The organism is Kitasatospora sp. NPDC056076, assembly GCF_042266305.1.
Lineage (GTDB): Bacteria > Actinomycetota > Actinomycetes > Streptomycetales > Streptomycetaceae > Kitasatospora.
The window spans coordinates 16,101-72,334 of sequence record NZ_JBHJWG010000048.1; the positions used below are offsets into that span (position 1 = coordinate 16,101).

53 protein-coding genes are annotated in these 56,234 nt (G+C 73.5%); 21 read left to right on the forward strand and 32 right to left on the reverse strand.

Features of this window, described 5'->3' with window-relative positions; all coding sequences use genetic code 11:
* Nucleotides 1-150: 150 nt before the first annotated feature.
* From ACFC1T_RS31015 to ACFC1T_RS31025, 3 genes are all read right to left on the reverse strand, one after another.
* The gene (locus tag ACFC1T_RS31015) at nt 151-678 is read right to left on the reverse strand and encodes a histidine phosphatase family protein (RefSeq protein ID WP_375893899.1); all 528 of its coding nucleotides are present in this window, start codon (nt 676-678) and stop codon (nt 151-153) included.
* Between the two features lie 133 nt (nt 679-811).
* The gene (locus ACFC1T_RS31020) at nt 812-934 is read right to left on the reverse strand and encodes an SGM_5486 family transporter-associated protein (RefSeq protein WP_375893902.1); all 123 of its coding nucleotides are present in this window, start codon (nt 932-934) and stop codon (nt 812-814) included.
* Nucleotides 935-1,009: 75 nt separating this feature from the next.
* Nucleotides 1,010-2,299, reverse strand: a complete 1,290-nt coding sequence (locus tag ACFC1T_RS31025) for a CynX/NimT family MFS transporter (protein WP_375893904.1) — start codon at nt 2,297-2,299, stop codon at nt 1,010-1,012.
* A gap of 126 nt (nt 2,300-2,425) precedes the next feature.
* On the opposite strand from ACFC1T_RS31025, the gene ACFC1T_RS31030 reads away from it, so the two are divergent.
* Nucleotides 2,426-3,100, forward strand: coding sequence for a FadR/GntR family transcriptional regulator (locus tag ACFC1T_RS31030; protein WP_375893905.1), 675 nt, complete (start codon nt 2,426-2,428; stop codon nt 3,098-3,100).
* Between the two features lie 87 nt (nt 3,101-3,187).
* Here the strand turns inward: ACFC1T_RS31030 and fabI are convergent, their stop codons facing one another.
* Entirely contained in the window at nt 3,188-3,955 is a 768-nt protein-coding gene (gene fabI / locus ACFC1T_RS31035; protein ID WP_375893907.1) for an enoyl-ACP reductase FabI, read from the reverse strand.
* A gap of 2 nt (nt 3,956-3,957) precedes the next feature.
* Entirely contained in the window at nt 3,958-4,677 is a 720-nt protein-coding gene (gene fabG / locus ACFC1T_RS31040; protein WP_375893910.1) for a 3-oxoacyl-[acyl-carrier-protein] reductase, read from the reverse strand.
* A 330-nt stretch (nt 4,678-5,007) separates the two neighbouring features.
* Between fabG and ACFC1T_RS31045 the strand changes: the two genes are divergently transcribed.
* The 6 genes from ACFC1T_RS31045 (at nt 5,008) to ACFC1T_RS31070 (ending at nt 10,856) form a co-directional block, all read left to right on the forward strand.
* Nucleotides 5,008-6,153 (forward strand): MBL fold metallo-hydrolase, encoded by a 1,146-nt coding sequence (locus ACFC1T_RS31045; RefSeq protein WP_375893912.1) that lies wholly within the window; start codon nt 5,008-5,010, stop codon nt 6,151-6,153.
* Nucleotides 6,154-6,309: 156 nt separating this feature from the next.
* Complete coding sequence (locus tag ACFC1T_RS31050; RefSeq protein WP_375894016.1) at nt 6,310-7,863, forward strand: TldD/PmbA family protein; 1,554 nt, start codon at nt 6,310-6,312, stop codon at nt 7,861-7,863.
* The gene (locus ACFC1T_RS31055; protein WP_375893914.1) at nt 7,863-9,260 is read left to right on the forward strand and encodes a metallopeptidase TldD-related protein; all 1,398 of its coding nucleotides are present in this window, start codon (nt 7,863-7,865) and stop codon (nt 9,258-9,260) included. Before ACFC1T_RS31050 ends, ACFC1T_RS31055 begins: the two co-directional genes overlap by 1 nt.
* A 32-nt stretch (nt 9,261-9,292) precedes the next feature.
* Nucleotides 9,293-9,841 (forward strand): RNA 2'-phosphotransferase, encoded by a 549-nt coding sequence (locus ACFC1T_RS31060; RefSeq protein WP_375894018.1) that lies wholly within the window; start codon nt 9,293-9,295, stop codon nt 9,839-9,841.
* 145 nt (nt 9,842-9,986) lie between these two features.
* The gene (locus tag ACFC1T_RS31065) at nt 9,987-10,370 is read left to right on the forward strand and encodes a DUF3099 domain-containing protein (RefSeq protein ID WP_375893917.1); all 384 of its coding nucleotides are present in this window, start codon (nt 9,987-9,989) and stop codon (nt 10,368-10,370) included.
* 267 nt (nt 10,371-10,637) lie between these two features.
* A complete protein-coding gene (locus ACFC1T_RS31070; RefSeq protein ID WP_375893920.1) occupies nt 10,638-10,856 on the forward strand; it encodes a hypothetical protein in 219 nt (72 codons plus the stop codon).
* Nucleotides 10,857-10,868: 12 nt separating this feature from the next.
* On the opposite strand, the gene moaA is transcribed toward ACFC1T_RS31070, so the two are convergent.
* From moaA to ACFC1T_RS31090, 4 genes are all read right to left on the reverse strand, one after another.
* Complete coding sequence (gene moaA / locus ACFC1T_RS31075; RefSeq protein WP_375894020.1) at nt 10,869-11,858, reverse strand: GTP 3',8-cyclase MoaA; 990 nt, start codon at nt 11,856-11,858, stop codon at nt 10,869-10,871.
* A gap of 76 nt (nt 11,859-11,934) precedes the next feature.
* Nucleotides 11,935-13,554 carry a cation acetate symporter gene (locus ACFC1T_RS31080; protein ID WP_375893921.1) on the reverse strand — a complete coding sequence of 540 codons (1,620 nt, stop codon included), beginning with the start codon at nt 13,552-13,554 and terminating at the stop codon, nt 11,935-11,937.
* Nucleotides 13,551-13,907, reverse strand: coding sequence for a DUF485 domain-containing protein (locus ACFC1T_RS31085; protein WP_375893924.1), 357 nt, complete (start codon nt 13,905-13,907; stop codon nt 13,551-13,553). Before ACFC1T_RS31085 ends, ACFC1T_RS31080 begins: the two co-directional genes overlap by 4 nt.
* A gap of 266 nt (nt 13,908-14,173) precedes the next feature.
* Nucleotides 14,174-15,217, reverse strand: coding sequence for a zinc-dependent alcohol dehydrogenase family protein (locus ACFC1T_RS31090; RefSeq protein WP_375893927.1), 1,044 nt, complete (start codon nt 15,215-15,217; stop codon nt 14,174-14,176).
* Between the two features lie 145 nt (nt 15,218-15,362).
* Here ACFC1T_RS31090 and ACFC1T_RS31095 point away from each other — a divergent pair, with 145 nt between their 5' ends.
* Entirely contained in the window at nt 15,363-16,358 is a 996-nt protein-coding gene (locus tag ACFC1T_RS31095; RefSeq protein ID WP_375893929.1) for a DEDDh family exonuclease, read from the forward strand.
* 31 nt (nt 16,359-16,389) lie between these two features.
* Complete coding sequence (locus ACFC1T_RS31100; protein ID WP_375893932.1) at nt 16,390-17,193, forward strand: SURF1 family protein; 804 nt, start codon at nt 16,390-16,392, stop codon at nt 17,191-17,193.
* On the opposite strand, the gene trxA is transcribed toward ACFC1T_RS31100, so the two are convergent.
* Both trxA and ACFC1T_RS31110 read right to left on the reverse strand, forming a co-directional pair.
* A complete protein-coding gene (trxA, locus tag ACFC1T_RS31105) occupies nt 17,190-17,522 on the reverse strand; it encodes a thioredoxin (protein ID WP_375893934.1) in 333 nt (110 codons plus the stop codon). The genes ACFC1T_RS31100 and trxA overlap by 4 nt on opposite strands.
* 3 nt (nt 17,523-17,525) lie before the next feature.
* Complete coding sequence (locus ACFC1T_RS31110; RefSeq protein WP_375894023.1) at nt 17,526-17,942, reverse strand: MerR family transcriptional regulator; 417 nt, start codon at nt 17,940-17,942, stop codon at nt 17,526-17,528.
* A gap of 108 nt (nt 17,943-18,050) precedes the next feature.
* On the opposite strand from ACFC1T_RS31110, the gene ACFC1T_RS31115 reads away from it, so the two are divergent.
* Nucleotides 18,051-18,812 carry an SDR family oxidoreductase gene (locus ACFC1T_RS31115; RefSeq protein WP_375893936.1) on the forward strand — a complete coding sequence of 254 codons (762 nt, stop codon included), beginning with the start codon at nt 18,051-18,053 and terminating at the stop codon, nt 18,810-18,812.
* Nucleotides 18,813-18,850: 38 nt separating this feature from the next.
* On the opposite strand, the gene ACFC1T_RS31120 is transcribed toward ACFC1T_RS31115, so the two are convergent.
* The 9 genes from ACFC1T_RS31120 to ACFC1T_RS31160 form a co-directional block, all read right to left on the reverse strand.
* Nucleotides 18,851-19,522 (reverse strand): alkaline shock response membrane anchor protein AmaP, encoded by a 672-nt coding sequence (locus ACFC1T_RS31120; RefSeq protein WP_375893937.1) that lies wholly within the window; start codon nt 19,520-19,522, stop codon nt 18,851-18,853.
* Nucleotides 19,519-20,103 (reverse strand): DUF6286 domain-containing protein, encoded by a 585-nt coding sequence (locus ACFC1T_RS31125; protein WP_375893939.1) that lies wholly within the window; start codon nt 20,101-20,103, stop codon nt 19,519-19,521. Before ACFC1T_RS31125 ends, ACFC1T_RS31120 begins: the two co-directional genes overlap by 4 nt.
* A gap of 83 nt (nt 20,104-20,186) precedes the next feature.
* Nucleotides 20,187-20,465: an Asp23/Gls24 family envelope stress response protein gene (locus ACFC1T_RS31130; RefSeq protein ID WP_375893942.1), complete on the reverse strand. Its 279-nt coding sequence runs from the start codon at nt 20,463-20,465 to the stop codon at nt 20,187-20,189.
* Between the two features lie 110 nt (nt 20,466-20,575).
* Nucleotides 20,576-20,767: a hypothetical protein gene (locus ACFC1T_RS31135; protein ID WP_063349611.1), complete on the reverse strand. Its 192-nt coding sequence runs from the start codon at nt 20,765-20,767 to the stop codon at nt 20,576-20,578.
* Between the two features lie 65 nt (nt 20,768-20,832).
* A complete protein-coding gene (locus ACFC1T_RS31140) occupies nt 20,833-21,366 on the reverse strand; it encodes an Asp23/Gls24 family envelope stress response protein (RefSeq protein ID WP_375893945.1) in 534 nt (177 codons plus the stop codon).
* A 159-nt stretch (nt 21,367-21,525) separates the two neighbouring features.
* On the reverse strand, nt 21,526-22,332 hold the full coding sequence (locus ACFC1T_RS31145; protein ID WP_375893948.1) for an enoyl-CoA hydratase/isomerase family protein: 807 nt from the start codon (nt 22,330-22,332) through the stop codon (nt 21,526-21,528).
* Between the two features lie 231 nt (nt 22,333-22,563).
* Nucleotides 22,564-22,797, reverse strand: coding sequence for a helix-turn-helix domain-containing protein (locus ACFC1T_RS31150; protein WP_030059940.1), 234 nt, complete (start codon nt 22,795-22,797; stop codon nt 22,564-22,566).
* A gap of 327 nt (nt 22,798-23,124) precedes the next feature.
* Nucleotides 23,125-24,723 (reverse strand): ABC-F family ATP-binding cassette domain-containing protein, encoded by a 1,599-nt coding sequence (locus ACFC1T_RS31155; protein WP_375893952.1) that lies wholly within the window; start codon nt 24,721-24,723, stop codon nt 23,125-23,127.
* Between the two features lie 206 nt (nt 24,724-24,929).
* A complete protein-coding gene (locus tag ACFC1T_RS31160; protein WP_375893955.1) occupies nt 24,930-25,910 on the reverse strand; it encodes a hypothetical protein in 981 nt (326 codons plus the stop codon).
* 370 nt (nt 25,911-26,280) lie between these two features.
* Between ACFC1T_RS31160 and ACFC1T_RS31165 the strand changes: the two genes are divergently transcribed.
* Nucleotides 26,281-27,540 (forward strand): glycoside hydrolase family 26 protein, encoded by a 1,260-nt coding sequence (locus ACFC1T_RS31165; RefSeq protein WP_375893958.1) that lies wholly within the window; start codon nt 26,281-26,283, stop codon nt 27,538-27,540.
* 7 nt (nt 27,541-27,547) lie between these two features.
* Here the strand turns inward: ACFC1T_RS31165 and ACFC1T_RS31170 are convergent, their stop codons facing one another.
* From ACFC1T_RS31170 to ACFC1T_RS31210, 9 genes are all read right to left on the reverse strand, one after another.
* Nucleotides 27,548-28,708 carry a GNAT family N-acetyltransferase gene (locus ACFC1T_RS31170; RefSeq protein WP_375893959.1) on the reverse strand — a complete coding sequence of 387 codons (1,161 nt, stop codon included), beginning with the start codon at nt 28,706-28,708 and terminating at the stop codon, nt 27,548-27,550.
* Nucleotides 28,705-29,559 carry a Wzz/FepE/Etk N-terminal domain-containing protein gene (locus ACFC1T_RS31175; protein WP_375893961.1) on the reverse strand — a complete coding sequence of 285 codons (855 nt, stop codon included), beginning with the start codon at nt 29,557-29,559 and terminating at the stop codon, nt 28,705-28,707. The genes ACFC1T_RS31170 and ACFC1T_RS31175 overlap by 4 nt, the downstream gene beginning before the upstream one ends.
* Before the next feature lie 54 nt (nt 29,560-29,613).
* Entirely contained in the window at nt 29,614-30,729 is a 1,116-nt protein-coding gene (locus ACFC1T_RS31180; protein WP_375893964.1) for a glycosyltransferase, read from the reverse strand.
* The gene (locus ACFC1T_RS31185; RefSeq protein WP_375893967.1) at nt 30,726-31,577 is read right to left on the reverse strand and encodes a polysaccharide deacetylase family protein; all 852 of its coding nucleotides are present in this window, start codon (nt 31,575-31,577) and stop codon (nt 30,726-30,728) included. The genes ACFC1T_RS31180 and ACFC1T_RS31185 overlap by 4 nt, the downstream gene beginning before the upstream one ends.
* Nucleotides 31,567-33,336, reverse strand: coding sequence for a lipid II flippase MurJ (locus tag ACFC1T_RS31190; protein WP_375893968.1), 1,770 nt, complete (start codon nt 33,334-33,336; stop codon nt 31,567-31,569). Before ACFC1T_RS31190 ends, ACFC1T_RS31185 begins: the two co-directional genes overlap by 11 nt.
* Nucleotides 33,333-34,649: an O-antigen ligase family protein gene (locus ACFC1T_RS31195; RefSeq protein ID WP_375893970.1), complete on the reverse strand. Its 1,317-nt coding sequence runs from the start codon at nt 34,647-34,649 to the stop codon at nt 33,333-33,335. Before ACFC1T_RS31195 ends, ACFC1T_RS31190 begins: the two co-directional genes overlap by 4 nt.
* A 6-nt stretch (nt 34,650-34,655) precedes the next feature.
* Entirely contained in the window at nt 34,656-36,179 is a 1,524-nt protein-coding gene (locus ACFC1T_RS31200; protein WP_375893972.1) for a sugar transferase, read from the reverse strand.
* 393 nt (nt 36,180-36,572) lie between these two features.
* A complete protein-coding gene (locus ACFC1T_RS31205; RefSeq protein ID WP_375893974.1) occupies nt 36,573-37,727 on the reverse strand; it encodes a glycosyltransferase in 1,155 nt (384 codons plus the stop codon).
* Between the two features lie 156 nt (nt 37,728-37,883).
* Complete coding sequence (locus tag ACFC1T_RS31210; protein WP_375893977.1) at nt 37,884-38,324, reverse strand: SRPBCC family protein; 441 nt, start codon at nt 38,322-38,324, stop codon at nt 37,884-37,886.
* A gap of 90 nt (nt 38,325-38,414) precedes the next feature.
* Between ACFC1T_RS31210 and ACFC1T_RS31215 the strand changes: the two genes are divergently transcribed.
* Nucleotides 38,415-39,317, forward strand: coding sequence for a HipA family kinase (locus ACFC1T_RS31215; protein ID WP_375893979.1), 903 nt, complete (start codon nt 38,415-38,417; stop codon nt 39,315-39,317).
* Nucleotides 39,318-39,441: 124 nt separating this feature from the next.
* Here the strand turns inward: ACFC1T_RS31215 and ACFC1T_RS31220 are convergent, their stop codons facing one another.
* The 3 genes from ACFC1T_RS31220 to ACFC1T_RS31230 all read right to left on the reverse strand — a co-directional run bounded on the left by ACFC1T_RS31220 (nt 39,442) and on the right by ACFC1T_RS31230 (nt 43,817).
* Nucleotides 39,442-40,932 (reverse strand): S8 family serine peptidase, encoded by a 1,491-nt coding sequence (locus ACFC1T_RS31220; protein ID WP_375893981.1) that lies wholly within the window; start codon nt 40,930-40,932, stop codon nt 39,442-39,444.
* A gap of 247 nt (nt 40,933-41,179) precedes the next feature.
* Nucleotides 41,180-42,376 carry an amidohydrolase family protein gene (locus ACFC1T_RS31225; RefSeq protein ID WP_375893984.1) on the reverse strand — a complete coding sequence of 399 codons (1,197 nt, stop codon included), beginning with the start codon at nt 42,374-42,376 and terminating at the stop codon, nt 41,180-41,182.
* A gap of 1 nt (nt 42,377) precedes the next feature.
* Nucleotides 42,378-43,817, reverse strand: a complete 1,440-nt coding sequence (locus ACFC1T_RS31230) for a glutamine synthetase (protein WP_375893987.1) — start codon at nt 43,815-43,817, stop codon at nt 42,378-42,380.
* 546 nt (nt 43,818-44,363) lie between these two features.
* Between ACFC1T_RS31230 and ACFC1T_RS31235 the strand changes: the two genes are divergently transcribed.
* From ACFC1T_RS31235 to ACFC1T_RS31275, 9 genes are all read left to right on the forward strand, one after another.
* Entirely contained in the window at nt 44,364-46,139 is a 1,776-nt protein-coding gene (locus tag ACFC1T_RS31235; protein WP_375893990.1) for a 3-hydroxyacyl-CoA dehydrogenase family protein, read from the forward strand.
* A 257-nt stretch (nt 46,140-46,396) separates the two neighbouring features.
* Nucleotides 46,397-47,317 carry a TetR family transcriptional regulator gene (locus tag ACFC1T_RS31240; RefSeq protein WP_375893993.1) on the forward strand — a complete coding sequence of 307 codons (921 nt, stop codon included), beginning with the start codon at nt 46,397-46,399 and terminating at the stop codon, nt 47,315-47,317.
* A 381-nt stretch (nt 47,318-47,698) separates the two neighbouring features.
* Nucleotides 47,699-49,036, forward strand: coding sequence for a crotonyl-CoA carboxylase/reductase (ccrA, locus tag ACFC1T_RS31245; protein ID WP_375893996.1), 1,338 nt, complete (start codon nt 47,699-47,701; stop codon nt 49,034-49,036).
* 10 nt (nt 49,037-49,046) lie between these two features.
* The gene (locus tag ACFC1T_RS31250; RefSeq protein ID WP_375893999.1) at nt 49,047-51,077 is read left to right on the forward strand and encodes a protein meaA; all 2,031 of its coding nucleotides are present in this window, start codon (nt 49,047-49,049) and stop codon (nt 51,075-51,077) included.
* A 42-nt stretch (nt 51,078-51,119) separates the two neighbouring features.
* The gene (locus ACFC1T_RS31255; RefSeq protein ID WP_375894001.1) at nt 51,120-52,100 is read left to right on the forward strand and encodes an HpcH/HpaI aldolase/citrate lyase family protein; all 981 of its coding nucleotides are present in this window, start codon (nt 51,120-51,122) and stop codon (nt 52,098-52,100) included.
* 4 nt (nt 52,101-52,104) lie between these two features.
* Nucleotides 52,105-52,608 carry a MaoC family dehydratase gene (locus tag ACFC1T_RS31260; RefSeq protein ID WP_375894002.1) on the forward strand — a complete coding sequence of 168 codons (504 nt, stop codon included), beginning with the start codon at nt 52,105-52,107 and terminating at the stop codon, nt 52,606-52,608.
* A 149-nt stretch (nt 52,609-52,757) separates the two neighbouring features.
* Entirely contained in the window at nt 52,758-53,960 is a 1,203-nt protein-coding gene (locus tag ACFC1T_RS31265; RefSeq protein ID WP_375894005.1) for an acyl-CoA dehydrogenase family protein, read from the forward strand.
* Between the two features lie 519 nt (nt 53,961-54,479).
* A complete protein-coding gene (locus tag ACFC1T_RS31270; protein WP_375894008.1) occupies nt 54,480-55,172 on the forward strand; it encodes a phosphatidylserine decarboxylase in 693 nt (230 codons plus the stop codon).
* On the forward strand, nt 55,159-56,037 hold the full coding sequence (locus tag ACFC1T_RS31275; protein ID WP_375894011.1) for a CDP-alcohol phosphatidyltransferase family protein: 879 nt from the start codon (nt 55,159-55,161) through the stop codon (nt 56,035-56,037). The genes ACFC1T_RS31270 and ACFC1T_RS31275 overlap by 14 nt, the downstream gene beginning before the upstream one ends.
* Nucleotides 56,038-56,234 lie beyond the last annotated feature (197 nt).

Here is a 56,234-nt window from a genome sequence, read left to right on the forward strand (position 1 = left end):
CCCGGTGCTTTACCTCCTCGGTACCCCCCGGGTGGTGGTCGCGGGGGCCGCGGGGGGGCTCTGGGTCTCCGGGGGCGTGCCCCGGGCGGGGGGGCGCGCGGATCGACCCGCGCGCCCCTCGGTGTTCCGCGGCCCGGCCGGGCCCGGAGGTCAGTCCTGCGGCGTGTAGTACGAGACCAGCTCGGCCACGCCCGGCTCGACGCCCTTCCACGAGCCGCCGAAGCTGAGCACCGCGACCGCCGCCGTCGGGAAGCCGCCCAGGCGCAGCCGCTCCAGCGCGTCCGGGTCGCCCGCGTCCCCGGCGAGCACCTGGGTCAGGCCCAGCACCCCGGGGTTGTGGCCGACCAGCACCACGTCCGCGTACTCCTCCGGGGTCTCCTGGAGGACGGCGATGATCTCGCCCGGGCTGGCCTCGTAGATCCGGTCCTCGTACACCGTCCGGCGGGCCCGCTTGGGCAGCTCGTGCGCCGCCAGCTTCCAGGTCTCGCGGGTGCGCAGGGCGGTGGAGCAGAGCACGAAGTCGGGGTTGATGCCGGAGTCGACCAGCCAGCGGCCGGCGTCCGGGGCCTGGTGACGGCCCCGGTCGGCCAGCGGCCGCTCGTGGTCGTCCACGCCGTTCGGCCAGTCGGCCTTGGCGTGGCGGAGAACGATGATCCTGCGGGGCGTGTCGGCGCTCATACCCAGCAAGCTTGGCAGAAAAGCGGGCCGGGGGCGCGATGCTCCCGGTTGCCGCCACTCCCCGGGGTGGCGGGTGCCATCATGCCCCGTCGGCCGGGTGTCACCGGGAGTGCGGCGGCGCTACGGGCGGCGGTCAACCGATCTGGGCGGCGACGGTGGCGATGATCGCCACCAGCACCACGATGCCGCCGAAGAGGAGGGCGATGCGGCCGAGCTGCTTGCGGCCGTCGGTGGGGTTCGGGTCGAGAACGGGCATGTCGGGATTCTCCCACCCCGAACACGCCCGTCCACGGCGGGCCCCACCGCCTTGGCCAGGCCTTGACCTTCGCGGTCAGGCCTTGACCCGCTCGGCGGGCAGGACGGCCTCGTCCTCGATGTGCCGGGCCTGGGCGGCGCGCAGGCCGAACAGCATCTGCGGCACCAGCAGCAGGGCCAGGAAGCCCAGCGGCCAGTACCACTCACCGGTGACGTCGTAGATCCGGCCGATCAGGATCGGGCCCGGGACGGAGATCAGGTAGCCGAGCCCCTGGGCGAAGACGGACAGCTGGGCCACCCCGCCGGCCGTCCGGGCACGCAGCCCGATCATGGTCAGCACCAGCGGGAAGGCGCAGTTGGACAGGCCCACCAGCACGGCCCACACCCACGGCGCCCCGGCCGGGGCGAGCGCCAGCCCGGAGTACCCGGCGATGCCGCAGCAGGCCAGCAGCACCACGAAGATCCGCTGGTCACCGCGCCGGGCGGCCAGGTTGGGCAGCACGAAGGAGACCGGCACGCCGATCACCATGGTGACCGCGAGCAGCACCCCGGAGGTGCCCTTGTCGATGCCGGAGTCCTGGAAGATCTTCGGCAGCCAGCCCATCACCACGTAGGCGCCGGTGGCCTGGAGGCCGAAGAAGCAGGCCATCGCCCAGGCCGTGCGGCTGCGGGTGATCGGCAGCCTGGCGGGGGCGGCGGCGCCGCCGGCCCGCTCGCCGCGCTCGCGCTTGGCGATCAGCAGCGGCAGCCAGAGCAGCAGGGCGAGCGCCCCCAGGGCGGCCCAGCTGCCCAGGCCGTAACGCCAGTCGCCGCCGAGCGAGCTGGTCAGCGGCACGCTGACCAGGGCGGCCAGCGCGGTGCCCGCGGACAGCGCCATGGAGTACAGGCCGATCATCGGACCGACCTTCTCCGGGAAGTACCGCTTGATGACCACCGGCAGCAGCACGTTGGAGACCGCCACCCCGGCCAGGGCGAGCGCGGTGAACAGCAGGAACACCGCCGTACCGCCGGCGAAGGAGCGGGCCAGCACACCCGCCGTGATGGCGGCCATGCCGGCCGTGATCACGGCGATCGGGCCGATCCGGCGGGCCGCGCTCGGAGCGGCGAGGCCGAACAGCGCGAAGCACAGCGAGGGGACGGCGGTCAGCAGCCCGGCGAGCGTCGGGTTCATCCCGAGGTCGTCGCGGACCTGGTCGAGCAGCGGCCCGAGGCTGGTGACCACGGGGCGCAGGTTGAAGGCGGCGGCGGCGATCGCGACGGCGAACAGCACGCCGAGGTACTTGCCGGGGACGGACGGCCGCTCGGTCTGCGGCCGCTCTCCGCTCCGTGGGGAGGAGGTGGTGGTGGTGTCTGCTGCGGGAGGCATGGGCGCCATCATAGAATGATGGGATGAATTGATGCACCTCGGAATTGGCATGATGTCCCGACCCGTTCGTCCATCAGCCACTTTCCCCCCACGGCCCACCCAACCCCGTAGTCGCTAGGAGTCCCCGTGGCGCTGTCCTCGCCGAGGCGCACCCCGTTGTCCGACCAGGTGATCGCGCAGCTGCGCGCCCAGATCACCTCCGGGGAGTGGCCCGTCGGCTCGCGCATCCCCACCGAGGCCGCCCTGGTCGAGCAGCTGGGGGTGGCCCGCAACACCGTCCGGGAGGCCGTCCGGGCCCTCGCCCACAACGGGCTGCTCGACATCCGCCAGGGCTCCGGCACGTACGTCCTGGCCACCAGCGAGCTGGCCGGGGTGATGCACCGCCGCTTCGCCGACGCCGACCAGGGGCAGGTCGCCGAGCTGCGGGCGGCGCTGGAGACCTCCGCCGCCGGCCTGGCCGCCGCCCGCCGCACCGAGCGCGACCTCGGCCTGCTGGACGCCGCGCTCGAACGGCGCGAGGCCGCCTGGCACTCCGGCGACGCCGAGGACTTTGTCCAGGCCGACGCCGCCTTCCACCACGCCGTGGTGGCCGCCGCCCACAACGACGTGCTGCTGGCCGTCTACTCCGACCTCGGCGAGGTCACCCGCGAGCACCTGCGCAACGACGTCGGCCCCGAGCTGATCGCCGAGCGCTACATCGGCCACCACACCATCCGGGACGCCATCCGGGACGGCGACCCCCAGCGCGCCTCGGTCGAGGCCGGCCGCGCCATCGGCGCCTGCGCCACCGCCGACGCGTAGGCGCGCCCCAGCCCCGGACGGAACCGGAAACGCCACTGCCCGGCGCCCCCGTCGCGGGGGTGCCGGGCAGTGGCGGACAGCAGTCGGTCAGGCGCCGATCGCGTGCAGACCGCCGTCGACGTGGATGATCTCGCCGGTGGTCTTCGGGAACCAGTCCGACAGCAGGGCGACGACGCCGCGGCCGGCCGGCTCCGGGTCGCTCAGGTCCCACTTGAGCGGGGAGCGGTGGTTCCAGGTGTCGGCCAGGTCGCCGAAGCCCGGGATGGACTTGGCGGCCATCGAGCCGATCGGGCCCGCCGAGATCAGGTTGCAGCGGATGTCCCGCTCGCCCAGGTAGCGGGCCAGGTAGCGGTTGGTCGACTCCAGGGCGGCCTTGGCCGGGCCCATCCAGTCGTACTGCGGCCACGCGTACTGGGCGTCGAAGGTCAGGCCGACGACCGAGCCGCCGTCCTGCATCAGCGGCAGCAGCGCCGTGGTGAGCGACTTGAGCGAGTACGCCGAGACGTGCATCGCGGTCGCCACGGACTCCCACGGGGTGTCCAGGAAGTTGCCGCCCAGGGCGTCCTGCGGGGCGAAACCGATCGAGTGGACGATGCCGTCCAGGGTCGGCAGGGTCTCGCGGACCTGCTCGGCGATGCCGGCCAGGTCCTCCGGGCTGGAGACGTCCAGCGACAGCACCTTGACCGGCTTCGGCAGCTTCCTGGCGATGCGCTCGGTCAGGCTCGGGCGGGGGAAGGCGGTGAGGATGATCTCGGCGCCCTGCTCCTGGGCCAGCCGAGCGGTGTGGAAGGCGATGGAGGACTCCATCAGCACACCGGTGATCAGGATCCGCTTGCCCTCGAGGATTCCACTCATGATCAGTGACCCATGCCCAATCCGCCGTCGACGGGAATGACGGCTCCGGTGATGTACGCGGCCTCGTCCGAACCGAGGAACCGCACGGTGGACGCGACCTCGGCGGGCGCCGCGTAGCGGCCCAGCGGCACGCCCGAGACGATCTCCGCGCGGCGCTCGTCGCTGAGCACGGCGGTCATGTCGGTGTCGACGAAGCCGGGGGCGACCACGTTGACGGTGATGTTGCGCGGGCCGAGCTCGCGCGCCAGCGAGCGGGCGAAGCCGACCAGGCCGGCCTTGGAGGCGGCGTAGTTGGCCTGGCCCGGCGAGCCGGAGAGGCCCACCACGGAGGAGATCAGCACCACGCGGCCCTTCTTGGCGCGCATCATCAGCTTCGACGCGCGCTTGACCACCCGGAAGGTGCCGGTCAGGTTGGTGTCCACGACGGAGGTGAAGTCCTCCTCGGACATCCGCAGCAGCAGGGTGTCGTTGGTGATGCCCGCGTTGGCGACCAGCACCTGGACCGCGCCGTGCTTCTCCTCGATCTCGGTGAAGGCGGCGTCGACCTGCGCGGCGTCCGTGATGTCACAGCGCACCGCGAGGACGTCGAACTTCGCGAGGGCCTCGGGCACCTCGCCCGAACGGCTGGTGATGGCGACCTTGTCGCCCGCCTCGGCGAAGGCCTGGGCGATCGCGAGGCCGATGCCCCGGTTTCCTCCGGTGACGAGAACCGAGCGGCTCAACGATCCACCTCTCTCCGTGTCTGAGCGGGTACGTCCGAACGCGTACGCAGTGTGACGCTATCGGGCGGTCGGCGGCGGCGGCGAATCGAGCTCCCACAGCGCCGCACCGGAGGAACTGTCGCAATCCGACAATCCGCGCCCCCGGCGCCCCGCGCCCGCCGGCCGTCCGCCGCAGGCCGGGGCACCGCCGCGAAAGAACGGACCGTGCGGGAACGCTGTGCGGGAACAACGGGGGCGGGCGTGCCCGTTGCCCCCGTGGTGCGGGCCGACCCCGGGGCCGGACGTACCCTTCCCCCGAAGAGTCCCGGCGAGGAAACGAAGGCAGGGCGCATGACCAAGGCACGGCCCGGGAGCACCACCGGACGCGGACGACTGCTCGCCCTCACCGCCCTGGCCGCGGGCCTGGGCGCGACCGCCTGGGCGCTGCGCGACCTGCCGGCGGCGTTCGGGCGCCGCCCCGACGGCGGGCGCGAGGAGCGGGTGCGGGACTCCGCCCAGTACCGCGACGGCGTCTTCCACAACGCGCCCTCGACCCTCGCCCGGGCCGGGAGCGCCCCCAGCGTCGACCGCGACACCGTCCGCCGGATGCTGTTCCAGCGCGAGGGCCGCGTCCCGGCCCACCCGGTGCCCACCGTCCGCCCCGCCGCCGCCCCCGGCCCGGCCGCCGAGGGCGTGGAGATCACCTGGTACGGGCACGCCTCCGCGCTGGTCGAGATCGAGGGCTCGCGGGTGCTGCTCGACCCGATCTGGAGCGACCGCTGCTCCCCCTCCGCCCACGTCGGCCCCAAGCGGCTGCACCCCGTCCCGGTCGAGCTGGAGGAGCTGCCGCCGGTCGACGCGGTGCTGATCTCCCACGACCACTACGACCACCTCGACATGGCGACCGTCAAGCGCCTGGTGCGCAGCCAGTCCGCCCCCTTCGCGGTGCCGCTCGGCATCGGCGGCCACCTGCGCCGCTGGGGCGTCCCCGAGCACCGGATCATCGAGCTGGACTGGGACGAGACCTGCACCCTGGGCGAGCTGGTCCTCACCCTCACCTCCGCGCACCACTTCTCCGGCCGCGGCCTGACCCGCAACACCACCCTGTGGGGCTCCTGGGTGATCGCCGGGCCCACCCGCAAGGTCTTCTACACCGGCGACTCCGGCTACTTCGAGGGCTACGCCCGGATCGGCGCGCAGCACGGCCCGTTCGACGCCGCCCTGGTGCAGATCGGCGCCTACGACGCGGCCTGGCCGGACATCCACATGACCCCCGAGGACGCCGTCCTCGCCCACCGGGACCTCACCGCCGGGCTGCTGGTGCCGGTCCACTGGTGCACCTTCAACCTGGGCCTGCACCCCTGGGCCGAGCCGATCGAACGGCTGCTCAAGGAGGCCAAGGCCCAGGCCGTCCCGCTGGCCGTCCCGCGCCCCGGCGAGCGGATCGACGTGGACAACCCGCCGGAGCTGGACGGCTGGTGGGAGTCCGTCTCCTGACGGCCGCGCACGACCCCGGACCCCCCTGGCCGAAACCGCAACGCACCGGACCAGATGCGCTGGCCGGGAACCCGGTGGAAGGGAAATGATGCGGTGCGGACGCCCCTGTGGCGCCGCACCGCCACCCTCCGCGACCTGGGAGCCCGATTGCCTCCGATCCCTCCGGCCGACAGCGCCGGCGCCGCGCACGGACGCGCCGTCGACCCGCTGTTCCTCGCCCTGCCGCTGCACGCCCTCGCCGACGCCGCCCTCACCCGGGCCCGCGAACTCGGCGCCTCCCACGCCGACTTCCGCCTGGAGCGGGTCCGCAGCGCCTCCTGGCGGCTGCGCGACGCCCGTCCGGCCGGCACCTCCGACACCGTCCAGCTGGGCTTCGCCGTCCGGGTGCTGCTGGACGGCGCCTGGGGCTTCGCCGCCGGGGTCGACCTCACCCCGGGGGCCGCGGCGGAGGTCGCCGCCCAGGCCGTCGCGGTGGCCCGGCTCTCCGGCGGGATCAGCCGGGCGGCCGGCTCCACCGAGCGGGTCGAGCTGGCCGACGAACCCGTCCACGCGGACGTCACCTGGGTCTCCTCGTACGAGGTCAACCCCTTCGAGGTGCCGGACGCCGACAAGACCGCGCTGCTCGCCGAGCGCAGCTCCCGGCTGCTCGCCGCCCCGGGCGTCTCGCACGTCCAGGCGGCGCTGCTGACGGTGCAGGAGAACAAGTTCTACGCCGACACCGCGGGCACCGTGACGACCCAGCAGCGGATCCGGCTCCACTCCGACCTGGAGGCCACCTCGGTCGACGAGCGCACCGGCGCCTTCGACTCGATGCAGACCCTGGCCCCGCCGGTCGGCCGCGGCTACGAGTACCTGACCGGCACCGAGTGGGACTGGGACGCCGAGCTCGCCGAACTGCCCGTCCTGCTGGCCGAGAAGATGAAGGCCCCGAGCGTCCGCCCGGGCCGCTACGACCTGGTCATCGACCCGTCCAACCTCTGGCTGACCATCCACGAGTCGATCGGCCACGCCACCGAGCTGGACCGCGCGCTCGGCTACGAGGCCGCCTACGCCGGCACCTCCTTCGCCACCTTCGACCGACTCGGCAGCCTGCGCTACGGCTCCGAGCTGATGAACGTCACCGGCGACCGCACCGCCGAGCACGGCCTGTCCACCATCGGCTACGACGACGAGGGCGTCGCCACCCAGTCCTGGGACCTGATCCGGGACGGCGTCCTGGTCGGCTACCAACTCGACCGCGGCATGGCCAAGTTGAAGGGCTTCGAGCGCTCCAACGGCTGCGCCTTCGCGGACTCCCCCGCGCACGTCCCGGTCCAGCGGATGGCCAACGTCTCGCTCCGGCCGGCGGCCGACGGCCCGGACACCGCGGGCCTGTTCGCCGGCGTGGAGAACGGCCTCTACATCGTCGGCGACCGCTCCTGGTCGATCGACATGCAGCGCTACAACTTCCAGTTCACCGGCCAGCGCGCCTACGCCATCAAGAACGGCGAACTCGCCGGCCAGGTCAAGGACTTCGCCTACCAGGCCACCACCACCGACTTCTGGGGCTCGATGGCGGCCGTCGGCGGCCCGCAGACCTACCTGCTCGGCGGCGCCTTCAACTGCGGCAAGGCGCAGCCCGGCCAGATCGCGGCGGTCAGCCACGGCTGCCCGTCGGCGCTGTTCCGCAACGTCAACGTGCTCAACACCCAGCAGGAGGCGGGTCACTGATGACCGCGATGCAGCCCCACGAACTCGTCGAGCTGGCCCTCGGCCTGTCCCGCGCCGACGGCTGCGTGGTGATCGCCGACGAGGAGTCCACCGCCAACCTGCGCTGGGCCGGCAACGCCCTGACCACCAACGGCGTCACCCGCGGCCGCCGCCTCACCGTGATCGCCACCGTGGCCGGCGCCGAGGGCACCGCCTCCGGCGTGGTCGCCCGCGAGGCCGTCACCGCCGAGGACGTCGAGGGCCTGGTCCGCGCCGCCGAGGCGGCGGCCCGCGCGGCCGGACCGGCCGAGGACGCCCAGCCGCTGGTCGACGGCCGGCCGTCGTCCCCAGACTTCACCGCGCCGCCCGCGGAGACCTCCATCGAGGTGTTCGAGGCCTTCGGCCCGGCCCTCGGCGAGGCCTTCGCCCGCGCCGCCGCCCAGGGCGAGCTGCTGTACGGCTTCGCCCGGCACGAGATCACCACCAGCTACCTGGGCAGCTCCACCGGCCTGCGGCTGCGCCACGACCAGCCCACCGGCCTGGTCGAGATCAACGGCAAGACCGCCGACCTCAGCGGCTCGGCCTGGGTCGGCGCCGGCACCCGGGACTTCACCGACGTCGACGTCCCCGCCCTGCACGCCGAGCTCACCAAGCGGCTCGGCTGGGGCGCCCGCAGGATCGACCTGCCCGCCGGGCGGTACGAGACGCTGCTGCCGCCCGCGGCCGTCGCCGACCTGCTGCTCTGCCTGCACTGGGCCGCCGGCGCCCGGGACGCCGTCGAGGGCCGGTCGGTCTTCTCCCGGCCCGGCGGCGGGACCAGGGTCGGCGACAAGCTCGCCGCGCTGCCGCTGACGCTGCGCGCCGATCCGGACGAGCCCGGCCTGGAGGCCGCCCCGTTCGTGCTGGCGCACCGCACCGGCGGCGACGTCTCGGTCTTCGACAACGGCGCGCCGATCGAGGCCACCGAGTGGATCCGCGAGGGCGTGCTGACCGAGCTGGTCACCAGCCGCCGGACGGCCGGCCTCACCGGCCTGCCGCTGCGCCCGGGTATCGACAACCTGGTGCTGGAGACGGCCGACCAGGAGTCCGCGCCGACCCTGGACGAGATGATCGCCCGCACCGAGCGCGGCCTGCTGCTCACCTGCCTCTGGTACATCCGCGAGGTGGACCCGGCGACGCTGCTGCTCACCGGCCTCACCCGGGACGGCGTCTACCTGGTGGAGAACGGCGAGGTGGTCGGCGCGGTCAACAACTTCCGGTTCAACGAGTCCCCGGTCGACCTGCTCGGCCGGATCACCGAGGCGGGCCGCACCGAGCCCTGCCTGCCCCGCGAGTGGACCGACTACTTCACCCGCACCGCGATGCCACCCGTGCGTGTCGCGGACTTCAACATGAGTTCGGTCAGCCCGGCCTCATAGCCACTGACCAACGGGGGGATGGAAAGAACATGATGGACGAGAAGCGGCTGGTCAGATCGAGCAAGATGCTGTCGCGCATCCTGCGGCACGAGCCGGAGCTGGTGGGGATCACGCTGGACGACTCCGGCTGGGTCCGGATCGACATCCTGCTCGGCGCCCTCGCGGCGAAGGGCAGGCCGCTCACCAGGCCCGAGCTCGACCACGTCGTGGCCACCAACAACAAGCGCCGCTTCGGCTACTCCCCGGACGGCCTCTCGATCCGCGCCAACCAGGGCCACACGGTGGCGGTCGACCTCGGTCTGACCGCCACCGTGCCGCCGCCGGTGCTCTACCACGGCACCGCCGACCGCCACCTGGCGTCGATCTTCCGCGAGGGGCTGCGCCCGATGACCCGCCGGGACGTCCACCTCTCGGCGGAGACCGAGACGGCCACCCGGGTCGGCGCCCGGCACGGCCGCCCGGTCGTGCTGACCGTCAACGCGGCCGCGATGGCGGCGGCCGGCCACGAGTTCCGGCTCAGCGAGAACGGCGTCTGGCTCACCGACGCCGTGCCCCCGCTCTACCTCTCCCGGCGCTCGTAGACGCTCCTGACGCCGTACGGCTCCCCTATCACGCCCGACCGGGTGGGCCCCGCCCACCCGGTCTCGTCGTCCCGGGCGCCCGGGCGTACCGTGAGGAGGCCGTGCGGAACAGCGCGCGGATGCCTGGACGAGGGCGGTTGGACACATGGGCAAGAGCGCCGGCGGCGGACAGATCCACCGGATCACGGGGGCGCGCAGCAGCCTCTCCGAGGACGTCCGGGGGCGCCAGCGCCGCTACGTCATCTCGATGCTGCTGCGCACCGTCTGCGTACTGCTCGCGGTGGTGCTGTGGAACGTCGAGCGCTGGCTGGCCTTCGGGGCGCTGGCGGGCGGGGTGCTGCTGCCGTACTTCGCGGTGCTGATCGCCAACGCCGGCCGGGAGCGGGCACCGGGCCTGCCGAGCTCCTTCGACTTCCCGTCCGACACCCCGCTGATGCTCGGCCCCGGTGGTACGGGTGGGGCTGGTGCGGCTCCTGGTACAGGACAGGCAAAGCCCTCCGGCACCGGAACGTCACCGAGCGCGGACTGACCGCCCGGTTTACGGGGATTGAGCCGGAATCAGGTCGGCGAAAGCTCAGAAGAAGCTCAGATTAATCATGCAAGACCTCCCCATCCGAGGCCTTCGGCGTGACATACTGCGTACGCGCTCCGCATCCCCCGTCGGAGCGACGGACCGACGCCGGGCGGCTCCCCCCGTGGCTGCCCGGCGTCGCCATGCCCGGATCCGGTCGGGCCCGCGCGGCGTGACAGACTGGCGGTGACCACGCACCCGCCGAACCCCGGAGGACGGCCCCCGATGGACACCCCGCAGACCCCGATCTGCTCCGCCAAGGGCTGCCGGGCGGACGCCCACTGGGTGCTGGTGTGGAACAACCCCAAGCTGCACACCCCGGACCGCCGCAAGACCTGGCTCGCCTGCGAGGAGCACCGCGAGCACCTGTCCCAGTTCCTGGGCGTGCGCGGCTTCCTCAAGGAGGTCGTCGCCTTCGCCGACTGGACCCCGGAAGAGGCCTGAGGCCCGTCCGGCCTAACCGCCGATCGCCGACATCGGCCGCTCGGGCTGGTGGAACTCCGGGTCGTCGATCCCGGCCCCGGCCTTCTTGCCCCACATCGCCGCCCGCCACAGCGCGGCCAGCTCCGCGTCGTCCGCCCCCGAGCGCAGCGCGGTGCGCAGGTCCGTCTCCCCGGTCGCGAACAGGCAGTTGCGCACCTGTCCGTCGGCGGTCAGCCTGGTCCGGTCGCAGGCCCGGCAGAACGGCCGGGTGACGGAGGCGATCACGCCGACCCGGCCGGCGCCGCCGTCCACCACCCAGCGCTCGGCGGGCGCCGCGCCCCGGCGCCCGGACGGCTCCGCGGTGAGCGTGAACCGGGCCCGCAGCAGCTCCAGGATCTCCTCCGCGGTGACCATCGACGAGCGGTCCCAGCCGTGCTGGGCGTCCAACGGCATCTGCTCGATGAAGCGCAGCTCGTAGCCCCGCTCCAGGCACCAGGCCAGCAGGTCGGCCGCCTCGTGGTCGTTGACCCCGCGCATCAGCACCGCGTTCAGCTTCACCGGCGCCAGCCCGGCCGCCTCGGCGGCGGCCAGCCCGTCCAGCACGTCCTGGTGGCGCCGGCGGCGGGTGAGGGTGAGGAACACCTCGGGGTCGAGGGTGTCCAGCGAGACGTTGACCCGGTCCAGTCCGGCCTCGCGCAGCGCCGTCGCGGTGCGGGCCAGCCCGATGCCGTTGGTGGTCAGCGACAGCTCGGGGCGCGGCTCCAGCTCGGAGCAGGCGGCGACGATCGCGACCAGACCGGGGCGCAGCAGCGGCTCGCCGCCGGTGAAACGGACCTCGCGCACGCCCAGGTCGCGCACGGCGAGGGTGACCAGCCGGACGATCTCCTCGTCAGTGAGCAGGTCCGGCTTGGCCAGCCACTGGAGCCCCTCCTCCGGCATGCAGTACGTGCAGCGGAGGTTGCACCGGTCGGTGAGGGAGACCCGCAGGTCGACGGCGCGTCGTCCGAAGGTGTCGAGCAGCACGTGCGTCCCTTCCCGAAAAACCGCCGGCCCGGCCACCGTCACGGCGGGCCGGGCCAGCATAGTCATGCCGGATCGATCAGTGGGCGCCCAGCCCGGTGAGCGAGCGGACCTCCAGTTCAGCGTACTTCGCCGGGTCCGGACGTTCCTTGGACAGCAGGGTGCCGAGCCAGCCGGCCAGGAAGCCGATCGGGATGGAGACCAGGCCGGGGTTCTCCAGCGGGAACCAGTGGAAGTCGGCGTCCGGGAAGAGCGAGTTCTTGGCCCCGGAGAGCACCGGGGAGAACACCACCAGCACCACCGAGGAGACCAGGCCCGCGTAGACCGAGCTGACCGCGCCGGTGGTGGTGAAGCGCTTCCAGAACAGCGAGTAGAGCAGGGTCGGCAGGTTGGCCGAGGCGGCCACCGCGAAGGCCAGCGCGACCAGGGCGGCGGTGCTGAGCTTGCCCGCGTAGAGGCTGAGCACGATGGCGACGGCGCCGATCGCGACGGCGGCCCACTTGGCGGACCGCACCTCCTCCTTCTCGGTCGCCTTCCCGCGCCGGATCACGTTGGCGTAGAGGTCGTGGGCGAAGGAGGCCGAGGAGGCCAGGGTGAGCCCGGCGACCACGGCGAGGATGGTGGCGAAGGCGACCGCCGAGATCACCGCGAGCATGATCGCCCCGCCGGTGGTGCCGGCCCCGCCGCCGAGCTGCTCGGCGAGCAGCGGCGCCGCGGTGTTGCCGGAGGGCGTCTTGCCCTCGACGGCCACCATGCCGCTGCGGCCGACCAGCGCGGCCGCGCCGAAGCCCAGCGCCAGGGTCATCAGGTAGAAGACGCCGATGATGCCGATCGCCCAGAGCACGGACTTCCGGGCCGTCTTGGCGGTGGGGACGGTGTAGAAGCGGACCAGGATGTGCGGCAGGCCGGCGGTGCCGAGCACCAGGGCGATCCCGAGGCTGATGAAGTCGAGCTTGGAGGTGTCGGTGGCCCCGTACTTCAGCCCCGGTTCCAGGAAGGCCGAGCCCTTGCCGCTCGCGGAGGCGGCCGCGCCGAGCAGTTCGGAGGGGTTGAAGTGGTACTTGGCGAGCACCAGGACGGTCATCAGCGCGGCGCCGGCGATCAGCAGCACGGCCTTGACGATCTGCACCCAGGTGGTGCCCTTCATACCTCCTATCACCACGTAGATGATCATCAGCGCGCCGACCGCGAGGATGGTCCAGCGCTTGGCGCCCTCCCCGGTGACCCCCAGCAGCAGCGCCACCAGGGCCCCGGCGCCGACCATCTGGGCGAGCAGGTAGAAGATCGAGACCACGATGGTGGAGATCCCGGCCGCGGTGCGCACCGGGCGCTGGCGCATCCGGAACGCGAGCACGTCCGCCATGGTGAACCGGCCGGAGTTGCGCAGCGGCTCGGCGATCAGCAGCAGCGCGACCAGCCAGGCGACCAGGAAGCCGATCGAGTACAGGAAGCCGTCGTAGCCGGTGAGGGCGATGATCCCGGCGATGCCGAGGAAGGACGCGGCGGACATGTAGTCGCCGGAGATGGCCAGGCCGTTCTGGAAGCCGGTGAAGCCGCGGCCGCCGGCGTAGAAGTCGGCGGCGCTGCGGTTCTGACGCCCGGCCCAGACGGTGATGACCAGGGTGGCCACCACGAAGAGCCCGAACAAGGACATGATCAGACCGCGGTGCTCCGTGGCGGAGCTGGCGAGCGGTGTCATTCGGCGGACTCCCGGGGGGCGTGGACGACGGCTCCGTAGGCCTCGCGGATCGCCGCGGCGGGCGGGTCGATCCGCCGGTCCGCGTAGCGGGCGTACCAGGCGGCGATGACGAAGGTGGTGACGAACTGCAGCAGCCCCAGCACCAGGGCCACGTTGATGTGCCCGACGACCTTGGTGCCCATCAGCCCGGGGGCGTAGCAGGAGAGCAGGACGTAGAGCAGGTACCAGAGCACGAAACCGATGGTGACCGGAAAGGCGAAGCTCCGGAACGAGCGCCGCAGGGTACGGAACTCCTCACTGTCATCGATGAGTTGGACTTCCGTAGCAGTAGTGGTGATCGGCGGCGAATCCACTCTGTCTCCTCACTCCTTCGGCGTAGCGGTCACACGGGGGGACAATTCGAACGTGAGGGACGTCACATTCCTCGTGCGCGCCGCGCAATGCTAGGAGCGTCGTGCCCACCCCGGAAGGGGTTGACCGCGATCAGCCAGTCGTTCACCCTCTCGAACCACCCAATTGGCCGAAAACCACCACTCGCGTCACATCCGGACCGGGGTCACCGCAACCGAAAGGGGCGGCACCGTCCAACGGTGCCGCCCCTGTTGACGAAGCGTCAGAATCAGAAGGCGATCCGGACCTTCAGCGCGGACCGCTCGTCCATGGCGCGATAGCCGTCCGGAACGCCGTCCAGATCGACCGTCCGGTCGAAGACCAGACCCGGCTCGATCGCACCGGAGAGCACGTCCGGCAGCAGCTCGGGGATGTACGCGCGGGCCGGGGCCACGCCACCGTTGAGCGAAACGTTTCGGCCGAACATCTGACCGATGTCGACGCCCGCGCTGCCGCCGTGCGGCACGCCCACGTAGCCGACCGCGCCGCCGTCCCGGGTGATCGAGACCGCCGTCCGCATCGACTCCTCGGTGCCGACCGCCTCCAGCACCGCGTGCGCGCCCAGGCCGCCGGTCAGCTCCTTGACGGCCTCGATCGCCGCGTCACCGCGCTCGGCCACCACGTCCGTCGCCCCGAAGCGCCGGGCCAGCTCCGTCCGGGCGGTGTGCCGGCCCAGGGCGATGATCCGGCCCGCGCCCAGCCGGTTCGCCGCCAGCACGCCGCACAGGCCCACCGCGCCGTCGCCGACCACCGCGACCGTCGCGCCCGGGCGCACCCCCGCCGAGACCGCCGCGTGGTGCCCGGTCGCCATCACGTCGGACAGCGCCAGCAGGCCCGGCAGCAGCTTCTCGTCGCCCACCGCCTCCTTCGGCAGCTTCACCAGCGTCCCGTCCGCGAACGGCACCCGCACCGCCTCGCCCTGGCCGCCGTCCGAACCCACCGACCCCCAGAACCCGCCGTGCGGGCAGGACGTCTGGAGGCCTTCGAGACAGAACTCACAGACCCCGTCCGACCAGACGAAGGGCGCGACCACGAAGTCACCCTTGGCGAAGCCCCGGACCTCGGCGCCGACCTCCTCGACCACGCCCAGGAACTCGTGCCCGATCCGCTGCCCGGGCACCCGCTGGGCCACCCCGCGGTAGGCCCACAGATCGCTGCCGCAGATGCAGGCGTTGACCACCCGGAGCACGACGTCCGTCGGCTGCTGGATCACCGGGTCCGGTACCTCTTCGATCCGGATGTCGTTCGGTCCGTGGATCACCGTGGCGCGCATGCGTTCTTCCTCACACAGAACCGGCCCACCGGCCGGAAACGATCTCGACCAGGTGTACGACACCCATGCGGACCACTCTATTCCGGCTACCCCGTCGGAACATTTCGACCGGCCCCGGCCGACTCGCCCCTTATCCTGTTGGACCATGCAACCGATCCAGCCCGAGACGTACGGCGCGCCGCGGACCGCCCCGGTCCCCGCCCAGCGTTCCGCCGCCCCCGCCGAGGGTTTCGCGGTCGTCGACGTCGAGACCACCGGTCTCGGCCGCTCCGACCGCGTCATCTCGGCCGGTGTCTACCAGCTGGACGGCGACGGCGAGGTGACCGACCACTGGTACACCCTCGTCAACCCCGAACGGGACCCGGGCCCGGTCTGGATCCACGGCCTCACCGCCGAACTGCTCTCCGGCGCGCCGACCTTCCCCGAGATCGCCGAGGAGTTCGCCACCCGCCTGGCGAACCGCGTCCTGGTCGCGCACAACGCGCTGTTCGACTGGAACATGATCTCCCGCGAGTTCTCCCGGGCCGGCCGCAGCGCCCCGGTCGAGCAGCGGCTGTGCACCATGGTCCTCTCCCGCGACCTGCGCCTCCCGCTGCCCAACGGCAAGCTCTCCTCCCTCGCCGCCCACTTCGGCGTCCAGCAGCGCCAGGCCCACAACGCCCTGGACGACGCCCGGGTGCTCGCCGAGGCCTTCCGCCCCAGCCTCCGCCTGGCCCGCACCCACGGCATCCCGCTGCCCTTCCAGACCTGCGTCGCGGTCACCGACCTCGGCGAGGACGAGCCCGCCACCCCCGGCCGCGGCAACTGGACCGGTGCCCAGTACCGCCAGGCCAAGAAGCGCCCGGCCTGCCCGTACCCCAACCCGGGGCGCTGGGAGGACGGCAAGCCGCTGGTCCAGGGCATGCGGGTGGCCTTCACCGGGGACACCGCCACCGACCGCGAGGTGCTGGAGGACCGCGCCGTCGAGGCCGGCCTGCACATCGCCACCTCCGTCAGCCGGCTCACCAGCCTGCTGGTCACCAACGAGCCGACCAGCTGGAGCGGCAAGGCCCGCAAGGCCCGCGACGTCGGCACCCCGATCGTCACCGAGGACGCCTTCCTCCAGCTGCTGCGCGAGGTCGCCCCGCACCCCGGTGCGTGAGCCCGTTGTGAGGTCGGCGTACCGTTCCCATGTGTACCGTTTTCTGCTGACCCGCCAGTGGCTGATCACCATGCTGATCGCGCTGCTGCTGATCCCCGCGACGATCAAGCTGGGCTTCTGGCAGCTGCACCGCCACGAGGCGCGGGTGGCCCGGAACGAGCTGATCGGCAAGGCCCTCACGGCCTCGCCGGTGCCCTTCGACAGCCTCTCCGCCGCCCCCGGCACCGCCGTACCCTCCGCCCTCACCTGGCGCGCCGTGACGGCCACCGGACAGTACGACCCGGCACACGAGTTCGTCGTCCGCAAGCGGACCGACGCCAACGGCACCCTCGGCTACTTCGTCCTCACCCCGCTCAAGCTCTCCGACGGCAAGGGCACCGTCCTGATCAACCGCGGCTGGGTCCCCTCCGGCGACGGCGCCACCCAGTACCCGCCCGTCCCGGCCGCCCCGACCGGCGAGGTCACCCTCACCGGCCGGATGCGCGCCGACGAGACCACTGGCAGCAGCGGCGGCTGGGTCAAGGACCGGGCCGGCCTCCCCGACCGCCAGTTCAACCTGATCAACACCGAACAGCAGTCCAAGGAGACCGGCAGCGCCCTCCTCGGCGGCTACCTGGAACTCACCGCCACCACCCCGTCCCCGGCCGACCAGCCCCAGCTGATCCCCGAGCCCAACCACTCCGACATCGGCCCGCACATGGCCTACGCCATCCAGTGGTGGCTGTTCACCGCGATGATCCCGGTCGGCCTCTGGGTCCTCGTCCGCCGCGAGGCCAAGGACCGCGCCAAGCAGGCCGCCGAACCCGAGGTCCCCCTCGACGCCCTCCCGGCTTAGAGCGCGTCCTCCAGCTCCCGCAACAACCGCGCCTTCGCCCGCGCCCCCACCACCGACCGCACCGGCTGCCCGTCCCGGAACAGCATCAACGTCGGCATCGACAGCACCCCGTACGCCGCCTGGGTCCGGGGGTTGCGGTCCACGTCGACGCTCACCACCCGGAACCGGTGCGCCTCCTCCCGCGCGACGTCCGCCAGCACCGGCGCCATCATCCGGCACGGCGGGCACCAGTCCGCCGTGAAGTCGACCAGCACCGGCCCCTCCGCCGCCAGCACCTCCACGGCGAACGTCTCGTCCGTCACCGCCGGCACACCCGCGATCTCCACCATCGTCTACTCCCTCTGCTCCCTGGCCAGTTCACACTCGGGCGGCTGCTCGGAGGCCGCGAGCTCGTCCCGCGCCCGCACCGCCCGCTCGAACTGCCCGGCCACCTGCACCCGGACGTCCCGCAAGCGCGCGATGCACTCGTCCAACTCGGCCAACTTCCGCCGGTAGACCTCCAACGAGGCCGGACACGAATCCCCCTCCGGGTGCCCCGCCCGCAGACACTCCACGAACGGCCGGGTCTCCTCCAACCCGAACCCGAAGTCCTGCAGCATCCGGATCTCCCGCAGCAGCCGCACGTCCTCCTCCCCGTACGCCCGGTACCCGTTCCCAGCCCGCCGGGCCGGCAACAGCCCCAACTGCTCGTAGTACCGCAACGCCCGCGTCGTCGTCCCCGCCCGCTCCGCCAACTCCCCGATCCGCATACCGCCCCACTCCTCCCGAACAACCACCACCGACGCTAAACCTTCCCCCCAACGTCAACGCCAGCCCCAACCCCGCACAGCGGCCCCTACGGCGGCAAAATGTCCCCCATGGACCTAGGACTCAAGAACAAGGCCTACATCGTCACCGGCGCCACCCGAGGCCTCGGCCTCGCCGCCGCCCGCGAACTCGCCGCCGACGGTGCCCACGTACTGATCAGCGGCCGCACCCCGCAGGCCGTCGACGCCGCCGTCGCCGAGCTCGACACGCTCGGCTCCGCCCACGGCCTGGTCGCCGACAACGCCGCACCCGACACCGCCGACCGCCTGATCGCCGAGGCCAACTCCCGTTTCGGCCGCTTCGACGGCATCCTGATCAGCGTCGGCGGCCCGCAGGCCGGCCCGGTGGAGACGACCCCCGAGTCCGCCTGGCGCGACGCCTTCGAGTCCGTCTTCCTCGGCGCCCTCCGCCTCGCCCGCACCGCGGCCGCCGCCCTCCCCTCCGGCGGGGTGATCGGCTTCGTGCTCTCCAGCTCGGTCCGCCAGCCGATCCCCGGCCTCGGCATCTCCAACGGTCTGCGCCCCGGTCTGGCGATGGCCGCGAAGAGCCTCGCCGACGAGCTCGGCCCGCGCGGCATCCGGGTGCTCGGCCTGCTCCCGGCCCGGATCGACACGGACCGGGTCCGCGAGCTGGACGCCCTCGCCCCCGACCCGGAGGCCGCCCGCGCCCAGCACAGCGCCAACATCCCGCTGGGCCGCTACGGCACCCCGGAGGAGTTCGGCAAGGTCGCCGCCTTCCTGCTCTCCCCCGCCGCCTCCTACCTGACCGGCCTGATGGTCCCGGTCGACGGCGGCGCCCTCCGCTCCCTCTAGCCCTCCGCCCCTCCGCCCCTCCGCATCCGTCCCCCGCACTACTCCAGCTGCCGACGCTCCCGCCGTCGCCCGACCCCGCGCCGCCCAGACCCACGCCGCCCGGACCGCCGCTCCCCGGCGGGAGCCTCCTGCAACACCCGGATCCGCAGGTCGGCCGGCAGCTCCGCCAGCCCCAGACTCCGTACCGCGTCCGTCCGCGGCCCGTCCTCGAAGTGCTCCACCAGCCCGACCGGGTCCCCGCCCGGGGTCAGCCGTACGGCGCCCCGCAGCCGCGGGTGCCCGGGGGCCCGCACCAGCCGGACCCCGGCCCGCTGCACCTCCGGCAGCACCGCCGTACCGTGCTCCAGCGCCTCCTCCAGCGCCCGCGAGTTCACCCGCATCCGCAGCCCCCGCGCCCCTGGCGTCGGCACCGTGATGTGGGCGAGTCCGGTCCGCCGCAGCTGCGCCACCAGCCACCAGGCCGTCCCGAGCACCAGCAGCGACAGCCCGCCGATCACCGTCGGCCACCACCACGAGGAGCCGACCCACCGCACCCGGGAGCGTGCGCTGACCACCGGCTGGTCCGGCGAGGTCAACGGCCACCAGCTCGGCGGATCGACTCCCAACCGCCGGTACAGGTCGAGCCCGCCCGCCAGCACCAGCACCCCGACTCCCACCAGCACCGCCCCCACCACCGCCAGCAGCACCCGGTTGACGACCGTCCGCTTCACCGCGCCGCCTCCCCGGTCCGCTCCCCCACCCCGTCCACCGACTCCCCGGCCGCCGACTCCCCGGCCACGCCCCCACCCGCCGGCCCCCGCCAGGACCGCACGTCCAGCCGCAACGGCCGCGCCAACCCCACCCGCGCCAGCTCCTCCCGCAACTGCCGCTGCACCCCCGCCGGGTCCACCGGCCCGCTCACCGACACCCGCACCCGCCGCCGCCCGACCTTGACCCTCAGGTGCTCGATGCCCGCCAGCCCGGCAGCCCGGTCCGCCAGCAGGTGCCCGACCCCGGCCCGGTCGATCGCCGCCCCCGTCCCGCCGTACGGCCGCAGCACCAGCCACCGCCGCAGCCCGGGTGCGAACGCCAGCCACAGCAGCCACAGCCCGACCAGGGCCGCCGCACCGGCGCCGACCAGCACCCACAGGTCGTCCAGGTGCCGGGTGGCCAGCTCGTCCGCGATCTGCGCCCGCCACCGCCGGGCCGGCTGCCCGGCCCGGACCGCGACCGCGTCGTACAGCAGCGCCCCGGCCACCACCAGCACCACCGTGGCGACCGGCGCCGCGACGGCCGCCCGCCCCGACCGCAACCGGGGCACCTTCCCCACCGCCTCCGAACCCGACCCCTCCGAACCCGACCCTTCCGGCCCCGACGCCGCCACCGCGTCCCCCTTCACCACGCTCCCCCGGCGACCAACTTCTCGACCACCACGACCACTTCGGACACCTTCGTCCCCGTCAGCCCGTTCACCTGCGCCGCCACCTGGTCCCGCACCCGCCGGGCGAGTCCGGCCAGGTCCGCCGGGAAGGGCAGTTCGACCGCCACCCGGACGGTCACCGTGCTGCCCGGCCGCGCCACCGAGACCTTCGGCGGCTCCCCCTTCACCGACCGCCCGACCCAGGCCTCGGCGACCACCTCCCGCGCCGCCTGCCCGGCGATCCGTTCGTACACCCGGTCGGCGACCCGCAACCGCCCCCGGCGCACCGCACCGGAGGCGGGGCCAGGGACGGGACCAGGGACGGGGCTAGGGCCGGGACCAGGCGCCGGTACGGCGGCCCCCATCAGCGCCGCCGGTCGCGACCGCGGAGCAGGTCCCCGAGGTCGCCGAGCTCGATGTCGCCCTCCAGCAGCCGCCCGGCCACGAAGCCGACCAGCCCGAGCGCCGCCACCAGCAGGAACGCCGCGAACCCGCCGAAGTACCCGGCGAAGCCGAGGGCCATGCCCACCACCAGGCCGACGATGGCCAGGTTCATCCGCTACTCCCTCGTCCTCCACCGAACGCCGACACCAACACCCCGGGCGGTCCCGCGGCCGGGCGCTACTTGAGCTTGGGCCGCTGCCCCGACGACGCCACCGGCTCCTCTTCCTCCTCGAACTCCGGTTCGTCCGGGAGGTGGACGTCGTTGACCGCGATGTTGACCTCGACGACCTCCAGGCCGGTCATCCGCTCCACCGCGTCGATGATGTTCTCCCGCACCTGGCGGGCGAGTTCGGGGATCACCACGCCGTACTCGACCACCAGGGCGATGTCGATCGCGGTCTGCTTCTCGCCGACCTCGGCCTTGATCCCGCGCCCGATGCTCGACCTGCCGCCGGGGACCCGGTCCCGCATCGCGCCGAAGGTGCGGGCCAGTCCCGAGCCCAGCGCGTGGATGCCGGAGACCTCCCGGGCGGCCATCCCGGCGATCTTCTCCACCACACCGACCGCCAGCGCCGTGCGGCCGCGCTCGGCGGACGGCCGGCCGCCGTCCCCGCCCGCGCCGGGCGCGGGCCGGGCACCGGCGGGCGGGCCGGGGGTGGGCCCGCCACCGGGGTTCTTGTGCAGGGTCGCGGGCGTCGGAGTGTCAGGCATGGGGCGCATCTCCCTCGTAGCGGCTCCAGCTATATCGCAAACCTCCCCAACTCTGGCATTCCGCCACGACCCCCGCCCGCCGAGCACGCCCCGGGAACGCCGCAGGCCCGGCCCCGGGGTGCTCCCCCGGGGCCGGGCCTGCGCGCAATGGCGGGTGGGTCAGTCGCCGATCCCGGCGAGTTCCCGCAGCCGGCGGGCCTGGGCCGCCCGTTCGGCCGAACGCTGCTCCTCGTACGACCGTCCGGAGGCCCCCTGGAGCAGGGCCTTGGTCTCGGTCACGGCCCCGCGCGGGGCGGCCAGCAGGGCGGCGGCGAGGTCCCGGGCGGCGGCGTCGAGTTCGGCGCCGGGCACCGACAGGTTGGCCAGCCCGGTCGCGGTGGCCTCCTCGGCGCCGACCCAGCGGCCGGTCGCGCAGATCTCCAGCGCCCGGGCGTAGCCGACGAGGTCGACCAGCGGCTTGGTGCCGGCCAGGTCGGGGACGAGCCCGAGCGAGGTCTCCTTCATGGCGAACTGCACGTCGTCGGCGACCACCCGCAGGTCGCAGCCGAGCGCGAGCTGGAAGCCGGCCCCGACGGCGTGGCCCTGGACGACGGCGATGGAGACCAGGTCGGCGCGGCGCCACCAGGTGAAGGCCTCCTGGTAGGCGGCGATGGCGTCGTCCAGCTCCTGGTCGGCGGAGCCGGCCAGCTGCAGGAAGGTGGGCTCGCCGGGGATGCCCTCGGGGGTGAACATCGCCCGGTCCAGTCCGGCGGAGAAGGAGACGCCCTCGGCGCGCAGCAGCACCACCCGCACGCTGCCGGGCAGTTCGCGACCGGCCTGGGCGAGGGCGCGCCAGAGTGCGGGCGACTGGGCGTTGCGCCGCTTGGGCTGACAGAGGGTGACGACGGCGAGCTCGCCGTCGATCTCCAGCCGGACGCCGTCCCGCTCCCAGCTCGGGGCCTGCGGGTCGGTGGCGGGGGCGGTCATGCGGGAACCTCCGGTGGCGGGGGACGTGGCTACCGGAGAGTAACAAACCTGGGCGCGGACGGGCAGGCCCCCGGCCCGCAAAGATCGGAACGGCCCCCGGCACCCGGGGGCGGACATGACGATCGGCGGCCGGTCCACTCGACCCGAGGGCGGACGCCCGGCCGTGGTCGGCCGTCGTCTCCTCGGCGGGCGTCAGGCCGCCGCGCCATCCAGCTCAGAGCTGATTGACCGTCAGGAACCGGCCCCGGCAGTCGCCTTGTTCTTGCCCCGCGTGGCACCGCCGCGGCCCCGGAGGATCACTCCGGACTCGCTCAGCATCCGGTGCACGAAGCCGTACGAACGACCGGTCTCCTCCGCGAGAGCGCGAATGCTCGCCCCGGAGTCGTACTTCTTCTTGAGATCGGCCGCGAGCTTCTCACGCGCGGCACCGGTCACCCGGCTGCCCTTTTTCAGAGTCTCGGCCACCCGTGCCTCCTCGTAGCGTTGCTCGGTCAGATTCCCATGATCACCCATCCACCGCGTCCTGGCCACCCATTCGACAAGGTCGATGTCGCAAATGCGTGGTCCTGCGGTGGTGATCCGAGCGCACCAGGGCGCTCACGCAGAGTGCACGCCCCCGGGCGGCTGCCGCCGAATGCCGAGAAATAGCTGATCAGCAGCGTCGGCCCGACCACGTTCGAGTGGCGGGCCGACGGGAAGTGCTTAAACGGAATCCGGGTCTTCTTCATTCCCGGACACGCCGAAAGGACTAGATATTCTGGGCCGAAAAGCGGATCCGGCGTCTACTTCCGGTCAGGCCAGCGAGACCAGATCGGCGTACGACGGGTTCCACAGGTCCTCGACCCCGTCGGGCAGCAGGATGATCCGCTCCGGGTCGAGCGCCTCGACCGCGCCCTCGTCGTGGGTGACCAGCACGACCGCGCCGGAGAACTCGCGCAGCGCACCCAGGATCTCCTCGCGGCTGGCCGGGTCGAGGTTGTTGGTGGGCTCGTCCAGCAGCAGCACGTTGGCCGAGGAGACCACCAGGGTGGCCAGGGCCAGACGGGTCTTCTCACCGCCGGAGAGCACCCCGGCCGGCTTGTCCACGTCGTCGCCGGAGAACAGGAAGGAGCCGAGGATCTTGCGGATCTGCACCAGGTCGGTGTCCGGCGCGGCCGAGCGCATGTTCTCCAGCACGCTGCGCTCGGGGTCGAGCGTCTCGTGCTCCTGGGCGTAGTAGCCGATCTTGAGGCCGTGGCCCGGGATCACCTCGCCGGTGTCCGGCTGCTCCACCCCGGCCAGCATCCGCAGCAGGGTGGTCTTGCCCGCGCCGTTGAAGCCCAGCACGACGACCCGGGAGCCCCGGTCGATCGCCAGGTCGACGTCGGTGAAGATCTCCAGCGAGCCGTAGGACTTGGACAGGCCGCTGGCGGTCAGCGGGGTCTTGCCGCAGGGCGCCGGGTCCGGGAAGCGCAGCTTGGCGACCTTGTCGCTCACCCGGACCTGGTCCAGGCCGGCGAGCAGCTTGTCGGCGCGGCGGGCCATGTTCTGCGCGGCCACCGTCTTGGTCGCCTTGGCGCGCATCTTGTCGGCCTGGGCGTTCAGGGTCGCGGCCTTCTTCTCCGCGTTGGCCCGCTCGCGCTTGCGGCGCTTCTCGTCGTCCTCGCGCTGCTGCTGGTACTGCCGCCAGCCCATGTTGTAGACGTCGATGGCGGAGCGGTTGGCGTCCAGGTAGAAGACCTTGTTGACGACCGTCTCGACCAGGTCGACGTCGTGCGAGATGACGATGAAGCCGCCCTTGTACGTCTTGAGGAAGTCCCGCAGCCAGACGATCGAGTCCGCGTCCAGGTGGTTGGTGGGCTCGTCGAGCAGCAGCACGTCGGAGTCCGAGAAGAGGATCCGGGCGAGCTCGACGCGGCGGCGCTGACCACCGGAGAGGGTGTGCAGCGGCTGGGCCAGGATGCGGTCCGGCAGGCCCAGCGCCGCGGCGATGGTGGCGGCCTCGGCCTCGGCGGCGTACCCGCCCTTGGTGAGGAACTCGGTCTCCAGGCGCGCGTACTTCTTCATCGCGTTGTCCCGGGTGGCGCCCTGGCCGTTGGCCATCCGGTCCTCGTTCTCGCGCATCTTCTTCAGCACGGTGTCGAGGCCGCGGGCGGAGAGGATGCGGTCCTTGGCGAGGACGTCCAGGTCGCCGGTGCGCGGGTCCTGCGGGAGGTAGCCGACCTCGCCCGAGCGGGTGACGGTACCGGCGGCGGGCAGGCCCTCACCGGCCAGCACCTTGGTGAGCGTGGTCTTGCCGGCGCCGTTGCGCCCGACCAGGCCGATCCGGTCGCCGGCGGCGACCTTGAAGTTCGCGGACTCGATCAGGATCCGGGCACCGGCGCGCAGCTCTAGGGCGTTGGCGGAAATCATGGCTGGGACTGCTCCTGGGACGTGGGCGGGCGGCCGGGTGCGGACCCGGGCGGCGGGAAGGGGGCTTCATCGGCGGTCGGCGCGCCGGGACCGGGCGCCACCACCCGCTATTGCCCGGAGAAGATAGCCATGACGGCCAGTCTACCGGGCCGCGCGAAACGCCCCGGGGGCGTACCGCCCCGGGGTACCCGCCGGCCCGCCCGCGGCTACTGCTGCGGCGTGGCCGCCGGGTCCGCCGGGGTGCTCGGGGCGGGGGCGGCCGGGCTCGCCGAGGGGTCGGCGCAGCCGCCCTGGGGGCGGACCGCGGCGAACGGGGCGTCCGGGTTGGCGCAGCCGGTCTCGGGGGCGGCCGCCTTGGTGTCGAAGACCTTGGGCGGCACGATCGGGCCGTCGGTGATCTCCACCCGGCCGGCGTCCAGCGCCTTCACCGTCGCGGCCGGGCCGGTGATCATCGACCAGCCGTTGCTGTCCAGCCGGTAGCCGGTGATGCCGCCGGAGACGGCCACCCCGCTGCTGTTGGTGCAGGTCCGCGGGATGAGCACGGCGTAGTCGGTGTGCACGGTGCGCAGCGGGTCGTAGAGGCAGCCGTTGGAGGGCCGGTCGTTGTAGCGCAGGTCGCCGTCGGCGTCGCGCAGGCCCATGGTCAGGGTCGGCGTCACCACGGCCAGCCAGGGCGAGCCGTCCCGCTGCACGGTGTGCAGCGCGGCCGCGGCCCGCTGCTTGGCGGTGTCCTTGCGCTGGGCGTCGGTGCGCTTGTCGGCGCCCGGCTCGCCGTCGGCGCGCAGGTAGTCGGCCAGGCCGGGTACGGCGCGGTGCCAGCGCACCTCGTGGTCGCCCGGGCGGACGGAGGTGACCAGGCCGTCGTCCCAGACCACGATCGCGTTGTCCCCGGCCATCGCCAGGTAGAGCGCCTCGGCGCCCTCGCGGCGGTACGTCCAGGCCCGCTCGCCGGTCTGCTTGTGGTACGCCTCCAGGCCGGGGCCGACCACCCGCAGGTCCAGGTCGGCCGAGCTGACCGACTGCGAGTTGACCGGGGTCGCCTCCGCGTCCCCCGGCCCCGCCACCCGGTCGCCGAACGGCACCGGCTTGTTCGCGTGCGCCGCAGCACCGGCCGCAAGGACCAGCATCACCGCCAGGGCAGGCAGGATCGAGCGGGGGGTGAGGACACGCGGCGGCTTCCAGGACACGGCCGGAGCGTACCTTTCGGCGGGTACGCGAGTCAGCCTGGAATCGCCGCCCGGGCCCACCGGCGACCGCACGGCGGACCGTGCGCGCCCGCCCGGTGCGCCCGCCCGCCCACCTGCGCCGTCGGCTCCCCGGCCGGTCGGCGGGGCCCCGCGCGGCGGGCCCCGCGGGGCCCGCCGGACCGTTACAGAGCTGATACACGGGGCCGGGCCGCACGGGTGTTGCGGCAGACGGCGTTCGAATATCGCCCACTTTAGGGTGACATTCGGCTTTTCCGTCCTCCGCCGGGCCTACTGTCGGCGAGCGTGGCGCGACGGTCCGTCGGTGTCGTCTCCCGCCCGCCCCGCTCCCGCGACGTCCGGAGGAGAGACCATGCGCATGGGCCGCCTGACGCTGGCCGCCGCCGCTCTGCTGCTGATGGCCACGGCCAGTGTCCCGGCCGGGACACCGCTCAGCCGGACCGAACGGCACAGCCTCTCCTCGGACGCCTTCGAGCCGCGCGGCGCGGCCCCCCGCCCGCCGGTCCAGCGGCCCCGGCACGAGCCGCCGTTCGGCGCCTTCGTCGGCTCCTGGGACGACTACATCCCGCAGATCGGCAAGTACGCCCAGTGGCTGGGCAACGCGAACATGCAGGTCGGCCACACCTACCTGGCGGGCAACAGCTGGGCGGACATCGAGGGCGAGCCGGTGGTGCTCGGCCTGTGGTCGCAGTGGCGGCTGGCCGACCCGTCCCGGCTGCTGGTGCTCGGCGTGCCGATGCTGGTGCCCAACGAGGCGCACGTGCCGGACGGCGAGGTCGCCAGGCTGCTGGGCCAGGGCGCCCGCGGGGACTTCGACAGCCACTTCCTGCGGCTCGCCCGCCGGCTGGTGGCGCTCGGCGGCGCGGACACCGTGCTCACCCTCGGCTGGGAGATGAACGGCGTCACCTACACCCACCGCTGCAAGCCCGACCCGGCCGCCTGGAAGGCCTACTGGCGCCGGATCGTCGGGGTGATGCGCTCGGTGCCCGGGCAGCGCTTCCGCTTCGACTTCACCCCCAACCGGGGCCTGGACGCCATCCCGTGGACCAAGTGCTACCCCGGCGACGACGTGGTCGACATCGTCGGCACGGACAGCTACGACCAGCCGGCCGGGAGCACCTTCGACGACTACGTGCGCGAGCCGTACGGCCTCCAGGACCAGGTGGAGTTCGCGGCCAAGCACGGCAAGCCGGTCTCGTACCCGGAGTGGGGGCTGTTCCGCAACGGCGACAACCCCGAGTTCGTCCGGCGGATGGTCGACTGGATGCGCACCCACGACACCGCCTACCAGACCGTCACCGACTACTGCCCGCACGGCTTCTTCCAGTGCCGCAGCAATCCGCGCTCGACGGCGGCGTTCAAGCAGCTGATGGCGGGTTCGCAAGGGGCGCCGCCGGTCGTGCCGACGGCGCCCCCCGCTCCGATCGTGCCGGTCGTCCCGAGGCCGCCCGGCGCGCCCACCCCGTCGGGGACCGCCACTCCGGGCGCCACCACTCCGGGCGCCACCGCACCGGCCGCCACCGCACCGGCCACCGCGCCCGCCGCCACGGCGAGCCCGTCGGCCGGGGCCTCGCCGAGCCCGTCCCCGGCCCGGACGCCGTCCCGGCGCTGAGCGGCGGTCAGGCCCGGCGGCGGGCCAGCAGCGCCTCCTTGAGCCGGGGGAAGCGGGTGCGCAGCTGGTGCGCCGCCGCCTGCCGGGCCAGCACCGCCGCGGACCGGGCGACGGCCGCCGGGGCCGCTCCGGCCGGGCCCAGCAGCAGCCGCCGGTTGGGCATCCGGTCCGGCCGCCAGCGCTGCTTGTACGGTTCCTGGCCGCGCAGCAGGCCGAGCACCGGGATGCCCGCGCCGACCGTCTCGTCCAGGGCCGCGCTGAACAGCAGCCCGGCGATGTCCAGCCGCTCGCGCAACGCCGGGTGGGCGCCGTACATGTACAGCCCGCCGAAGGACGGGCAGAGCAGCAGCAGGTTGACCGCGACCAGCTCGCCGTCCAGGTGGAACTGGTGGACGGCCGCCCGACCGGTGGCGACCAGGCCGGTGGTGGACTCGGTCAGGTGCCGGGCGAAGCGCTCGGTGCGGTGCTCGGCGGTGACGCCGCGCTGCTGCCACTGGAGGAAGTGCAGCCGCAGCAGCCCCTCCAGCGCGGCCGGGACCTCCTCGACCGGCGTGGACCGGACCTGCACCCCGGCCTCGGCGATCTTGCGCAGCTTCACCCGGCTGCGCTGGGCCGTCTTGCCGGGCACCCGCTTGAGCAGCCGCTCCATCGGGACGGCCGGCAGGTACTGGCAGAGCGAGTCCTGGTGGCTGCGGCGGGTGCCGCGCCAGTGCTCGTAGACCCGCTGCACCGCGGCCTCGGGGTGCACCTCGCGCAGCTCCAGCCAGTGCCAGGGGCGGGTGAGCGGAAGGGCGGCGGCGAACTCGGCGGCGGCCCGGTCGGCGCAGTCGTCGTCCAGCAGGACGTCGCCGTAGTCGACCAGCCCGGCGCCGAGGCCGGTGAGGCCGCCGAACGGGCCGCCGCGGCGCGTGAAGGCACCGGCGCCGACCAGTCGGCCGTCCCGCCGGACCAGCACCACCAGCAGCGCGCCGGGGCGGCCGTAGTGGCGCCACCAGGAGCGCTGCCAGGCGGCGGCCTGGAAGAAGGTGGCGGTGCGGCAGCGGGCCGCGAGGTCGTCCCACTCCTCGGCGACGGTGTCCAGCGCGTCGTCCTCGCGGTGCAGCTCGGTGGTCCAGACGGGCGCGGCGGACTGGGCCGGGAGGCCGGCGGCGCGGGTCTCGGTGCTCATCGTCCGCTCCGGGCCGCGGCCTTCTCCTTGGCCGGACGCTCGGGCGCGGCGGCGGGCTCGGGCTCGGGCTTCGCCCCGTCCTTCGCACCGGCCTTCGGCTCACCCGCCGGCTCCGGCGTCGGTCCGGTCCTCGGGCGGGCCTTGCCGGCCGGCTCCTCGGCCCGCGGGCGGGGCGCGGCGGGGGCCGGGTCCGGGGCGGGGGCCGGGGCGGGGGCCTCGGGAGTCCCGGTCGGCTCGGCGGTCCCGGTCGGCGCGGGAGCCGTCGGGGCCTCCGCGGCCCCGGGGCCGTCCGGGCCGCCGCGCCGGCGGGTCATCAGCACCAGCGACCCGAGCAGCAGCCCGGCCGCGGCGCCGACCGCGACGTCCAGCTTGCCGGAGGGCGTGGTCGGCTTGTCCGGCTCGGCGGCCGGGGCCAGCGTGACCAGCCGGACGTTGGTGTCCCTGCTGCTGGTGTTGGCGAAGGCGACCAGCGAGCGGGCCACCGCGTCGGCGGTCCGGGCGGCCTCCTGGGCCTTCCTCCCGGTGCCGGTGATCTCGATCATCGGGGCGTCCGGGGAGGTCGTCCCGGAGACCAGGGACTCCAGCTCGGACCGGGTGTGGCCGGTCTCGGCGGCCGCGACCGTGAGCACCTGCGGCTGGCCCGCGAGCCGGCCGTACGCCTGGGCGAAGTTGGTGGCGGTCGACGCCTCCCCCGGGTTCTGCGGCACCACGAGGACGTAGGCGCTGGCGGCGTACGAGGGGGGCGAGACGACGGCGTACCCGGCGCCGGCCGCGGCGCCGAGCGGCACCGCGAGCGCCACCGGCCACCAGCGGCGGACCAGGTGGCGGGCGCTTCGGCGCGGTGTGGTCATGGGTGTGGCTCCTTGGGTCTGGTACGGCGGTCCGGCGGTCCGGCGGCGGGCGGCTCAGGCGCGGGCCAGCCGGTCGTAGAGGGCGCCCAGGTCGGCGGCGACCCGGGCGATGTCGTAGTGGCCGACGGCCGGGGGGTGCGGCAGCGGGTCGGCGATGTGGCCGCTCAGCTGCCGCAGGTCGCGCAGGGCGGCGGCGTACGCGGCGGGCTCGGAGGGGATCCGGCGGGCCTGCGGGGCGGCGCTGGGCGGCAGTTCGTCCAGCGCCGGGCAGGCGCTGTGCCGCACCGGGAGCCCGGCCGCGAGGCCCTCCAGTACGCCGAGGCCGAAGGTCTCCGCGGTGGAGGGGGCGGCCAGCACGTCCATCGCGGCCAGCAGGTCGGGCACGTCGTCCCGCTCTCCGGTGAGCACCAGCCGCTCCCGGACGCCGAGTTCGGCCGCCCGGCGCTCCAGCCCGGCCCGCTCGGGGCCCTCGCCGACCAGCAGCAGCCTGGTCCCCGGGTCGAGTTCGGCGAGCGCCGCCAGCAGCACCTCGAAGCGCTTGCCCGGCACCAGCCGACCGACCCCGCCGACCACCCAACCGCCCTCCGGCAGGCCGAGTTCGGCCCGGATCCGGCGGCGGGCGGCGGCCCGCTCGGCGGGCGGCCGACGGTAGCCCGCGGTGTCGATGCCGTTGGGGATCAGTTCGATCCGGGCCGGCGGGACGCCCCAGGAGCGCAGGGTCTGGGCGACCTGCCGGGACACCGCCACGGTGGTGCTGCCGAGCCGTTCGGCGGCCAGGTAGAGGCCCTTGACGCCCCGGGTGACCGGGCGGCCCTCGATCACCCCGGCGTGCAGCGAGTGCTCGGTGGACACCACCGCCCGCACCCCGGCGAGCCGCGCGGCCAGCCGGCCGTACAGCTGGGCGCGGTAGAGGTGGGTGTGCACCAGGTCGTAGCGGCCGGCCCGGACCACCCGCACCAGCCGGGGCAGCGCCCCGAGGTCCCGGTTGCCGCGCATGCCGAGGTGGTGGACGGTCACGCCGTCGGCGCGCAGCGCGTCCGCGACCGTGCCCGGGTTGGTCAGCGCGAGCACCTCGCAGCGCTGGTGCGGCGGCAGGTGCCGCAGCAGCAGGTGCAGTTGGCGCTCGGCACCGCCGGAGGCGAGCCCGGTGACGATGTGCAGCACCTTCACGGCCGACGCTCCCGCCGCCCGCGCTTGAGCGAGGTGACGGCGTCGCGCAGCCGGTGCCGGGCCTTCTTGGCGCGCAGCCGCCAGGCGCCGTCCCGGTCGCCGACGTAGCAGCGGGGCAGCGCGAAGCGGCCGGTGAGCGGGGAGTGGGCGATCGCGCAGGCGTAGTCGTAGCCGGCCTCGCGCACCGCCTCGGCGGCGGGCCGGTCGACGGCACCGTACGGGTAGCAGAAGCCGGTGACCGGACCGCCGACGACCTCCTCCAGCAGGCGCCGGCTCTCCCGGGTCTGCACCCCGAGGACCTCGGCGGGCAGCCCGGGCAGCGCCTGGTGGCCGAGGCCGTGCGAGCCGATCTCCCAGCCCGCGGAGGCGAGTTCGGTGACCTCCTGGACGGTGAGCAGCTTCTTGCGCGGGCCCTCGGTGTCCCAGCCGTTGTCCTGGCCGAGCAGGTCGGCGACCACGTACGCGGTGGCGGTGAAGCCGTACGCCTGGAGGATCGGGACGGCGTACCGGGCGAAGTCCGCGTAGCCGTCGTCGAAGGTCAGGCCGACCAGCTTGTCGTCCTGCCCCTGGGCGCGGGCCCGCATCAGCTCGCGGACCGAGACGCCGCGCCGGCCGCGCCGGTGCAGCCAGGCGATCTGCTCGGCGAACCGCTCGGGGCTGACGGTGAGTTGGTACGGGTCCTCCTCCTCGACCGCCACCGAGTGGTACATCAGGATCCACGGCGAGGAGGAGCCGGGCAGGGCGGGTCCGCCGGCCTGGCGGCGGCTTCTGGGCAGTCGCGCCCGGTCGGGCGGGGCGTCGGTGACGCCCGCCAGGGCCGGACGGACGGATCCCCGCTCATCGTCCATGGGGAGACTTCCCTTCGTCGGGGACGGTCGGCAGGTTCAGGGCCCGCCGGTCGGGCCCGAGCCCCACGGCCCGGGCGGCGGCCAGCACCGGGCCGCGCACCTCGCGGGCCCGGAGCCCGGTGCCGAGGGCGGCGAAGGCCAGCACCACGGTCAGGCCACCGGAGAGGGTCGAGAGCAGCGGGTCGGCCGACAGGCTCGCGGCGGCGGCGCCCGCGACGGCGCCCCCGGCGGCGGCCAGCACCAGCCGGCCGTGGTCGCCGAGCACCCGGCGCAGCCGTAGCGGGATGCCGCGCAGCACCAGCCCGCGCAGCAGCAGCGCGGCGGTGGCGGTGATCCCGCTCGCGTTGCCGGCGGCCAGGCCGAGCGCCCCGAACCGGGGCGTGGCGAGCAGGCCGACGGTGACGGTCACCCCGAGGCCGAGCAGCATCGCGGCGACCGGGTACCAGTCCAGCAGCCGGCGCCCGCCGTCCTCGCGGCGCGGGTCGTCGGCCCGGCGGACCACCGGGCGGAGCGAGAAGTACGGGCGGATCATCACGCCGATCAGCGCCTGGGCGGGCAGGCCGAAGCTGTACACCCGGATGACGGCGGCGGTGGCGGCGGTGTCCCCCGGGCCGAAGGCGCCGCGCTCGAACAGCAGCGAGACCGCCGAGGGGGCGCAGGCCATCAGGAAGGCGGTGCCGAGCAGCACGACCGCGGCGGCCTGCCCGAGGTCCTTCTCGACCCGGTCGCGGGCCGCGGTGAGGTCCCCCGCCGCGAGTGCCCGGGCGACCAGCGGGAAGGTGACGGTGCAGATCAGGATGCCCGCCGTCATGGCGAGTTGGGAGACCTTGGCGGCGTAGTTGAGGTGCGAGATGGTGCCGGGCGGCAGCGCCGAACCGAGGTAGCGCTCGACGAAGACCTGGGACTGCCGGGTCAGCGTGAAGGCGGCCACCGGCAGCAGGGCCAGCGGCATCAGCACCAGCGCGTTGCGGCTGCGCCGGGTGCGGCCGGCCGCGGCCGGCCCGGTCCGCAGGTGCCGCAGGAACGGGCCGACCAGCAGGACGGCCATCAGCAGGCTGCCGAGCGCCACGCCGAGGGCGGCGGAGCGGACCCCGAGGACGCCGTGGAAGCCGAACAGCAGGGCCAGGATGCCGAGGTTGTAGGCGACGTAGATGCCCGCGGGGGCGGTGAAGCTGTGGTGGGCGCGCAGCGCGGCGGCCAGGTAGCCGGCCACGCCGAAGGGCAGCACGGTGATCGCGGTGATCCGGGTGCAGGCGACGGCCAGGCCCGGGTCGGGCAGGCCGGGGGCGAGCAGCTCCACCAGCTGGGGGGCGCCGAGGGCGGCGGCCAGGGCGAGCCCGCTGAGGGCCAGCAGCAGCCAGGGCAGGGTGGCGCGGACCAGCTGGCGGACCGGGTCGGGGGCGTCCGGGTCCTCCTCGCGCAGCACCAGGGCGAGGGCGAAGGCGGGCACCATCAGGAAGGACATGGCGTCCTCGATCAGCAGCGGTGCGGCCGTCTCGGGCACGGTCCAGGCGACCAGGAAGGCGTCGGTGCCCTGGCTCGCGCCGAAGTAGCGGGCCAGCAGGAGGTCGCGCAGCAGGCCGAGGCCCGAGCCGGCGGCGCTGAGCACGGCGGTGACGCCGAAGGCCTTGACGAGGAAGCCGCCCCGGGACGGCCGCTCCGGCCCGGCCGCGGGCGGCCCGGCGGCGGCGGGCGGCCCGGCGGGGGCGCTGCGCGGGGCCGGGAGGGCGGGGGCGAGCGCGGGCTGGTCGGTGGTCACCGGGGCATCGCCCGCTCCTGGACGGCGGCGCGGGCCGCGAGGCCGAGGACGACGGAGGTCAGCACGGTGGTGGTGCCGCCGATGTCGGCGTACAGGAAGTCGACCAGCACCCAGGTGAGCAGCGCGAGCGCGGCGAGCGAGGTCGTGTGGCGGCGCCGCAGGCAGCCGAGCAGCAGGCCGAGGAAGAGCGCGGCGTAGGCGGTGATGCCGATCAGGCCCTGTTCGCTGAGCACCAGGAAGTACATGTTGTGCGGGGAGAGCAGCGGTTCGCGCTGGAAGCCGATGGTGGAGTCGGCGGCGTCGCTGCCCGAGGAGAGCCGCAGCGGGGCGTGGCTGTCGCGCAGCCTGGGGAAGGCCTTCGGCCCGGCGCCGTGGACGGGGTGGTCCTGCCAGATCCGCCCGGCGGTGGCCCACAGGTCGTAGCGGTCGGAGACGGACTGGTCGGGTGCGGCGGAGACGGAGCCGATCGAGCTGAGCCGCTCGGTGACGCCGGAGGCCCCGAGCCCGAGGCCGCCGATCAGGACGACCGCGGCGGCCAGGCCCAGCACGGCGCTGCGCACCAGCAGCCGGGCGTCGGCGCGCAGCAGCAGCACGGTGACGGCGGCGCCGGTGGCGATCCAGCTGCCGCGGCTGAACGAGACGGCGAGCGGGAAGGCCAGGAAGGCGGCGGCGGCGAACATCACCCGGCGCAGCCGTACGTCGCCGCCGGGACCTCGCTCGCCGAGGGCGAGGGCGAGGGCGGCGAGCAGGCCGTAGCTGACCACGGTGGACATCGCCATGATGTCCAGCGCGCCGAAGGTGCCGACGGCCCGGATCGGCTGGCCGGTGTAGGAGGCGCCGGTGCGGGTGAGGTACTGGTTCGCCCCGACCACGCCCTGGATCAGCGCGGCCAGCACGAAGGAGCCGAGGACGAGCCGCTGGTCGGTGCGGTCGCGCAGCGAGCAGAGCACGGCGGCCGGCACCAGGACGAACACCTGGGTGAGCCGGACGAAGCCGGTGAGGCTGGTGGCCGGGTCGATCGAGCCGAGGGTGGCGACGGCGGCGGCGGCCACGATGCCGCCGAACAGCGCGCAGGTGGTGCGGCTGATCGCGGGCAGGCGCCCGCGCAGCAGGTTGAACGCGGTGAGGGCGACCAGGGCGAGCGAGGCGACGTCGGCGGCGGTGACGTGGACGGCCGCGGTGACGTCCTTCTCCCCCGCGGGCACGCACACCAGCAGGACGGTGGCCGCGGCGAGCAGGCTGGACCGGTCCGCGAGGGCCGGCAGGGCGCGCCGTAAGACGGGCCGGGGAAGGGCCGGGAAGGTCAGGGCCACGCGGGGTCAGCTCCCGTCCGGGTGGAGCATCAGGGCCGCCGTGCGGCACAGGATCTTGACGTCCTGCCAGAGGCTCCAGCTCTCGATGTAGCGGTTGTCGAAGCGGGCCCGCTCCTCGATCGAGGTGTCCCCGCGCAGGCCGTTGACCTGGGCGAGGCCGGTGAGGCCGACCGGGACGCGGTGCCGGTCGCCGTACTCGGGGTAGGCCTGGCTGAACCGCATGACGAAGTAGGGGCGTTCGGGGCGCGGGCCGACCAGGCTCATGTCGCCGCGCAGGATGTTCCAGAGCTGCGGCAGCTCGTCCAGCGAGCTCTTGCGCAGCAGGCGGCCGACGGCGCCCATCCGGTGGTCCTGGGAGATGTTCCAGCGGGTCGCCGACTCGTGCTCGTTGCTGGGGCGCAGGGTGCGGAACTTGAGGACGGTGAAGACCCGGCCGTCCAGGCCGGTGCGCTGCTGGCGGAAGAGCACGCCGGGGCCGGTGTCGAAACGGACGGCGAGGGCGCACAGGGCCAGGACGGGGGCGAGCAGCAGCAGGCCGAACCCGGCGGCGGTGACGTCCAGGGCGCGCTTGGCGGCCCAGCCGGGGCGGCGCATGGCCGGGCTGCCGAGGCGCAGACAGGGGAAGCCCCAGAGGTGGTCGCCGCCGGCGATCGGGGCGGTGGGCAGCGAGCCGTGCTCGCGCAGCGCGGGCACCAGCCAGACCTGGCAGCCGAGCCGGACGGCGTCGCGCAGGGCGGCGGCGGTCTCGGCCTCGTCGGCCGCGCCGGCGGTGGCGATCACGTGGTGGATCCGGTGCCGGCGGACCTCGCGCTCCAGCACCTCGCGGCCGCCGAGCACGGGCGGGTCGGTGTCGTCGGCCAGCAGCGGCGGGTCGGCGTCCAGGAAGCCGACCGGGCGCATGCCGTACTCGCCGTGCTGGCTGAGCGCGGCGGCGACCTTGCGGCCGAGCCGGCCGGCGCCGAGCACCAGGACGGGGGCGGGGCGGCCGCGGCGGATCCGCCGGACCAGGTGGTAGAGGACGGCGCGGCCGAGGGCCGCGATCAGCAGTTGGGCGCCGAGCAGGACGGTGAGCCGGGCCGGGGTGGCCGGGCCGCAGTCGGGCCAGCGCCCGTCCAGGCAGCCGGCCAGGGTGACGGCGAAGGCGGTGGCGACCACGGCGCGGACGGCCAGGGCGGGGAGTTCGTCCAGGACCGACAGGGTGAGCCGGGTGCGGTAGAGGCCGCCGGCCAGGTTGAGCAGCAGGAGCAGGGGCAGGACGGCGGCGGCGCCGAGCAGCGGGGCGAGCGGGGCGGTCGGGTCGATCGCGCGGTTGGCGATGCCGGTGCCGGTGCAGAGTGCGATCGCGTCGACCTGGACCAGCGCGAGCGGCAGGGCGAGCCGGGAGCGGCAGGCCCGGCGGTGCCGGCGGGGCGACGCCACCGCCCGGGTGTACGCCGTACGGGTCGGCCGGTCGAGCAGCCCGGTGCCGCGCAGCCGCGGTCCGGACAGGGGCCCGCCGGATCGCGGCACGCTGTCGTGGTCAATGGTCATCAGCGCACGAACTCCCCTGCTGTGTGCCCGGGGTGGCGGTGCCCCGGCACCGATCGGCACGGGGCGGCCGTCCCGGCCCGGTGGGCGCGGTCCTGACAGCACCTGCCATCGCTGGCGGCTTTCGGTTCTCCGGCGAGGGGGCCGATCGCGGAAGGGCTGGTCACCACGGACGCGGCTGCGAAGGGCCCGGACAGGAATTCCCGGGGTGAAATCGAAACGAAGCAGGCAAAATCCGACAATACCGAACCAAGGCATGTGCGCCGGAAGTTGACTTGCCGTTTCATTCCAGCCGCCCATTAATAGGTATTTCGGATTTAACGCCTCTTCCATTTCCGGTTGAGGGTGCGAATGCGCCGGCGCCGGAACGGCGGGGATTCACGGCATGTGAAACGATCAGATCCGCTCTGGGACACGGGTCCTGCGCCGTCCGGCCGCCGGTCCGGCCCCCAGCAGGTGGCGGTACAGGACGTCCACCTGTTCGATCACCGTGCGGACGTCGTGCCGGGCCGTCACGTGCTCGCGCAGCCGGGCACCGCGTCGCTCGCACTCGATCGGGTCGGACAGCGCTTCGGCCATCCGGGTGGCGAGCGCGTCCGCGTCCTCGGGCGGCAGCACCGACTGCGTGCGCTCCGCCGGCGGCAGGCACTCCCGGGCCCCCGGCACGTCCGTCAGCAGCACCGGCCGGGCCGCCGCCATCGCCTCCAGCGGCGCCAGCGCCATCCCCTCCCAGCGCGAGGGCAGCACCACCAGGTCGGCCGCCGCCAGCCACGGGCGCGGGTCCGGTACGTCCCCGACCAGCCGGACCCGGCACGGCTCGGCCGACTCCCGGACCGTCTCCGCCAGCCGCTGCTCGTCCGGCCCGCCGCCGACCAGCGCCAGCCGGGCCTGCGGCACCCGGCGCAGCACCTCCGGCCAGGCGGCCAGCAGCACGTCCTGGCCCTTCTGCCGGCACAGCCGCCCGACGCAGACCGCGAGCGGGGCGTCCAGGTCCAGCCCGAGCGCGATCCGGGCGGCCCGGCGGTCGGCCGGCGCGTAGTGGCGGACGTCGACGCCGTTGGGCACCACCGCCCAGTCGGCGTGCACCCCCGCGGCCACGCCGTCGGCCCGCTCCTGGACGCTGACGCACAGCAACCGGTGCGCCCAGCGGCTCGCGAAGCGCTCCCAGCGCAGGGTCGCGGCGGCCATCGCGCCGTCCACGGCGGCGAAGGACCAGGCGTGCGGCTGGAAGACGGTCGGCACCGCGCCGCGCACGGCCAGCCGGCCGGCCAGCCCGGCCTTGGCACTGTGCAGGTGGACCACGTCCGGTCCGGCGGCCCGGACGATCCGGCGCAGCCGCCAGGCCTCGGCGGCGGTGCCCGGGCCGGGCGAGCGGTCCGCGGGCCAGTCCTGGACCAGCGCGCCGACCGCGGCGGCCTCCTCGGCCAGCCGCCCGCCGCGCGGGCAGGCGACCAGCACCCGGTGCCCGGCCTCGCGCTGCCCCCGGACCAGATCGACGACGACGCGGGCGACTCCGCCGTCCACCGGCTGTGAAATGTGAAGGATCGTCATATGCACGGCGGCGAGCCTAGGATGGCTCCCCCGTGCGGGGCGGCCCCCGTCACCCGCAGGTGGTGGGCCGTCCACCCGTACGGCTTTCGGCTCGTACGGGCGGACGAGCTGCTCGAACCTCCGGGCGATTCCCCCGGGTCGGGCGGGAACCCCGGGTCAGCGCACCTCGGCGGCCAGGTTGGCCAGCACCTGGTCGTGGATCCGGTTCAGGCCCTTGGGGGCGAAGGTGCGCTCGAAGAAGCCGCCGATGCCGGTGGCGCCCTGCCAGGTGGCGGTGACGGTGACCTTGGTGCGGCCCTCGCCGGCGGCCGCGACGGTCCAGGTGATCACCATGCTGGAGTTGGCGTCCTTCTCCACCAGCTGGTCCGGCTGCGGCGACGAGACGGTGAACAGGCAGTCGCGCACCCGCTTCTCGGTGGCCTGCAGCTTCCAGTGCACCTGGGTGCCGGCGCCGGTCCCGCCGACCCGGACCTCGTACTCGCTGTACTGCGCGGGCAGCAGCTTCGGGCGGGTCACCTGGTAGTCGGCCAGCGCCTCGTACACCCGCTCGGGCGCGGCGTCGTAGATCCGCTCGGTGGTGGCCTGCACCTGTCCCATGCCTTGCTCTCCTCGTGTGGTGGGTACCGCTCTGCGTACCGGTCTCAGCGGCAAGCCAATCACGTGGCACGGCGGGATAGGGTGGCGGGTGTGCTCGATCTGGTGACTGCGCTGCGCTACGTGGACCCGCTGCGGGCCGGGGGCTCGGTGCCGGGCGTCGTGGAGACCGACGACCTGGGAACGTACGTGGTCAAGTTCACCGGCGCCGCCCAGGGCCGCAAGGCGCTGGTGGCCGAGGTGATCGTCGGCGAGCTGGCCCGGCGGCTCGGACTGCGGGTGCCGGAGCTGCGGCTGGTGGACTTCGATCCGGCGGTGGCCGCCGACGAACCGGACACCGAGATCCAGGACCTGCTCAAGGCCAGCGCCGGGCTCAACCTCGGGATGGACCTGCTGCCCGGGGCCGCCGACTACCGGCCCGGGGCGATCCCGGTGGACTCCACAGAGGCGGGGCGGGTGGTCTGGCTGGACGCGCTCACCGGCAACGTCGACCGCACCGTGCACAACCCCAACCTGATGGTCTGGCACCAGCGGCTCTGGCTGATCGACAACGGCGCCGCGCTGATCTTCCACCACCGCTGGGCCACCGCCGGGGCGTCCGTCGGCAAGCGGTACGACCTCAGCGCGCACGCGCTGGGCGCCTGCGCCCCGGACGTCCGGCTGGCCGACGAGGACCTCGGGCCGCTGGTCACCGTCGACCTGCTGGAGCAGGTGGTGGCACTGGTCCCGGACGAGTGGCTGGCCGACGAGCCCGGCTTCGACTCGGTGGACGCCGTCCGGCAGGCGTACGTCACCCACCTGGCCGCCCGGGCGGTGCTCTCCGCGCAGTGGCTTCCGGAGGGCTTCGCCACGCCCGCGCAGCTGCGCGAGGCGGAGCAGCGCCGCGCGGCCCGCACCCGGGCCGGGCGGCCGGCCTGGCTGCAGGAGGTGCCGGACCTGCACGGCAAGCCGTCGGTGGAGACGGTCTGGGAGCACCACGTCGAGGCCGGGGAGTAGCTCGGCCGGACCGCCGGGTGCGCGCGGGGCCGGAACACCGCTGGGGGGCGGGGCCCGTGGCCCCGCCCCCCAGCTCGGCGTTCGGTGGTCAGCGCTCGGTGTTCAGCGCCGGGTGGTCAGCGCGTCAGCGCCACCACTGGACCGCCTTCTCGGCGTTGATGATGCCCGCGCCGTAGAAGCCGTTGTCGTCCGCGCCGCCCTCGCAGGTGGCCTTGAACTGGCCCGTGTTGCCCGGGTTGTAGACGCCGGTCGGGCAGGCGTGGGACTCGGCCTGGTTGGTCAGCAGCTCGGTGAGCTCGTCCGGGCTGGCCCACGGGAAGGTACTGGCGAGCAGCGCGACCACGCCGGTGACGTGCGGGGTGGCCATCGAGGTGCCCTGCATGTACCCGTACTTGTTGCCCGGGATGGTCGACAGGATGCGACCGTTCTTGTCCGGGGTGTCCGGGATCTGGTAACGGGCGTCACCACCCGGCGCGGCGACGGTGACGACGCCCTTGCCGTAGCTGGAGTAGTACGACTTGTCGCCGTTGACGCCGACCGCGGAGACCGCGATCACGCCGGGCAGCTCGGTCGGCAGCGACAGGCAGTCGTTGGTGACCGGGCGGGTGCCGGGCTTGGTGTCGTCCGGGCTGGAGACGTCGGTGGTCTTGTGCGCCAGGTCGATGTTCTCGTTACCGGCGGCGGCGACGTTCAGGACGCCCTTGCGCTGCGAGAAGGCGACGGCCTTGCGGACGGCGTCCGAGATCGCGGCCTGGTCCTTGTCGTTCGGGCAGTTGAACATCCACGGGTCGACGTAGTAGCTGTTGTTCGTCACCTTGAAGCCGTGCTCGCCGGCCCAGACGAAGCCGCAGACCGCGTTCTCCGGGTAGATGAAGCCACCGTCGTCGACGACCTTGACCGCGGCCAGCTTGACGTTCGGGGCGATGCCGACGATGCCCTTGCCGTTCTTGGCGGCGGCGATCGTGCCGGCGACGTGGGTGCCGTGGTCGCTGGTGGTCGGCTGCCACGCCTTCCAGTCGGTGTTCGTCCTGCCGTCGATGCAGGAGACCGACTGCGAGGCGTCCACGTTGGCGGCCAGGTCCTCGTGGGTGGCGTCGATGCCGGAGTCCAGCACGCCGACGGTGACGTTGCGGCTGCCCAGCGAGATCTTGTGCGCCTTGTCGACGCCGATCTGGCGCATGTCCCACTGGTTGGGCTCGTACGGCTCCTGGCCGTTCGCGGCGGCGGCGGCACCGGTCGGCGCCTCGGCGACCTCGGCCTTGGTCTGGTCGGCGGCGAGGATGCCCTTGGTGCGGCTGGCGCCGACCGAGTCGACGCCCTTGGCCAGACGCAGCTTCTCCGCGAACTTGGTGTCGTTGGAGCGGGCGACGATGACGCCGACCTGGTCGTACGACTGGACCACCGTGCCGCCGAGGGCGGTGACGGCCTTCTCCACCTTCTGCACCTGGCCGTGGTTGGCCTTGGTGTTGACGACGTAGCTGAGCAGCGGACCGGTCGTCGAGTCGCCGGTGGGCGCCGCGACGGCGGTGCCGGCCGGGAGCGCGAGAGCTCCGGCGGTCGCGAGCACCAGGCCCACAGCCGCGTAGCGGGTCCGGCTGATCCGAGGAACTCTCATTGGGGTTGGCCCTCCCGAGTCGTCATCCGGCAGCTGCGGTGTGGCAGGTGCGCTGGGATGACCGGGACGTTAATGAATATTCGCTGATAAGCGCAAGAGGTAGTCATCTAATCGTCACATCTAGACCAACAACGGAGGTTCGCGCTCCACCGGTCAACAGGCGGAACAGGGTTCAAGATTGTTAAAAAGTGATGGTTCGTCGACGACTGGGCCGGTTTGGCATGTGCGCGAAAACACAGCCGGGCGCTCAGCCGAGCGCGTACAGGCGGCGCGCGTTGTCGGCCGCGACCAGTCGGGCCACACGCTGCGCGTCCGCGGCCGAACAGGCGCCGTCCGCCCGCCAGTCGGCGAGGAGCATGCCCAGTCCGTGCCGGAACTGTGCGGCGCCCACCGAGAACAGTTCGGGAAGTCCGTAGGCGTCGGTGGAGAACAACAGTTTTCCGAAGGGCACCAGTTCCGACATCTCGCCGAGCACCGCCGCCACCCGCGGCCCGGTGTAGGAGGCCGTCAGCCCCAGATCGGCGTACACCGTCGGAAAGGCCTGGGCCAGCCAGCCGGCCTGCCGGTGGTACGGATAGCCGTGCAGCAGCACCAGCGGGACGCCGCTGGGCTCGGCGGCGCGGACGAAGTCGGTCAGCAGGGACGGGTCGGCGTGGTGCAGGGTGAGGTCGGGATCGCCGAAACCGGTGTGGAGCTGGAGGGGCAGGCGCAGCTCGGCGCAGACGTCCACGGCCGTCCAGAGCAGGTGGTGCAGCAGGACCGGATCGGTCAGCCGCCCGCCCCCGGCGCGCAGCTGGGCGCCGGCGGCGGCCACCACGGCCGGGCGGGCGGGCCGCTCGGCGGGGACGGCCAGGCCGTGCCGGTAGGCGACCACCGACTTGACCGCGACGGCACCGGCGGCGGCCCGCGCCAGGGCCTCGCCGACGGCCCGCGGCCAGTCCGCCGCGCCGCCCGGCACGCGCTCGGCCACCGACTCCAGCCGGACCACCTCGCGCACCACCGCCCCGGTGGCCTCGGCGAGTTCGGGCAGCGGCAGCAGTGCGCGGCCCGCGGCGGCGGTCAGCCCGGTGTCCACCAGGCAGGTGTCCAGTCCGGCGGCCGCGAGCAGCCGGCGGGTGGCCTCCGCCGCGCCCAACTCGCGCCGCCGGGCCAGGTAGTCGGCGGCCGGGGCGTGCGCCGGCAGGCCGAGCACGGGCGGGCACCACCGCCGGACGGCGAGGCCGATCGCGCTGTCGAAGGGCGAGCAGCCGGGCGCGGGCGGGCGGTCGGACTCGGTGAGCAGTCCGGCCAGGGCGTCGTCGGCGAGCTCGGCCGCCACCACGCTGTGGCAGTGGTGGTCGACCAGCGCCCCGATCTCCAGGCCCCCGACGTCCAGGGCCCCGACCCCCGGCGCCCCGACCTCCAGCGCCCCGAGCCGCCCTTCCGCGGCCCCCGAACGGGCCACCTCAGTACCGCCAGCGCGTCGCCGCGATCAACTCCTCCGCGCCGACGGCCGCGTACTGCTCGGCCTCGGCCCGGCGCACCGCCGCCACCGCCTGGTGCAGCGGCTCGCCGAGTGCCTCGCGCAGCACCGCCGAGCGCTCGTACGCGGCGAGCGCCTCGGCCGGGCCCTGCGGCAGCCGGGGCACCGTGCCCGGCTCGGCTGCGGCCGGATCGCCGGTGAACTCCGGTGGCAGGGCCCGGCGTTCGTCCAGGCCGGCGAGGCCGGCGGCGATCACCGCGCCGACCGCGAGGTACGGGTTGGCGCTCGCGTCGAAGCACTTGACCTCGGCGTTCGCGGCGGCGGCGCGCTCCCCGGTGGAGCCGGTGACCAGGCGCAGCGCGGCCTCCCGGTTCTCCAGGCCCCAGCACTGGTACGCCCCGGCCCAGTGCCGGGGCACCAGCCGCAGGTACCCGGCGGGGCTGGAGCAGCCCAGCACCAGGAGTTCGGGCAGTGCCCGGAGCACCCCGGCGAGGAAGCCCTCGGCCTCGGCCGTCAGCCCGTGCGGGCCGGCGCCGCCGTGCCCGAGGTTGCGGCCGTCCCGCCAGAGGCTGAGGTGGAGGTGGCCGCCGTTGCCGACCCCGTCGGCCTCGACCACGGGGGCGAAGGAGGCCCGCAGGCCGTGCCGGGCGGAGACGGCGCGGACAGTGTGCCGGACCAGGACGGAGGTGTCGGCGGCGCCGACCGGGCCCTCGGGGGCGACCGAGACCTCGAACTGGCCCGGGGAGTACTCGGGGTGGATCTGCAGCACGCCCAGGCCCTGGGCGCGGAGGGCGCGCAGGACGTCCCGCAGGTAGTCGGAGAGGTCGGTGAGCCGGTGCATGCCGTACGCGGGGCCGTGCGTGGGGTACTGCGGCGGCTCCTGCGGGGCCCCCGCCAGGGCGACCACCCACTCGACCTCGATGCCCGCCTTGAGGCTCAACCCGCGGGCGGAGGCCGCGGCCTCCGCCCGGCGGGCGAACAGGCGCTGGCAGCCGGGGTGCGGGGCGCCGGCCTGGGTGTGGCGGTCCGCCGGGGCCCAGGCCCAGCCGGGCTGGGCGGCCAGCGGGACGATCCGGTCGAGGTCGGGGTAGAGCCTCAAGTCCCCGGTGGGGCCGCCGATCAGCGGGCTGGTGGTGATGGTGTCGTCGGCGAGGAACACGTCGAAGCAGGGCGCCGCGCCGACGCCCCACTGGGCCGCGTGCACCAGGCCGTCGAGCGGCACACCCTTGACCCGGGCGATGCCCGCGTTGTCCACCCACGTCACGGCGACCGCCTCGACGGCGGCGGTGCGCAGCCGGTCGACGGCGCGCTCGGCCCGCTCGGCGCGCTCGGCCCGCGGGGGCAGCGCGACGGCGGCCGCGAGGGCGCCGGGGCCGAGCGGCCCGACGGGGTCGGCGGCCTGGGCGGCGGTGACGGTGCTCATGCCGCCATGCTGCCCCGCGGACCGGGGGCCGGTAACTCCCCTATCGGGTGGAACGAACGGACGCCCGTCCGTCTCTTCACCCGTTCGGGGAAAGGTCGTTCGGGTCCGATCCGCCGCCGTGCCGGGCCGGAGCCGGACGGTTTTCCGCCGACGCCCTCTTCCTACTCGCGAGTAGCTTCGCTACAGTGGCCGGACGCACCACCGTCGGGCTTCGGGAGCCGCACCGACGGGAGGTCGCGGTCGTCGTGTCTGCGGCGCCCGCGCGGTGCGCCTTCACCGGCCGGTGCCGCGGACCGCGGCGGGCCGGGTCTCTCCTCGTATCAGTGCCGCTTCCTTCACCTTCGAGCGCCTGAGCACCACGGCACACCCCGCAGTTCGGCCGGAGCGGACCGGCCGCTGCCCGGGCCTGCCGGAACCCCGTCATCTCCCCAAGCCCCCGCGCGCGAACCCTCCTCCGGCGCCGGCCGCCCCCGTCCTCGTCGACGGGCGCGGCGGCCCGCCCGCCGGAGCGCGCGCGGGCCCTTCATGACATAGGAGTCAGGACTGATGGAGCGTCCCTTCCCCACCGTGGCCGTCGTCGGCCTCGGCACGATGGGTGCCGGAGTCGCGGTGGCGGTCGCCAGGAGCGGCCGCCGGGTGATCGGCATCGAGGCCTCCGAGGACTCGGCCGCCCGGGCGCTGGCCCGGATCGAGGAGGCGACCGCGCACGCGGTCGACCGGGAGCGGATCACCGCCGGGGAGCGCACCGCGCTGCTGGCCCGGATCTCGGTCGGGCACGAGCTGACCGCCGCCGCCGAGGCGGACCTGGTGATCGAGGAGGTCCCCGAGCAGCTGGAGTTGAAGCGGGAGGTCTTCGCCGAGCTGGACCGGATCTGCCCGGAGGGCACGGTGCTGGCCACCGGCACCACCGCCCTGTCGGTGACCCGGATCGCCGCCGCGACGGCCCGTCCCGAGCGGGTGCTCGGCCTGCACTTCTTCAACCCGGTGCACACCATGAAGCTCGTCGAGGTGGTGCGCACCGTGCTGACCTCCCCGCAGACCGCCGAGGACGCCGCCGCCTTCGCCCGCGACCTGGGCAAGGAGCCGGTGGCGGCGGGCGACCGGGCCGGCTTCGTGGTGAACGGCCTGCTGTTCGCGTACCTGAACCAGGCCGCCTCGATGTACGAGTCCAAGTACGCGTCCCGGGAGGACATCGACGCCGCGATGCGGCTCGGCTGCGGCCTGCCGATGGGCCCGCTGGCGCTGCTCGACCTGATCGGCGTGGACACCGCCCGGACGGTGCTGGAGGCGATGTACGAGCAGTCCCGGGACCGGCTGCACGCGCCCGCGCCGATCCTCGGCCAGCTGGTCTCGGCCGGGCTGCTGGGCCGCAAGTCCGGGCGCGGCTTCTACACCTACGAGGCGCCGGGCTCCTCCAGGGCCGTGGACGCGGCCACCGGCCCGGCGCAGCCGAAGGTGGCGGGCCGCGAGGTGCGCACCGTCGGCGTCTGCGGCTCGGGCACGATGGCCACCGGCATCGCCGAGGTGTTCGCCAAGGCCGGGCACCCGGTGCTGCTGGCCGCCCGCAGCCAGGAGAAGGCCGAGCGGGCCAAGGCGCAGCTGGCGAGGTCGCTGGAGCGCTCGGTCGCCAAGGGCCGGCTGAGCGCGGAGCAGCGGGACGCCGCGCTGGCGCTGGTCACCCCGGTCGGCCGGTACGCCGAGCTGGCCGAGGTGGACCTGGTGGTCGAGGCGGTCGCCGAGGACCTGGAGGTCAAGCGGGAGCTGTTCGCGACCCTGGACAAGATCGTCCGTCCGGGCGCGGTGCTCGCCACCACCACCTCCTCGCTGCCGGTGATCAGCTGCGCGACCGCCACCTCGCGGCCGCAGGACGTGATCGGCATGCACTTCTTCAACCCGGCGCCGGCCATGAAGCTGGTCGAGGTGGTCTCCACCGTGCTGACCGCCCCGGACGTCACGGCGACGGTGCTGGAGCTGACCGCGAAGGTGCGCAAGCACCCGGTGGAGTGCGGCGACCGGGCCGGCTTCATCGTCAACGCCCTGCTGTTCCCGTACCTGAACGACGCGGTGCGGATGCTCCAGGAGCACTACGCGACGGTGGACGACATCGACACCGCGATGAAGCTGGGCTGCGGCTACCCGATGGGCCCGTTCGAGCTGCTGGACGTGGTCGGCCTGGACGTCTCGCTGACCATCGAGCAGGTGCTGCACCAGGAGTTCCGCGAGCCCGGCCTGGCCGCGGCGCCGCTGCTGGAGCACCTGGTCGCGGCCGGCTGCCTGGGCCGCAAGACCGGCCGCGGCTTCCGCGACCACGCGCGCCGGTGACCGCGTCACGGGCCGGGGGCGACCGGCTGCCGGACGCGGGAGCGGCGCCGTACGGCCCCGGCGCCCCGCCCCCGGGCAACGGCGCGGCCTACGGCAACGGTGCCGCGCCGCACGGCTCCGGGGCGGCCGGCCACCCCGCCTGGACCCCGGGGGCGGTGTCCGCGCGCTGGCCCAGACCGGCCGTGACCGGCCCGGTCACGCCGGTGCGCCGGGGAAGGGCCGCGGCCCCACCGACCGGGCCGTGTAGCGTTCCGGACATGGATCGGGTTCAGTCAGCCACCCCTCAGCACACCGCCGGACCGCGCGGCACCGAACGGACGGCCGGCCCGTCCGGGGGCACCGGGTCGGAGGCCGGGCCGGGCAGCCGCCGGGCGGCGGCGCAGCGCCAGCAGATGCGCCAGGACCTGGCCGCGGCCGCGATGGAGCTGTTCGCCTCGCAGGGCTACGAGGAGACGACGGTCGACCAGATCGCCGCGGCCGCCGGGGTCGCCCGGCGCACCTTCTTCCGGTACTTCCGGTCGAAGGAGGAGGCGATCTTCCCCGACCACGACGACACCCTGGTGCGGGTGGCCGACCTGCTGGCCAGCGCCGAGCCGGAGGAGCACCCGCTGGACGTGGTGTGCCGCGGCATCAAGGAGGTGCTGCGGATGTACGCCTCCACCCCGGGGGTGTCGGTCGCGCGGTACCAGCTGATCCGTCAGGTCCCGGCGCTGCGCGAGCGCGAGATCGCCGTGGTGGCCCGGTACGAGCGGCTGTTCACCCGCTACCTGCTGGGCCGTTTCGACACCGGGGAGTCCATTCCGTCGGGCTGGCAGCGCGGCGGCGAGGACGACCCGATGCTGGCCGAGGTGTCGGCGGCGGCGGTCGTGGCGGCGCACAACCACGTGCTGCGGCGCTGGCTGCGGGCCGGCGGCCGGGGCGACGTCGAGGCGCAGCTGGACCACTCCTTCGAGGTGATCCGGCGGACCTTCTGGGCGGCCAGTGCCCCGGGTGCCAGACGCCGGGGCCCGTTGGTGGCACCGGGTGCCAGTGGGATGCCAGAGGACGGGGTGGCGGAGAGCGCACTGAGTGCCAGTCCCGGAGGTGAGGTGCTCATCACAGTCGCCCGCACGGACGCTCCGCTGGAGGTCGTGGTGGACAGCATCCGGGCCGCGCTGAGTGGCACCCGGGGCCACTGAGGCGGCAATAACCGCAGGTCAGAGGAACAGCGAGGGCCCGTACCGAGGTATCGGTACGGGCCCTCGGCGTACCCGCACTACGCGCGTTCCGCACCCTTCCGGAGTGTCGGAATTCCTGACACCCGGTGTCTTTACGAGTGGCACAGGGTGCCACTACCTTGTTACTCACCAGTCGCGGCGCCGCGGCTCCCCACCTCGGCGCGCCGTCGTCCGGCGTTCCCACACCCCGGGAGCAGAGCCAGACCAGCAGTGCAGACCCGCCCGGACCACCACCGGGCGACCGCCTGACCGCCAACCACCCACCTCAGCGAAGCCGGTGTCCGCTCCCGGCTCCCCCAGACGCCCTGTGACCCTCACACAGGTACGCCTTCGGAGGCAGCCATGCAGGAAATCCTCGACGCGATCCTCAGCTCCGACGCCACGTCGGCCGACTACGCGGCGATCAAGCTCCCCGAGTCCTACCGGGCGGTCACGCTCCACAAGGACGAGGAGCAGATGTTCGCGGGCCTCGACAGCCGCGACAAGGACCCCCGAAAGTCCCTCCACCTCGACGAGGTCGCCCTCCCGGAGCTCGGCCCCGGCGAGGCCCTGGTCGCGGTCATGGCCAGCTCGGTGAACTACAACACCGTGTGGAGCTCGATCTTCGAGCCGGTCTCCACCTTCGGCTTCCTGGAGCGCTACGGCCGGCTGTCGCCGCTCACCAAGCGCCACGACCTGCCGTACCACGTGCTCGGCTCCGACCTCGCGGGCGTGGTGCTGCGCACCGGCGCCGGGGTCAACGCCTGGAAGCCCGGCGACGAGGTCGTCGCCCACTGCCTCTCGGTCGAGCTGGAGTCCCCGGACGGCCACAACGACACGATGATGGACCCGGAGCAGCGCATCTGGGGCTTCGAGACCAACTTCGGCGGCCTGGCCCAGCTCGCCCTGGTGAAGACCAACCAGCTGCTGCCCAAGCCGAAGCACCTCTCCTGGGAGGAGGCCGCCTCCCCCGGCCTGGTCAACTCCACCGCCTACCGCCAGCTGGTGTCGCAGAACGGCGCCGGCATGAAGCAGGGCGACAACGTGCTGATCTGGGGCGCCAGCGGCGGCCTCGGCTCGTACGCCACCCAGTACGCGCTGGCCGGCGGCGCCACCCCGATCTGCGTGGTCTCCAGCGAGTCCAAGGCCGACATCTGCCGCGCCATGGGCGCCGAGGCGATCATCGACCGCTCGGCCGAGGGCTACAAGTTCTGGAAGGACGAGAACAACCAGGACCCGCGCGAGTGGAAGCGCCTGGGCTCCAAGATCCGCGAGTTCACCGGCGGCGAGGACGTCGACATCGTCTTCGAGCACCCGGGCCGGGAGACCTTCGGCGCCTCGGTGTACGTCACCCGCAAGGGCGGCACCATCGTCACCTGCGCCTCCACCTCCGGCTTCATGCACCAGTACGACAACCGCTACCTGTGGATGTCGCTCAAGCGGATCGTCGGCTCGCACTTCGCCAACTACCGCGAGGCCTACGAGGCCAACCGCCTGGTCGCCAAGGGCAAGATCCACCCGACCCTCTCCAAGGTGTACTCGCTGGAGGAGACCGGCCAGGCCGCCCTCGACGTGCACCACAACAAGCACCAGGGCAAGGTCGGCGTGCTCTGCCTGGCCCCCGAGGAGGGCCTGGGCGTGCGCGACGCCGAGCTGCGCGCCACCCACCTCGACGCGATCAACCGCTTCCGGAACATCTGAGGCCGATCCGATGACAGAGCCCCAGAAGCGCGACCGCCCGTGGCTGATGCGCACCTACGCCGGCCACTCCACCGCGAGCGACTCCAACGCGCTCTACCGGCGGAACCTGGCGAAGGGCCAGACCGGCCTGTCCGTCGCCTTCGACCTGCCGACCCAGACCGGCTACGACTCCGACCACATCCTCGCCCGCGGCGAGGTGGGCCGGGTCGGCGTCCCGGTCGGCCACGTCGGCGACATGCGCACCCTGTTCGACGGCATCCCGCTCGAACAGACCAACACCTCCATGACGATCAACGCCACCGCGATGTGGCTGCTGGCGCTCTACCAGGTGGTCGCCGAGGAGCAGGGCGCCGACGTCGCCAAGCTCACCGGCACCACCCAGAACGACATCGTCAAGGAGTACCTGTCGCGCGGGACACACGTCTTCCCGCCCGGCCCGTCGGTGCGCCTGATCACCGACATGATCGCCTACACGGTCGGCAACATCCCCAAGTGGAACCCGATCAACATCTGCAGCTACCACCTCCAGGAGGCCGGGGCCACGCCCGTCCAGGAGATCGCGTACGCGATGTGCACCGCCATCTCGGTGCTCGACGCCGTCCGCGACTCCGGGCAGGTGCCCGCCGAGCGGATGGGCGACGTGGTCGCCCGGATCTCCTTCTTCGTCAACGCCGGCGTGCGCTTCGTCGAGGAGATGTGCAAGATGCGCGCCTTCGCCCAGCTCTGGGAGAAGGTCACGCTGGAGCGCTACAGGGTCACCGACCCCAAGCAGCGCCGGTTCCGCTACGGCGTCCAGGTCAACTCGCTCGGGCTGACCGAGGCCCAGCCGGAGAACAACGTCCAGCGGATCGTGCTGGAGATGCTGGCCGTCACCCTGTCCAAGGACGCCCGCGCCCGGGCCGTCCAACTCCCGGCCTGGAACGAGGCGTTGGGGCTGCCGCGGCCGTGGGACCAGCAGTGGTCGCTGCGGATCCAGCAGGTGCTGGCCTACGAGTCGGACCTGCTGGAGTACGGCGACCTCTTCAACGGCTCCGAGGTGATCGAGACCAAGACCGCGGCGCTGCTGGCCGGCGCCGAGGCGGAGATCGCCAAGGTGATGGAGATGGGCGGGGTGATTCCGGCCGTCGAGTCCGGCTACCTCAAGTCCAACCTGGTCGCCTCGCACGCCGCCCGCCGGGCCCGGATCGAGTCCGGCGAAGACAAGATCATCGGGGTCAACTGCTTCGACACCACCGAGCCCAGCCCGCTCACCGCCGACCTCGACACCGCGATCATGGTCGTCGACCCGGCCTCCGAGCAGTCCGTGCTCGCCGCCCTGGAGGCCTGGCGCGGCGCCCGCGACGAGGCCGCCGCCCAGGAGGCGCTGGCCGAGCTCAAGACCGTCGCCGCCACCGAGGCCAACCTGATGCCGGCCACCCTCGCCTGCGCCCGCGCCGGAGTCACCACCGGCGAGTGGTCCTTCGCCCTGCGCGAGGTGTTCGGCGAGTACCGCGCCCCCACCGGCGTGGGCGGCGCGCCCGTCGCGGTCGCCGCCGAGCCGGGCGGGGAGCTGGAGCAGGTCCGCGCCGCCGTCGCCGCCACCGCCGAGGAGCTGGGCGCCGGCAAGCTGCGCCTGCTGGTCGGCAAGCCCGGCCTGGACGGCCACTCCAACGGCGCCGAGCAGATCGCCGTCCGGGCCCGCGACGCCGGGTTCGAGGTGGTCTACCAGGGCATCCGGCTCACCCCGGAGCAGATCGTCTCCGCCGCCGTGGCGGAGGACGTGCACTGCGTGGGCCTGTCCATCCTCTCCGGCGCGCACACCGAGCTGGTGCCCGACGTCCTGAAGCGGCTGCGCCGCGCCGGGGTGGAGGATGTCCCGGTGATCGTGGGTGGCATCATCCCGGCAGCGGACGGCGAGGCCCTCAAGGCCGCCGGCGTCGCCGCCGTGTTCACCCCGAAGGACTTCGGCATCACCACCATCATCGGCCGGATCGTGGACGAGATCCGGCTGGCCAACCGGCTCCAGCCGTGGACGTCCGCACCGACCGCGGCCACGAACTGACCAGCTGACCAGCTGACCACTGGGAAGGAACGAACCACCCTCATGACTGCTTTGAACCGCCTTCGCCCGCGCCGCTCCTGCCTCGCCGTACCGGGCAGCAACCCGCGCTTCCTGGAGAAGGCCCAGGGCCTCCCGGCCGACCAGGTCTTCCTCGACCTGGAGGACGCCTGCGCCCCGCTGGTCAAGGAGAGCGCCCGCCACCACATCGTCGACGCGCTGAACAACGGCGACTGGGGCGGCAAGACCCGCGTCGTCCGCGTCAACGACTGGACCACCCACTGGACCTACCGCGACGTGATCACCGTCGTCGAGGGCGCCGGCCCCAACCTCGACTGCATCATGCTGCCCAAGGTCCAGGACGCCGAGCAGGTCAAGGCGCTCGACCTGCTGCTCACCCAGATCGAGAAGACCATGGGCTTCGAGGTCGGCAGGATCGGCATCGAGGCGCAGATCGAGAACGCCAAGGGCCTGATCAACGTCGACGCCATCGCCGAGGCCTCGCCCCGGCTGGAGACCATCATCTTCGGCCCAGCCGACTTCATGGCCTCCATCAACATGAAGTCCCTGGTGGTCGGCGAGCAGCCGCCCGGCTACAACGCCGACGCCTACCACTACATCCTGATGCGCATCCTGATGGCCGCCCGCGCCAACGACCTCCAGGCGATCGACGGCCCGTACCTCCAGATCCGCAACGCCGACGGCTACCGCGAGGTCGCCGGCCGCTCCGCCGCCCTCGGCTTCGACGGCAAGTGGGTGCTGCACCCGGACCAGGTCGCCATCGCCAACGAGGTCTACTCCCCCTCCCAGGAGGACTACGACCACGCCGAGCTGATCCTCGACGCGTACGACTACTGCACCTCCGAGGCCGGCGGCGCCAAGGGCTCCGCGATGCTCGGCGACGAGATGATCGACGAGGCCAGCCGCAAGATGGCCCTGGTCGTCTCCGGCAAGGGCCGGGCCGCCGGCATGCAGCGCACCAGCAAGTTCGAACAGCCCGGATCTGACAAGAAGGCGGAGGCCTGAGGCCATGCAGTTCGGACGCACCTACGAGGAGTTCGAGGTCGGCGCGGTCTACAAGCACTGGCCCGGCAAGACGGTCACCGAGTACGACGACCACCTGTTCTGCCTGCTCACCATGAACCACCACCCGCTCCACATGGACACCAACTACGCCGAGAAGACGACCGACTTCGGCAAGAACGTCGTGGTGGGCAACTACATCTACTCGCTGCTGCTCGGCATGTCCGTCCCGGACGTCTCCGGCAAGGCGATCGCCAACCTGGAGATCGAGTCGCTGCGCCACATCGCGCCGACCTTCCACGGCGACACCCTCTACGGCGAGACGACCGTCCTGGACAAGTGGCCGTCCAAGTCCAAGAACGACCGCGGCATCGTCCACGTCGAGACCAAGGGCTACAAGCAGGACGGCACCGTCGTCTGCGTCTTCCGCCGCAAGGTGATGGTGCCGACCGAGACGTACATCAAGGAGCGCGGCGGCGAGCAGCCGGGGCGCCCCGAGCCGCTCTCCTGAACCACCCCCCCTCCCAGAGACCCCGGACGGGTAGGCCGCCGTCATCGGCCGACCCCCACCCGGTCGGGGGCCCTGCTGCCGCAGCCACGCCGGCAGGGCCCCCGGAAATCCCCCCCCCCGCCCGTTTTCAGACATTCCGGAGCCGCACGATGGGACGCCTCGCACAGACCGACGGCCTCACCGAGATCCAGCGGGACATCCTCGCCACCGTGCGGGATTTCGTCGACAAGGAGATCATTCCGGTCGCGACCGAGCTGGAGCACAAGGACGAGTACCCGACCGCGATCGTCGAGGGCATGAAGCAGCTCGGGCTGTTCGGCCTCACGATCCCCGAGGAGTACGGCGGCCTCGGCGAGTCCCTGCTCACCTACGCCCTGGTGGTCGAGGAGATCGCCCGCGGCTGGATGTCGGTCTCCGGCATCGTCAACACCCACTTCATCGTGGCGCACATGATCAACGCCCACGGCACCCAGGAGCAGAAGGACCACTTCCTGCCGAAGATGGCGGCCGGCGAAATCCGCGGCGCCTTCTCGATGTCCGAGCCCGGACTCGGCTCCGACGTTTCCGCCATCTCCACCAAGGGCGTCAAGGACGGCGAGTTCTACGTCCTCAACGGCCAGAAGATGTGGCTCACCAACGGCGGCACCTCCACCCTGGTCGCGGTCCTGTGCAAGACCGACGAGGGCGGCAGCTCCCCGTACAAGAACATGACCACCTTCCTGATCGAGAAGACGGCCGGTTTCGGCCCGAACCCGACCGTCCCCGGCCTCACCGTGCCCGGGAAGATCGAGAAGATGGGCTACAAGGGCGTCGACACCACCGAGCTGGTGCTCCAGGACGTGCGGATTCCGGCCAACCGCGTCCTCGGCGGCGTCCCGGGCCGCGGCTTCTACCAGATGATGGACGGCGTCGAGGTCGGCCGGGTCAACGTCGCCGCCCGCGGCTGCGGCGTCGCCCGCCGCGCCTTCGAGCTCGGCATCTCCTACGCCCAGCAGCGCTCCACCTTCGGCAAGAAGATCGCCGAGCACCAGGCGATCCAGTTCAAGCTCGCCGAGATGGCCACCAAGGTCGAGGCCGCCCACCAGATGATGGTCATGGCCGCCCGCAAGAAGGACAGCGGCGAGCGCAACGACCTGGAGGCGGGCATGGCCAAGTACCTGGCCTCCGAGTACTGCAAGGAGGTCGTCGAGGACGCCTTCCGGATCCACGGCGGCTACGGCTTCTCGAAGGAGTACGAGATCGAGCGCCTCTACCGCGAGGCCCCGATGCTGCTCATCGGTGAAGGAACTGCGGAGATCCAGAAGATGATCGTCGGGCGCCGGCTCCTGGAGGAGTACAAGATCGCCGAGTGACGGCCCGGCCCCCGCCCGAACGCGGGGACCGCCGAGTGATTGCGAGGCCGCCCGCATTGACGGGCGGCCCGCTCCGAAACCGCCGGTCGACGGGCGTGCGGGCCCGTCCCGGCGGAGTGCCGTGCCCGTCACGGCCCGGCCTGGTCCGCCTGGGTCCGGCACGGCCTCCGGAAAGCGGCCGCAGGGCGTACAGCTGCAGCGACGCGCCCTGCGGCCGCTTCCGTACACCTTCTTCCACCCGGTACGGCCCGTGTCCCCCACCGGGTTCCGCCCGCACCCCTGCTGAGACAAGAGTCACCAGCCCTGTCCGGTCCCTTGGGAACCGGACCGGGGCGAGCTACGGTCGTAGAGGCAGGACGCGCGCACGCGCTCCCACCGGACACATGAACGAGCAGGCGGGTTGCCCACCCACCGTGTGCTCCCGATAGCATCCACCGGGACAGCAAGCCGTCCCTTCTATTACCGATCCCGCGGTGGCCCCCGTCCAGCGGCCATGATCCCCCGCGACAAAGGTTTTCGATGCCCATCAGCCCGTCCCCTCACACCTCCGTCACGGACCGCGATGCCCTCGCAGCCCCGGCGGCCGGTCGGCGACCCCGCGTGACCATCGCGCGCGGAGCCACCCCCTGGTTCGTCCCCACCCTCGCCACGGCCGCCGTGACCACCGCCCTCACCCGGCGCAACGGCAAGTGGGCCCTGGCGGCGGTACCGGCCTGTGCGCTCGGCGCGGGCATGCTGTGGTTCTTCCGCGACCCCGAGCGTGAGATCGGCACCGGCAGAGTCATCTCCCCCGCCGACGGCGTGGTCCAGAGCATCGACGCCTGGCCGGACGGCCGCACCCGGGTCGCGATCTTCATGAGCCCGCTCAACGTCCACGTCAACCGCGCGCCCCTGCCGGGCACGGTGACGTCGGTCGAGCACGTCGCGGGCGGCTTCGTGCCGGCCTTCAACAAGGACAGCGACCAGAACGAGCGGGTCGTCTGGCACTTCGACACCGAGCTCGGCGACATCGAGATGGTGCAGATCGCGGGGGCCGTGGCCCGCCGGATCGTGCCGTACGTGGCCGCCGGAACCAAGGTCGAGCAGGGCGACCGGATCGGCCTGATCCGGTTCGGCTCCCGGGTCGACACCTACCTGCCGGCCGGCGTCGAGGTCGGCGTCGAGGTCGGCCAGAAGACCACAGCCGGGGTGACGCGCCTTGACCGTGACTGATCCTGAAACAATCGTCGGCCTGGACGACGAGGAGACGGCCCTGCGCCGTCGCCGCTGGGCGCGCGACCGTGAGCTGCGCGCCCCGCGCTCCCCGCAGCACCTGTCCACCGCCGACTTCCTGACCCTGGGGAACGCCGTCTGCGGCTTCCTGGCGATCTACTCGATCACCACCGGGGTCCTGGTCCCGCACATCACCAACCCGGACGCCGCTCCGGACCGGCACAGCGCCGCCACCGCGGTGACGCTGCTGCTGATCGGCTCGATGTGCGACCTCTTCGACGGCCTGGTGGCGCGGAAGCTCCGCTCCTCCGCCCTCGGAGCGGAACTCGACAACCTGGCCGACCTGATCAGCTTCGGCATCGCGCCGGCCTACTTCGTCGCGGTCTGGGGCATGGTCTCCCAGGGCTCCAACACCAAGCTCTCGGCGCTGATCGCGCTGACCGTGCTGCTCGCGGTGGTCCTGCGGCTGGCCCGCTTCTCGACCGTCAAGATGCGGCCCGGGGTGTTCCAGGGCATGCCCTGCCCGATGGGCGCGATGACGGTCATCGCCATCGTGCTGCTCGACCCGCCGTTCCTGCCCGGTCTGCTCGCCATCTTCGGCGCCGCGTACCTCATGGTCAGCCGGATCGAGTACCCGAAGCCCCAGGGGCTGCTGGCCACCGCCACGCTCTGCTGGGTCGTCGTGGCGATCGGCTGCCTGGCCGCCTGGGCGACCGGGCTGCCCGGTGGCGACACCCTGATGCACGTCGGGGCCTTCGCCCAGATCACGCTCGCCGCGATGGCGCCGCTGCTGGTCATCCGGCGCAAGGTCGGGCAGAAGGTCGGCGACGTCCGCGCCCGGCGGGCGGAGTCGCGGCTCGGCTGAGCCACTGCACGACGTACGGAGAAGGGCCCGGAACCTGATGGTTCCGGGCCCTTCCGTCGTGCTCGTGCCGGGTGTGCCGGCCAGGCGCCGCCGGTGTGCCGGCTAGGTGTACTGACCACGGAGGTTGGTGACGGGGTTCACGGCTGGGTGATCTTGAAATGAGTGAGGGCCTTCTGGCTCGGTGTGGATTGCGACAT

Bases quoted from the DNA above. Each gene is read 5' to 3' on its own strand.
- ACFC1T_RS31055 (WP_375893914.1), top strand. From the start codon at position 7,863: ATGACCGCGATGCAGCCCCACGAACTCGTCGAGCTGGCCCTCGGCCTG.
- ACFC1T_RS31185 (WP_375893967.1), bottom strand. From the start codon at position 31,577: ATGGACGATGAGCGGGGATCCGTCCGTCCGGCCCTGGCGGGCGTCACC.
- ACFC1T_RS31240 (WP_375893993.1), top strand. From the start codon at position 46,397: ATGGATCGGGTTCAGTCAGCCACCCCTCAGCACACCGCCGGACCGCGC.
- ACFC1T_RS31090 (WP_375893927.1), bottom strand. From the start codon at position 15,217: ATGCGCGCCACGGTGATCCACGGACCGAACGACATCCGGATCGAAGAG.
- ACFC1T_RS31140 (WP_375893945.1), bottom strand. From the start codon at position 21,366: ATGCCTGACACTCCGACGCCCGCGACCCTGCACAAGAACCCCGGTGGC.
- ACFC1T_RS31145 (WP_375893948.1), bottom strand. From the start codon at position 22,332: ATGACCGCCCCCGCCACCGACCCGCAGGCCCCGAGCTGGGAGCGGGAC.
- ACFC1T_RS31095 (WP_375893929.1), top strand. From the start codon at position 15,363: ATGCAACCGATCCAGCCCGAGACGTACGGCGCGCCGCGGACCGCCCCG.
- ACFC1T_RS31020 (WP_375893902.1), bottom strand. From the start codon at position 934: ATGCCCGTTCTCGACCCGAACCCCACCGACGGCCGCAAGCAGCTCGGC.
- ACFC1T_RS31065 (WP_375893917.1), top strand. From the start codon at position 9,987: ATGGGCAAGAGCGCCGGCGGCGGACAGATCCACCGGATCACGGGGGCG.
- ACFC1T_RS31175 (WP_375893961.1), bottom strand. From the start codon at position 29,559: ATGACCACACCGCGCCGAAGCGCCCGCCACCTGGTCCGCCGCTGGTGG.
- ACFC1T_RS31110 (WP_375894023.1), bottom strand. From the start codon at position 17,942: ATGCGGATCGGGGAGTTGGCGGAGCGGGCGGGGACGACGACGCGGGCG.
- ACFC1T_RS31045 (WP_375893912.1), top strand. From the start codon at position 5,008: ATGACCAAGGCACGGCCCGGGAGCACCACCGGACGCGGACGACTGCTC.
- trxA (WP_375893934.1), bottom strand. From the start codon at position 17,522: ATGGTGGAGATCGCGGGTGTGCCGGCGGTGACGGACGAGACGTTCGCC.
- ACFC1T_RS31255 (WP_375894001.1), top strand. From the start codon at position 51,120: ATGACTGCTTTGAACCGCCTTCGCCCGCGCCGCTCCTGCCTCGCCGTA.
- ACFC1T_RS31270 (WP_375894008.1), top strand. From the start codon at position 54,480: ATGCCCATCAGCCCGTCCCCTCACACCTCCGTCACGGACCGCGATGCC.
- ACFC1T_RS31210 (WP_375893977.1), bottom strand. From the start codon at position 38,324: ATGGGACAGGTGCAGGCCACCACCGAGCGGATCTACGACGCCGCGCCC.
- ACFC1T_RS31115 (WP_375893936.1), top strand. From the start codon at position 18,051: ATGGACCTAGGACTCAAGAACAAGGCCTACATCGTCACCGGCGCCACC.
- ACFC1T_RS31080 (WP_375893921.1), bottom strand. From the start codon at position 13,554: ATGACACCGCTCGCCAGCTCCGCCACGGAGCACCGCGGTCTGATCATG.
- fabI (WP_375893907.1), bottom strand. From the start codon at position 3,955: ATGAGTGGAATCCTCGAGGGCAAGCGGATCCTGATCACCGGTGTGCTG.
- ACFC1T_RS31205 (WP_375893974.1), bottom strand. From the start codon at position 37,727: ATGACGATCCTTCACATTTCACAGCCGGTGGACGGCGGAGTCGCCCGC.
- ACFC1T_RS31135 (WP_063349611.1), bottom strand. From the start codon at position 20,767: ATGAACCTGGCCATCGTCGGCCTGGTGGTGGGCATGGCCCTCGGCTTC.
- ACFC1T_RS31200 (WP_375893972.1), bottom strand. From the start codon at position 36,179: ATGACCATTGACCACGACAGCGTGCCGCGATCCGGCGGGCCCCTGTCC.
- ACFC1T_RS31170 (WP_375893959.1), bottom strand. From the start codon at position 28,708: ATGAGCACCGAGACCCGCGCCGCCGGCCTCCCGGCCCAGTCCGCCGCG.
- ACFC1T_RS31070 (WP_375893920.1), top strand. From the start codon at position 10,638: ATGGACACCCCGCAGACCCCGATCTGCTCCGCCAAGGGCTGCCGGGCG.
- ccrA (WP_375893996.1), top strand. From the start codon at position 47,699: ATGCAGGAAATCCTCGACGCGATCCTCAGCTCCGACGCCACGTCGGCC.
- ACFC1T_RS31025 (WP_375893904.1), bottom strand. From the start codon at position 2,299: ATGCCTCCCGCAGCAGACACCACCACCACCTCCTCCCCACGGAGCGGA.
- ACFC1T_RS31165 (WP_375893958.1), top strand. From the start codon at position 26,281: ATGCGCATGGGCCGCCTGACGCTGGCCGCCGCCGCTCTGCTGCTGATG.
- ACFC1T_RS31015 (WP_375893899.1), bottom strand. From the start codon at position 678: ATGAGCGCCGACACGCCCCGCAGGATCATCGTTCTCCGCCACGCCAAG.
- ACFC1T_RS31060 (WP_375894018.1), top strand. From the start codon at position 9,293: ATGGACGAGAAGCGGCTGGTCAGATCGAGCAAGATGCTGTCGCGCATC.
- ACFC1T_RS31250 (WP_375893999.1), top strand. From the start codon at position 49,047: ATGACAGAGCCCCAGAAGCGCGACCGCCCGTGGCTGATGCGCACCTAC.
- ACFC1T_RS31265 (WP_375894005.1), top strand. From the start codon at position 52,758: ATGGGACGCCTCGCACAGACCGACGGCCTCACCGAGATCCAGCGGGAC.
- ACFC1T_RS31230 (WP_375893987.1), bottom strand. From the start codon at position 43,817: ATGAGCACCGTCACCGCCGCCCAGGCCGCCGACCCCGTCGGGCCGCTC.
- ACFC1T_RS31235 (WP_375893990.1), top strand. From the start codon at position 44,364: ATGGAGCGTCCCTTCCCCACCGTGGCCGTCGTCGGCCTCGGCACGATG.
- ACFC1T_RS31155 (WP_375893952.1), bottom strand. From the start codon at position 24,723: ATGATTTCCGCCAACGCCCTAGAGCTGCGCGCCGGTGCCCGGATCCTG.
- ACFC1T_RS31220 (WP_375893981.1), bottom strand. From the start codon at position 40,932: ATGAGAGTTCCTCGGATCAGCCGGACCCGCTACGCGGCTGTGGGCCTG.
- ACFC1T_RS31260 (WP_375894002.1), top strand. From the start codon at position 52,105: ATGCAGTTCGGACGCACCTACGAGGAGTTCGAGGTCGGCGCGGTCTAC.